Origin of the sequence: Corynebacterium incognita (assembly GCF_014217255.1) — a bacterium.
Lineage (GTDB): Bacteria > Actinomycetota > Actinomycetes > Mycobacteriales > Mycobacteriaceae > Corynebacterium > Corynebacterium incognitum.
In genome coordinates this window covers 517211-574881 of the sequence record NZ_CP059404.1, presented here as the reverse complement: position 1 = coordinate 574881, position 57671 = coordinate 517211, and the positions used below count along the sequence as shown (strand labels likewise).

Annotated in this window: 45 protein-coding genes, 1 tRNA gene, 1 other RNA gene and 3 pseudogenes (2 of these 50 running past the window's edge); 30 read left to right on the top strand and 20 right to left on the bottom strand. The window is 60.0% G+C overall.

Going from position 1 to position 57671, the window contains the following annotated elements; translation table 11 throughout:
- From H0194_RS02680 to H0194_RS02640, 9 genes are all read left to right on the top strand, one after another.
- Positions 1 to 180: the final stretch of a glycosyltransferase family 4 protein gene (locus H0194_RS02680; RefSeq protein WP_185176330.1), read on the top strand. 1002 nt of this gene lie to the left of the window's left edge; only the last 180 of its 1182 coding nucleotides appear in the window; the start codon falls outside the window, past its left edge; the stop codon is at positions 178 to 180.
- Complete coding sequence (locus H0194_RS02675; RefSeq protein WP_185176329.1) at positions 170 to 553, top strand: hypothetical protein; 384 nt, start codon at positions 170 to 172, stop codon at positions 551 to 553. The genes H0194_RS02680 and H0194_RS02675 overlap by 11 nt, the downstream gene beginning before the upstream one ends.
- Positions 516 to 2147: a glycosyltransferase family protein gene (locus H0194_RS02670; protein WP_185176328.1), complete on the top strand. Its 1632-nt coding sequence runs from the start codon at positions 516 to 518 to the stop codon at positions 2145 to 2147. Before H0194_RS02675 ends, H0194_RS02670 begins: the two co-directional genes overlap by 38 nt.
- A 142-nt stretch (positions 2148 to 2289) precedes the next feature.
- On the top strand, positions 2290 to 3216 hold the full coding sequence (locus tag H0194_RS02665; RefSeq protein WP_185176327.1) for a hypothetical protein: 927 nt from the start codon (positions 2290 to 2292) through the stop codon (positions 3214 to 3216).
- On the top strand, positions 3209 to 5368 hold the full coding sequence (locus tag H0194_RS02660) for a glycosyltransferase (protein ID WP_185176326.1): 2160 nt from the start codon (positions 3209 to 3211) through the stop codon (positions 5366 to 5368). Before H0194_RS02665 ends, H0194_RS02660 begins: the two co-directional genes overlap by 8 nt.
- Positions 5369 to 5567: 199 nt before the next feature.
- Positions 5568 to 7427: an asparagine synthetase B family protein gene (locus tag H0194_RS02655; RefSeq protein ID WP_185176325.1), complete on the top strand. Its 1860-nt coding sequence runs from the start codon at positions 5568 to 5570 to the stop codon at positions 7425 to 7427.
- A 53-nt stretch (positions 7428 to 7480) separates the two neighbouring features.
- Positions 7481 to 8425, top strand: a complete 945-nt coding sequence (locus H0194_RS02650; RefSeq protein ID WP_185176324.1) for a hypothetical protein — start codon at positions 7481 to 7483, stop codon at positions 8423 to 8425.
- Between the two features lie 67 nt (positions 8426 to 8492).
- On the top strand, positions 8493 to 9665 hold the full coding sequence (locus tag H0194_RS02645; RefSeq protein WP_185176323.1) for an ATP-grasp domain-containing protein: 1173 nt from the start codon (positions 8493 to 8495) through the stop codon (positions 9663 to 9665).
- A 59-nt stretch (positions 9666 to 9724) separates the two neighbouring features.
- Positions 9725 to 11212, top strand: a complete 1488-nt coding sequence (locus H0194_RS02640; RefSeq protein WP_185176322.1) for an APC family permease — start codon at positions 9725 to 9727, stop codon at positions 11210 to 11212.
- Positions 11213 to 11517: 305 nt separating this feature from the next.
- Here the strand turns inward: H0194_RS02640 and H0194_RS02635 are convergent.
- A pseudogene (locus tag H0194_RS02635) lies at positions 11518 to 12093 on the bottom strand (IS3 family transposase); the annotation flags it as partial.
- 337 nt (positions 12094 to 12430) lie between these two features.
- Between H0194_RS02635 and H0194_RS02630 the strand changes: the two are divergent.
- Positions 12431 to 13450 (top strand): hypothetical protein, encoded by a 1020-nt coding sequence (locus H0194_RS02630; protein WP_185176321.1) that lies wholly within the window; start codon positions 12431 to 12433, stop codon positions 13448 to 13450.
- Positions 13451 to 14845: 1395 nt separating this feature from the next.
- Here the strand turns inward: H0194_RS02630 and H0194_RS02625 are convergent.
- Positions 14846 to 15580 (bottom strand): hypothetical protein, encoded by a 735-nt coding sequence (locus H0194_RS02625; protein ID WP_185176320.1) that lies wholly within the window; start codon positions 15578 to 15580, stop codon positions 14846 to 14848.
- Between the two features lie 38 nt (positions 15581 to 15618).
- Here H0194_RS02625 and H0194_RS02620 point away from each other — a divergent pair.
- The 3 genes and pseudogenes from H0194_RS02620 to H0194_RS02610 form a co-directional block, all read left to right on the top strand.
- Positions 15619 to 15819, top strand: a pseudogene (locus H0194_RS02620) (transposase); the annotation flags it as partial.
- Between the two features lie 59 nt (positions 15820 to 15878).
- Positions 15879 to 16247: pseudogene (locus H0194_RS02615) on the top strand (TspO/MBR family protein); the annotation flags it as partial.
- Positions 16248 to 16444: 197 nt separating this feature from the next.
- Complete coding sequence (locus tag H0194_RS02610; protein WP_185176318.1) at positions 16445 to 16819, top strand: pentapeptide repeat-containing protein; 375 nt, start codon at positions 16445 to 16447, stop codon at positions 16817 to 16819.
- Positions 16820 to 16845: 26 nt separating this feature from the next.
- Here H0194_RS02610 and H0194_RS02605 read toward each other — a convergent pair whose 3' ends face one another.
- From H0194_RS02605 to H0194_RS02590, 4 genes are read right to left on the bottom strand one after another with little or no spacing between them, the layout of a single operon-like run.
- On the bottom strand, positions 16846 to 18003 hold the full coding sequence (locus H0194_RS02605; RefSeq protein WP_185176317.1) for a DUF3322 domain-containing protein: 1158 nt from the start codon (positions 18001 to 18003) through the stop codon (positions 16846 to 16848).
- On the bottom strand, positions 17987 to 21370 hold the full coding sequence (locus tag H0194_RS02600; protein ID WP_185176316.1) for an ATP-binding protein: 3384 nt from the start codon (positions 21368 to 21370) through the stop codon (positions 17987 to 17989). The genes H0194_RS02605 and H0194_RS02600 overlap by 17 nt, the downstream gene beginning before the upstream one ends.
- Positions 21371 to 21373: 3 nt before the next feature.
- Complete coding sequence (locus tag H0194_RS02595; protein ID WP_185176315.1) at positions 21374 to 22018, bottom strand: DUF4194 domain-containing protein; 645 nt, start codon at positions 22016 to 22018, stop codon at positions 21374 to 21376.
- Positions 22015 to 23493 carry a DUF3375 domain-containing protein gene (locus H0194_RS02590; RefSeq protein ID WP_185176314.1) on the bottom strand — a complete coding sequence of 493 codons (1479 nt, stop codon included), beginning with the start codon at positions 23491 to 23493 and terminating at the stop codon, positions 22015 to 22017. Before H0194_RS02590 ends, H0194_RS02595 begins: the two co-directional genes overlap by 4 nt.
- Before the next feature lie 827 nt (positions 23494 to 24320).
- Here H0194_RS02590 and H0194_RS02585 point away from each other — a divergent pair.
- Positions 24321 to 24689 (top strand): helix-turn-helix domain-containing protein, encoded by a 369-nt coding sequence (locus tag H0194_RS02585; protein WP_185176313.1) that lies wholly within the window; start codon positions 24321 to 24323, stop codon positions 24687 to 24689.
- A gap of 3 nt (positions 24690 to 24692) precedes the next feature.
- Here the strand turns inward: H0194_RS02585 and H0194_RS02580 are convergent, their stop codons facing one another.
- The 4 genes from H0194_RS02580 to H0194_RS02565 all read right to left on the bottom strand — a co-directional run bounded on the left by H0194_RS02580 (position 24693) and on the right by H0194_RS02565 (position 27915).
- Positions 24693 to 26060 carry an FAD/NAD(P)-binding protein gene (locus H0194_RS02580; RefSeq protein ID WP_246389112.1) on the bottom strand — a complete coding sequence of 456 codons (1368 nt, stop codon included), beginning with the start codon at positions 26058 to 26060 and terminating at the stop codon, positions 24693 to 24695.
- Between the two features lie 42 nt (positions 26061 to 26102).
- The gene (locus tag H0194_RS02575) at positions 26103 to 26861 is read right to left on the bottom strand and encodes a hypothetical protein (RefSeq protein WP_185176311.1); all 759 of its coding nucleotides are present in this window, start codon (positions 26859 to 26861) and stop codon (positions 26103 to 26105) included.
- A 15-nt stretch (positions 26862 to 26876) separates the two neighbouring features.
- Positions 26877 to 27065 (bottom strand): hypothetical protein, encoded by a 189-nt coding sequence (locus tag H0194_RS02570; protein WP_185176310.1) that lies wholly within the window; start codon positions 27063 to 27065, stop codon positions 26877 to 26879.
- A 118-nt stretch (positions 27066 to 27183) separates the two neighbouring features.
- Positions 27184 to 27915, bottom strand: coding sequence for a sortase (locus tag H0194_RS02565; RefSeq protein WP_185176309.1), 732 nt, complete (start codon positions 27913 to 27915; stop codon positions 27184 to 27186).
- 48 nt (positions 27916 to 27963) lie between these two features.
- Here H0194_RS02565 and H0194_RS02560 point away from each other — a divergent pair, with 48 nt between their 5' ends.
- The 3 genes from H0194_RS02560 (at position 27964) to H0194_RS02550 (ending at position 31214) form a co-directional block, all read left to right on the top strand.
- On the top strand, positions 27964 to 29070 hold the full coding sequence (locus H0194_RS02560; RefSeq protein ID WP_185176308.1) for a trimeric intracellular cation channel family protein: 1107 nt from the start codon (positions 27964 to 27966) through the stop codon (positions 29068 to 29070).
- Positions 29071 to 29096: 26 nt separating this feature from the next.
- The gene (locus H0194_RS02555; protein WP_185176307.1) at positions 29097 to 30218 is read left to right on the top strand and encodes an alkene reductase; all 1122 of its coding nucleotides are present in this window, start codon (positions 29097 to 29099) and stop codon (positions 30216 to 30218) included.
- A 162-nt stretch (positions 30219 to 30380) separates the two neighbouring features.
- Positions 30381 to 31214 carry a serine hydrolase domain-containing protein gene (locus tag H0194_RS02550; RefSeq protein WP_185176306.1) on the top strand — a complete coding sequence of 278 codons (834 nt, stop codon included), beginning with the start codon at positions 30381 to 30383 and terminating at the stop codon, positions 31212 to 31214.
- Between the two features lie 4 nt (positions 31215 to 31218).
- Here H0194_RS02550 and H0194_RS02545 read toward each other — a convergent pair whose 3' ends face one another.
- Together H0194_RS02545 and H0194_RS02540 are read right to left on the bottom strand one after the other, a co-directional pair.
- Positions 31219 to 33420, bottom strand: a complete 2202-nt coding sequence (locus tag H0194_RS02545; protein ID WP_185176305.1) for a glycosyltransferase — start codon at positions 33418 to 33420, stop codon at positions 31219 to 31221.
- The gene (locus H0194_RS02540) at positions 33417 to 34343 is read right to left on the bottom strand and encodes a WcbI family polysaccharide biosynthesis putative acetyltransferase (protein WP_246389020.1); all 927 of its coding nucleotides are present in this window, start codon (positions 34341 to 34343) and stop codon (positions 33417 to 33419) included. The genes H0194_RS02545 and H0194_RS02540 overlap by 4 nt, the downstream gene beginning before the upstream one ends.
- 156 nt (positions 34344 to 34499) lie before the next feature.
- On the opposite strand from H0194_RS02540, the gene H0194_RS10925 reads away from it, so the two are divergent.
- Genes H0194_RS10925 through H0194_RS02515 form a run of 4 tightly spaced genes read left to right on the top strand, consistent with a single transcriptional unit; the run spans position 34500 to position 39152 of the window.
- Positions 34500 to 36527 carry a glycosyltransferase gene (locus H0194_RS10925; protein WP_246389019.1) on the top strand — a complete coding sequence of 676 codons (2028 nt, stop codon included), beginning with the start codon at positions 34500 to 34502 and terminating at the stop codon, positions 36525 to 36527.
- On the top strand, positions 36524 to 37555 hold the full coding sequence (locus tag H0194_RS02525; protein ID WP_185176304.1) for a glycosyltransferase: 1032 nt from the start codon (positions 36524 to 36526) through the stop codon (positions 37553 to 37555). Before H0194_RS10925 ends, H0194_RS02525 begins: the two co-directional genes overlap by 4 nt.
- Positions 37552 to 38406, top strand: coding sequence for a glycosyltransferase family 2 protein (locus H0194_RS02520; protein ID WP_185176303.1), 855 nt, complete (start codon positions 37552 to 37554; stop codon positions 38404 to 38406). The genes H0194_RS02525 and H0194_RS02520 overlap by 4 nt, the downstream gene beginning before the upstream one ends.
- Positions 38403 to 39152, top strand: coding sequence for a glycosyltransferase family 2 protein (locus H0194_RS02515; protein ID WP_185176302.1), 750 nt, complete (start codon positions 38403 to 38405; stop codon positions 39150 to 39152). The genes H0194_RS02520 and H0194_RS02515 overlap by 4 nt, the downstream gene beginning before the upstream one ends.
- A 54-nt stretch (positions 39153 to 39206) precedes the next feature.
- On the opposite strand, the gene H0194_RS02510 is transcribed toward H0194_RS02515, so the two are convergent.
- Both H0194_RS02510 and H0194_RS02505 read right to left on the bottom strand, forming a co-directional pair.
- On the bottom strand, positions 39207 to 40907 hold the full coding sequence (locus tag H0194_RS02510; protein WP_185176301.1) for a S8 family peptidase: 1701 nt from the start codon (positions 40905 to 40907) through the stop codon (positions 39207 to 39209).
- Positions 40908 to 41149: 242 nt separating this feature from the next.
- Positions 41150 to 42052, bottom strand: coding sequence for a CE1 family esterase (locus H0194_RS02505; protein ID WP_185176300.1), 903 nt, complete (start codon positions 42050 to 42052; stop codon positions 41150 to 41152).
- A gap of 251 nt (positions 42053 to 42303) precedes the next feature.
- Here H0194_RS02505 and H0194_RS02500 point away from each other — a divergent pair, with 251 nt between their 5' ends.
- Entirely contained in the window at positions 42304 to 42726 is a 423-nt protein-coding gene (locus tag H0194_RS02500; protein ID WP_185176299.1) for a hypothetical protein, read from the top strand.
- On the opposite strand, the gene H0194_RS02495 is transcribed toward H0194_RS02500, so the two are convergent.
- Positions 42723 to 43034, bottom strand: a complete 312-nt coding sequence (locus H0194_RS02495) for an acyl carrier protein (protein WP_185176298.1) — start codon at positions 43032 to 43034, stop codon at positions 42723 to 42725. The two genes, H0194_RS02500 and H0194_RS02495, sit on opposite strands and share 4 nt — an antisense overlap.
- Before the next feature lie 62 nt (positions 43035 to 43096).
- The gene (gene aceE / locus H0194_RS02490) at positions 43097 to 45841 is read right to left on the bottom strand and encodes a pyruvate dehydrogenase (acetyl-transferring), homodimeric type (protein ID WP_185176297.1); all 2745 of its coding nucleotides are present in this window, start codon (positions 45839 to 45841) and stop codon (positions 43097 to 43099) included.
- A 357-nt stretch (positions 45842 to 46198) separates the two neighbouring features.
- On the opposite strand from aceE, the gene H0194_RS02485 reads away from it, so the two are divergent.
- Positions 46199 to 46624, top strand: coding sequence for a DUF3052 domain-containing protein (locus tag H0194_RS02485; protein WP_281382554.1), 426 nt, complete (start codon positions 46199 to 46201; stop codon positions 46622 to 46624).
- Positions 46625 to 46694: 70 nt separating this feature from the next.
- Positions 46695 to 46770 (top strand) — tRNA-Val (locus H0194_RS02480).
- 119 nt (positions 46771 to 46889) lie between these two features.
- On the opposite strand, the gene H0194_RS02475 is transcribed toward H0194_RS02480, so the two are convergent.
- On the bottom strand, positions 46890 to 47516 hold the full coding sequence (locus H0194_RS02475; protein WP_185176296.1) for a hypothetical protein: 627 nt from the start codon (positions 47514 to 47516) through the stop codon (positions 46890 to 46892).
- Positions 47517 to 47730: 214 nt separating this feature from the next.
- Here H0194_RS02475 and H0194_RS02470 point away from each other — a divergent pair, with 214 nt between their 5' ends.
- The gene (locus tag H0194_RS02470) at positions 47731 to 50448 is read left to right on the top strand and encodes an AAA domain-containing protein (protein WP_185176295.1); all 2718 of its coding nucleotides are present in this window, start codon (positions 47731 to 47733) and stop codon (positions 50446 to 50448) included.
- Between the two features lie 20 nt (positions 50449 to 50468).
- Here the strand turns inward: H0194_RS02470 and H0194_RS02465 are convergent, their stop codons facing one another.
- From H0194_RS02465 to H0194_RS02455, 3 genes are all read right to left on the bottom strand, one after another.
- Positions 50469 to 51491, bottom strand: coding sequence for a zinc-binding dehydrogenase (locus H0194_RS02465; protein ID WP_185176294.1), 1023 nt, complete (start codon positions 51489 to 51491; stop codon positions 50469 to 50471).
- Positions 51492 to 51629: 138 nt separating this feature from the next.
- Positions 51630 to 52604 (bottom strand): SURF1 family cytochrome oxidase biogenesis protein, encoded by a 975-nt coding sequence (locus H0194_RS02460; protein ID WP_246389018.1) that lies wholly within the window; start codon positions 52602 to 52604, stop codon positions 51630 to 51632.
- 33 nt (positions 52605 to 52637) lie between these two features.
- Complete coding sequence (locus tag H0194_RS02455; RefSeq protein WP_185176293.1) at positions 52638 to 53144, bottom strand: low molecular weight protein-tyrosine-phosphatase; 507 nt, start codon at positions 53142 to 53144, stop codon at positions 52638 to 52640.
- Between the two features lie 113 nt (positions 53145 to 53257).
- Here H0194_RS02455 and H0194_RS02450 point away from each other — a divergent pair, with 113 nt between their 5' ends.
- The 5 genes from H0194_RS02450 to H0194_RS02430 form a co-directional block, all read left to right on the top strand.
- The gene (locus H0194_RS02450; protein WP_185176292.1) at positions 53258 to 54388 is read left to right on the top strand and encodes a Nif3-like dinuclear metal center hexameric protein; all 1131 of its coding nucleotides are present in this window, start codon (positions 53258 to 53260) and stop codon (positions 54386 to 54388) included.
- Between the two features lie 20 nt (positions 54389 to 54408).
- Positions 54409 to 55125 carry a zinc ribbon domain-containing protein gene (locus H0194_RS02445; protein WP_185176834.1) on the top strand — a complete coding sequence of 239 codons (717 nt, stop codon included), beginning with the start codon at positions 54409 to 54411 and terminating at the stop codon, positions 55123 to 55125.
- Between the two features lie 28 nt (positions 55126 to 55153).
- Positions 55154 to 56329 carry a bifunctional RNase H/acid phosphatase gene (locus H0194_RS02440; protein WP_246389017.1) on the top strand — a complete coding sequence of 392 codons (1176 nt, stop codon included), beginning with the start codon at positions 55154 to 55156 and terminating at the stop codon, positions 56327 to 56329.
- Positions 56330 to 56343: 14 nt separating this feature from the next.
- Positions 56344 to 56748: RNase P RNA component class A (rnpB, locus tag H0194_RS02435), an RNA gene on the top strand.
- A gap of 71 nt (positions 56749 to 56819) precedes the next feature.
- On the top strand, positions 56820 to 57671 hold the 5' portion of the coding sequence (locus tag H0194_RS02430; protein WP_185176290.1) for an RNB domain-containing ribonuclease. The gene runs 558 nt beyond the window's last position; the window shows 852 of its 1410 coding nt (coding positions 1-852); it begins with the start codon at positions 56820 to 56822; its stop codon lies beyond the right edge, outside the window.

Below are 57671 nucleotides of genomic sequence, written 5' to 3'. Positions count from 1 at the left end.
CCTCCGGAAGACCCGGTTGCAATCGCAGACCTGGTGGAAAGGCTCTACTTCGACCCAGAGCTGTTTCTTTCACTGTCTCGTTCCGCGAGTCGCTCAATTCAAATTAAATGTGGACGAGAAGCAACGATAGGTCGAGAAATCTCGACGATAATGGAGAGGGTGCATGCCAATGGACGATAACTCAATTTGGGAACAGCGTTATCGTGAACTCGAAAGGACGGTTGAGCAGATAATGATCGGGCTTTCGAAATCAGGCGTAGCTCATCATGGGACCGTTGATGGCATTGTTAGGCTACTTCCAGTGCATTTGTATGGGTGCTCTGGAGTCGTTTGTGTCGCTCGGGGAACGAATTTGTTTTATGGTTTTAAGTTTGTAATGCCGGGTGGAGACGAAATCGCTCAGAGTTCCCTAGCGAATTTCATGGCGATGCCACCGGAGTGGTTGAAGCTGGAAGTCACCATAAGGCGAGAGACTGCAGAAGGAGAGATCCTCGACAGAATGGAAGTTAGCAAAAGTGAGCTTGCAGAAGAGGGTAGCAATCATGTCGAGTAAACGTATCTTGGTCGGAGGTTATATCGACCTAAATGCAGTGGACGGCTCTGCCTTTTTCATTGCAGGACTCACTTCGATGTTAGCCAGGTTTCCGAACTTGGAATTTGTGCTGGCGCCTGCAGTAGAAGTTGTGGATTGGACTGTGTTGTCCGAGGTGCTGCCGTATCCAAATGTCGAAATCCTAGATCCCAAGAGTGACTATGTGGTTAGAACGCCGAGTGGCAGCCGTCTTTCTCGGCAGGATTATGCACTCTCTGTCGCGGAAATAATTCGCGAAAGGTCCGTTGATCAGGCGATCGTGCGAGATTCTGACACTGGTAAGTTGTTGGCCGAAAATTTGGGAGACCAAGCAAGTAAACTTTTTGTCTATGTAACCGGGATATCTGCTCTAAATGGAGGGATTTCAAAGCATTTGCAAGAGTGCCTTCAGAGCCTTATAGACAGTCCATCCGGACTCTTGTTCCAGACCCCACATATGGTCGAGGTCCTTTCTCAAAACGGTGTGCAAGTCTGTGACGAGAAATACCATATCCTTCCGCCTCATGTTCCCCCTATCGGCGAACTTGAGAAGTCCACGCATACGCGAAGCACTGGTTGCAACTTAATCTATAGTGGAAAATTCTTTCCAGATTGGAACGTGGACAAGATCCTGGCGGGCTTTAAATCAGTCAGTCAAGACTTGCCACGCAACGCCCTGTCGCTCGACGTGGTAGGCAAGCATTTTCGAGATGACACTTCTAAACCCAATTACGTAGCAAACACAAAATATCTTCTTTCAAATACCGATCAAGTCACCTGGTACGGTGGCATGTCTCGTGCAAAGACAAGGCATCTAATCTCCAAATCTGATATCGGAATAAGCTGGAGAAGAAACCATCTAGATTCCAGCACTGAACTCTCGACAAAGGTTTTGGAATATGGCTCGTTAGGCAAGCCAGTAGTGCTGAACCGTACTGCGTCACACGAAGCGCTCCTCGGAAAAGACTATCCCTTTTTCTGCAACTCCATGGCTGAATACAAGCGAATTTTATCTAGGCTTCCAGACCTGGCGGAAGAAATTTTAGAAGCGGGCGACCGTTGCTTCGAAGTCGCGCAAGAATACACATATGACCGCGTTGCCGAGGGGCTACTTCTCTTCATGAATCGGTTTGAGAACGGCAATGCCGGGGACGGCGCTTTATTCGTGGCTGATGGCAGTCTCTCCGCTCAACTTGCGGTTATTGGTAAGCCCGAGAATAGCCAGCTGCAAATTGACGGTGCAGTCGCAAGGTTGTCGGTTAGGGGGGAACTCGGTCGTACTAGTTACTCTGCTCTAGAGCTCGACCGTGAAGCACTAGGCTGGAAGCAATTAACAAGCCGACTTGAACATTCACTGTTAGAAGTCACCTCGGCCGGCCAGCCTATGGTGCTTGGCCACTCGGAGACGTCTCTTTCTCAGATTAGAACTGAGAATGAACTTCTAAAACGACAATTAGCAGCCGAGAAAGCCAAACTTGACAAGGTACGTGGGGTTTTAAAGCGTCTCGATTCCGCTCCAGGTGGCTCTGTAGCGGTAAAACTCATAAAGCGACTGCAAAAGCAGGTTCTGAAGTGATAGTTCCTATGGTGATTCGTTAGCGGAAGCACGGAAGGAGCACTTCGAAAAGACGTGTTAAATTGAGTAATAGGTTCATGCGGATGATTCGCATGGCTTTTGGGGATTCCTTTCTAGGAAACGTTTGAACAAAGAGGGCGCAATGAAAAATTTGGCAGCAGGAAAAATTCAAGCAGGGATAATCTTAATTGCTGCGTTGATCGTTGTTTATGGAGTTTTTGCTTTTCCGGGATTCACTGGGCGCATGGCTCTGGCACTAGGAACCGTACTATTCAGTTTTGCGTTTAGTATTCAACTGCTTTGGTCTCGTAAAATGGAAGGGCTACGGCGGAAAGAGCAGCGTGAAAACACGAAAGCGTTGAAGCCACTGGCCAAGCTTGCGTCATTGCAGAAGAAAGTAGCTCTTCTTAAAGACACATCCGAAAGTTCGTTTTCGGATTTGAACCAAAAGATTCAAGAGCTCGAGTCTGGCATTAATTATCCCGGCAGTGCAGGGGTGCCCGGGTCTTCAAACGACTATCTATTTCCGTTCACGGTGTCAGCTCATGGCGCCACTTCGAGGAATAGCCATATGCCTGGGCGTAACGCAGCCGGACAAGATGACCATCCCAAAACGCCTTTAATTCTGCGTGGGTTATTGGAAAGCGGAGAAAAGAAAATTGTGGTTTCCGGAGTTTTTGACGAGAAAGTTCGCGGGGCTCTTGCAGATAAAGCAGAAATACGAGGCTTTAGTCTAGCGGAGGCTCCTGGAGCTTTGGGTATTCCTGCACTTTACCTTGTTATTCAGGAATCTGAGCTCGAAAAGGGAGCTTGGGCTGGAATCTTGGATGCGCAAGGAACAAGCCGGTTTAGGAAGCTAGTTTCTGCCATGAGAACAAGTGCGAATGAAGGAACAGTGGTTGTAGTTATCGCAGATGGTGTCCCCAGCCATATGACGGGAAGCTTGCGCAATGCCGCAACACTGCTACTGTCACCCCAGGGTACTCGAGAAATTGTAAGCATTCCAGACACCGGAATAATTGCGTCAATCGCGCAGCTAATTGGAGAAAAGGACGCCTCAAATGAATAAGGCATTGGTTTATGGCGATATTAGCCCTAACGTCATCGATGGCTCGTCAGTCTGGTTGATGTCGATTACTGAAATAATGGCTGGTATTTTCGATGAAGTTCATTTGCAGCTTAAGATGGTTCCCCAAACAGACAAGCTTTTGGATGCGGTAATTCATATCGATAACGTTATTATCCATTATCCACCGAGCCATCTCCCCGAGCTAGAAGTCGAAAGCGTCGTGGGGGTACTGGAAAACATCGTTGAACAAGAACAACCTAGTGTTCTTATAGCGAGAGGACTTTCGTTGTGCAATGAGCTTTCGCGTTCTCCTCGGTTGGCTCCCGTTCTCTGGTCGTATATCACGGATTTGCCGTTCCCTCTGGAATCCACTTCAGAAAACAATCTTGGTCGTTTGAACCGGGTGGCGCTCCGTTCTCGCAAGTTGTTTGTACAAACTGAGGCTGCAAGAAGCTATCTGGAAGCGCTCACTCCCGCTGCGGCTGGGAAGACGCATCTGATGTATCCGATGATTCCTAGCTATGAAAAAAACGGGGGGTCGGAAACTTTAGATGGTCCGTTGAAGATTGTCTATTCCGGCAAGATGGCTAAAGACTGGAAGACTCTCGAAATGTTGGCAATCCCACGTCATCTGCGGGAATTAGGAATTGACGCCGAACTATATGTGATCGGAGACAAGATAAATAAGGATCGAAACAATCCGCAATGGGCAAATGAAATGAAGCGTGCGATTGTAACCGCGCACGAAGACCCTTCCAGTGGTGTTACTTGGCTTGGCAGTATGCCAAGGAAACAGGTCTTAGAACAAATTTCATCGATGGATATAGGCCTCGGCTGGCGAACAGAGAAGCTAGATTACAGTTTGGAGATTTCTACAAAGTTTTTGGAATATTCTTCACTTGGGATCCCGACGCTTCTCAATAGAACCCTGGACATGGAAAGAATGCTGGGGGTGGACTACCCATTCTTTACTCAAGCTTCGGCGACTTCCAAACAGGCTGCACAGCAAATTGCTGCCAGCATTGGCCAGCTGGGTCGCCGTAATGGAAAGCTCCAAGAAGCGGTGAAAGACTATTCAATGTCTGCTGCTCGAGAACGCTTGCACGGCTATTTCTTATCGGCGGGAGCTATCGGAGATAACCAAGGGGCAGTCACTGAGCCGTTGAAGATGGCAATCGTCTCACATGACTTTAAATTTATGGGCGAATTGGTTGACTCACTTTCAACAGATCCAAACTTTATTCTACGCCAAGACGCGTGGGACACCTTAAGAGACCACGACGAAAAGCATAGTCTGGAAGTTTGTGGGTGGGCTGACGTAGTTTTTTGTGAGTTCGCCGGGCCCTTCTTGAACTGGTACGCACAGAACAAGCGACCAGGCCAAAAGCTAATTACGCGAATGCACGGCTTCGAAGTTCGTGGACCAGCACCCTGGCTCCTCAACCTTGACTTTGAACAAGTGGACGAGGTTATATTTGTATCGGAGCATTATCGTCGGCTGGCAGTCGAAAAATTGGGCATCTCGAGGGAACGCACCCGTATTATCTCTAACACGATCGATACCGTTGATTTTGACCGTCCTAAGATGGAAAACGCTCAATTCAACCTCGGTTTGGTCGGTTTTGTTCCGTTTCTTAAGCGGCCAGACCGCGCGATCAAACTATTGTCGAAACTAATTGAAGTAGACCCCCGTTATAACCTAAGAATTCGGGGTCGTGCACCCTGGGAATATCCCTATGTTTGGAAGGACAACGTTCAACGGTCAAGTTATCTTGAGCTATTCCAAACAGTGGCTCAAAATAGTGAGCTGAAAAGTCGCATTGTTTTTGAGGATTTTGGTTCGGATATCAGCTCGTGGTTTAGATCTATCGGCGTTGTGCTTTCCCCAAGCGAGAACGAGAGTTTTCATCTAGCTCCGGCTGAGGGGATGGCGTCGCGAGCGGTGCCTGTTGTATGGGACCGTGATGGCGCTCGAGACATTTTTGGGCATTACGTGGTCGATGGAACAGACGATGCGGTCGATAGGGTTTTGAACCTGCGAGACCATGAGACGTTCTGCCGTGAAGGCCGAATCGCACGTGACTATGCCCTTCAATGGGGCGTTGACGAACTGATGGACAAATGGAGAGGCCTATTTAGAGAATCTCATTAGATGGACAATTGAACGGTCTATTTTGTATTCCGTTCAGGTGAATCCCGACACTACTTTGAAGTGTTGGCGTACACTAACGGTAAACATGCAGTTGACGGCTCCTTCATCAACTAATTTGTGAGCCAAATAATGTGAACATTAGGCGCACACCGTGGGTGCCAAAAGTTCTTGGCAAGTTTATCTTGCGGAAAGTTGAAAAATGACTATCTTTTTGTTGGCTGTGCCTAAACCAGATCTTCGTGGCCGTAACACTGAGTCAGATCTGCGGAGTCTATCTGGCGACGTATTGCGATCAGCCTTTGCTGCGTATGCCCGAATTGTGGGCAATCATTACTGTGCTGAACCTAAGCTTAATCATCCTGGTTCGCTTGGGCGTGCATCCGTGCTCGTTTGGAAGCGGGAAAGGGAGACTAATTCAGTCCAAATAAAGAAGGACTGGTGGGCATTGTCTGCGGGACAGGACGTTGCCATGGAGCTTATCGATAGCGTCTCAAGGATTGCCGGTACTTTGCAGTATGCTGAGCCGGTCTGGGGTAGCTATGTCGCGGCATTCGGCGAGCGACATCGGGACCGCGTGACGCTATGGGGCACCGTGCCTGCCATGGAGACGGCTCACTTTGGAGAGAATCAGGATTACGTCTTTGTTTCGAATCGGCCTATGCTCGCTGCTCTCGCAATCGCAAATGGCGACGTAAGTAAAGTCGCTTTGAGTGAGGACTATCTTGACCAATATCTAATGTTGGGGTTTTCAATCGACAAGGCTAGCCCTTTCTCAGGCGTGAGTACGCTCTTGCCCGATGAAGCTGTTTCGATCCGTGCAGGAGAAATAGTCATCGAACAAGCCCCTCGGGGCTTGAATCCACATCTGCCTAAGTTTCATACCGAAGAAGAGGCGTCCGAGCGACTCGCCGCTGCACTGAAATCGGCAACGCAGCGTTGCTTTCGTCAACTGAATGGAGCGCCGATTCAGCTACGTATGAGTGGCGGTAAAGATAGTCGCTTGCTTCTTGGACTTACTAGGGACGCTGAAAACGCGGTGAAGGCGGTGAATTTCGGCCGTCCTGGTGATCAAGAGGTAACTGTTGCAAATGATCTTTGTAGGTCTGCTGGAGTCCCTCTGTTTGTTACCGCTCCAAAGCCGATGTTGGGAACGAGCACCACGGACAAAGTGAGCCTAACTCTTCGTCTTTCTGACGGCATACCTGCTTCTGAGCCCCATACATCTATTTATGAGGGGGCTAGCCCTTTGAACAGCCATGAAGGCATCATGTTGGGGCAGTGGCCGTTGATGAAAGGAGGGCAGGCAAAGAAGATGAACTATACGGCAGGAGGAATTAAACGCGCATTATATGGCCAAGCTAGCTGGATGGCCAGTGAAGATTTGCTGACGAAGTACCGCTATTTTATCGATCATTGGACTGAGAACACCCCGGTTTCGATGGACCTCGATTATCTTTATATGTTTGCCCGGCAGTTTAGATCGGGACGCTGGCTCCAAGCACATATTAATCTTTTCGAGCGCGACGCAATCATTAGCTACCCGATTGCAGACAGCGAAGTTGCCACTCTGTCGGATAGTCTAACCATGGCTGAGAAGATCTCGCAGCGCGTTCTTTTCTTAGCCCTCGATAGAATCTGGCCAACCGCCAACCGGATTCCACTTTCGAATAATGGAAAATGGCGGTTCGAAGCAGGTGGCGTAAACTCCGAAATTGGCTCGGACACTTATCACCAACGTCATGCCGAAATTTGCGATCTAGTCGAGCATGACGGGCTCACGATTGATCCAAATCTTAAGTACGTCAAGCCAGTCGAATACACACAGAGGATGGCGAAGGAACTTGCGGCGGAGATCACAGTCGATCCGGGCTATCCCTTTATAAGGGAGAAATTGAGCCCTGAATTTAGGGAGGTGGTCTCCAAAGCAGCAGAAGGCGAATTTGTGATTCCAAGGGGGTCTTCTCAGCGGCAGATCGTAAAATACATTTGGAGAACGTACGTGTCTCTGACTTGGTGGAACAAATCATGGATGGGACTGAGGTCAGACTTGGGGGAATAGAGGCGCTTTCGCCAAAAGTTTTGTTTTCGTAGATTGGATAGGAGATTGGATCAATGATTCGCGCGCGGGATTTGAGTTCCTGGAACCAGATTGTCCGCTTTGCTTCGCTAGAAGAGTTTCATGAAGATATGGCGAAGGATCGGGTTGTTTTCCCAATCGGGGAATTTGTTCTGACCATTGCTTATGGAAACAGCAACCTCGATTTCCTAATCCATAATCGGGCAAGTCCGAATACTCTCGTCGTCTTCCATTCTTCGTTGTCACAGCGTGCTAAGACGACTCCGCAGCTGCCAGGAGTTGGGCTTGCCTCTGACACCGGCACAAATCTAGTTTCTATTGCTGATCCAACCATTGAGCTTGGTGACATTGACCTTGCATGGTTTATTGGAAACTCAGAGATTGGTAGCTTGCCGCCTGTTGTTGCGGGGATCTTGAACAAGATCGTTTTACAACTAGCGTCGGTACGTACCGTCTTTTTTGGCGCATCAGGTGGTGCGTACGCTGCATTGCTACATGCATTCGAATTCGTACCTGATGTTGTTCTGGCTGTGAACCCTAGGCTTGATCTAGGTGCACGCCCTTATCCCGCTTTTGGCCAATACCTTGAGGTAGCTTTCCAAGCTAAAACTAACCTTCAGCGAATCCGAGTACGGGATAAATTCGTGAAAGTTTCGATGGAAGACCTTGTAGCTCAATCCGGCCTTCCATTTGCGCTATTCATTTACCAAAATATTCAAGATCGGCAGTATCTCAGATTCCAAACCAAGCCCTTTCTTGAAGGGCTACCCGATAGGGCGAACGTCCAGATCCGTTTCGAAAGAGACGGGGCAGGGCACCGGCCGATACCGCCGGAAAAGCTGAGACACATTGTGCGTCAGCTGTGCGACATATCTAGCGTTGCTCAGGCACCGGTAGCAGATAACTTTGTGTGTCATAAAAAGGCTCTCTGCCAAATTGCATCCGGCCTGAATGCAAGAAATGATTTTAGCAGCGAGTAGGCCTATTCTTGATTGGAAATGCTACGCAGCGCAAAGCAAAAAATTGAAATCAGAATGTAGAGGAACGATGAAAAAAGAATTTGTTCAGGACCTACTTGATCACGTGTGGCAATTGCAGAAAAACACGTGGGGCGAAGGCTATACATCTGGCATCCACAATAACTGGATTCGCGCAGCACGTAATTGTGGACAGAAAATTGAAATCGAAAGAAAGAACGGCCACCCATACATCCATTTCTTTCGGCCGGATGGCAGTTTTAGGGGAACGCTGGACCCCTGGGTGCTTCCGACAACGACGCGTAGTAGCTCTCAAGCTTGTGCGTCCAAAGTAAAAACTCGTTATTTCTTGGAGCGCGCCAATGTGCCGACGCCAGAGACTCAGGACTACAGGGAAGGCGAAGCACAGAAGGCATACGAGGATTTCTTTCAGTCGGCTACGAGCAGGCAAGCTGTGGTGAAAGCCCATAATTTATCTCAAGGAATTGGCGTCTATCTCAACGTCACGCCGTCAAACTTTGTTGAAACCTTTGACTCATGTATTGAACTGCAAAAGGAGCGCAAGCGTTCCCCGAAAGTTTTGGTTCAAGAGATGCTGGACGGTTTCGAGCTCCGATGCACTGTCGTCGAAGGAGAACTTGTAGACGTTATCGCTCGCATTCCAGCGTATGTTATCGGAACAGGTCGACATTCGATTGAAGAGTTGGCGGCGCTTAAGAACGAAAGCCGTCTCGCAGATCGTTTCTTGGCGCGTCGGAAATTGAATCTTGAAGAGTACAACACAAAAGCGAAAATGCTGGCTGAGGGGATTTCACCCACGTTTGCGCCTGAGGAAGGGGAGCTCATTATCCTTTCTTCTATTTCAAACATCGCCTACGGTGGCGAAACAGCGATTGTGACTGATTTGGTGTCAGATTCGATTAGATCCATTGCTGAACGCGCAGTGGCGGCTATTCCTGGGCTCACAACGGGAGGCGTTGATGTAATGGTCAACTCGCTCGACAGCGATTCCCCAAAGGTGATTGAGGTTAACTCTTTCCCTCACGCGTATATTTCCATATACCCCACTTATGGGAATCCTACCAATCCCTTGGATTTGTATCTACAAAGATGGTTCTTGGTTGATGATTTTGAACGAGGCGACCGGAACGAATTTACTCTCGAAGAAAAAGAGTTCCTCGAAAAATACTATGCCTTCATTAAGCAAAAGCTCGGACTTGTTGGAGGCTTGTTCGTCAAGTAGCCAGACCGGTGTTTGGATTACTCCGTCGCAGCCTTTGTCTATCGAGTAGAGTCTTAGACGTGAATTCGAATACAAATCTCGCACGGAACTACAATCCCGCCTGGGTTTTCGCGATGGCGCTCGGTGCCGCCATTGGCTGGGGCGCCTTTATTTTGCCTTTTGATTGGATGATGAGTGGTGGACTCGCGGGCACATTGATTGGCTTTATCATCGGCGGGCTACTGATTGGCGTAATTGCGCTGAGTTACGGCGGGGCGATTCGCTTCTTGCCGGTTACGGGAGGTGGCGTCGCGTTCGCGCTGTCCGCATTAGGGCGCCATCATGCATTTGTGGCTGGCTGGGCTTTAGCGCTGGCTTATGCCTGTATCGTTGCGTTAAACGCTTCAGCTGTAACATTGGTTTTTCGGGTTATCCTGCCGAATTGGGTGATGCGGTTCCCCTTATATGAGGTGGCGGGGTGGAAAATCTATCTTCCCGAGGTTCTGATTGCGAGCGCTTTCATTATTTTGTTTGCGTGGATGAATTCGCAAGGTGCTGAGATTTCGGGTCGCTTTCAGTTTATTGCGGTTTTGCTGCTGATTGGCAGCGTGGCAGTAATCACTGTATCGATGATCGTCTACTATCTTGTCGAGCAGCCAACGCTCGCTCCCGGTTTCCCAGAAGACCGGTCGAAGTTGGCAGCAGTTAGTACCATCATTGCATTTGCGCCGTGGGCATACGTCGGATTTGATTCCATTCCGCAACTCGCCGGCGAGTTTAATTTCTCTGCGAAGAAGGCAATGAATTTGATCCTCTGGGGCGTTGGGGCAGCGACTCTGGTCTACATGGCGATGATGCTGTCGACCTCGATTGCGGTGGGGACTGATCATTCGCAGCTTAGCGAGGCCGCTTGGCCTCCGGCCGTAGCTATTCAGGAAGTTATGGGCCTTCCGGGGCTAGTTCTGATGGTCGTGGCAGTGAGTGTAGGAGTTCTCACCGGGCTCAATGGTTTTTTCACTGCTACTAGTCGTGTTCTTTTGACTCTAGGGCGCTCCGGGCTATTGCCAAAATGGTTTGCAGTTCTCGATCAGGAGAGGAAGACTCCGTCCAAGGCAATTTACTTTGTCGCGCTCGTTTGTCTAATTACTCCTTGGTTCGGGCGAGCAGCATTGGCTTGGATTGTCGATATGTCTAGTCTCGGAGTGACTGTGGCTTATTTCTATACCTGCTATTTTGTCTTCCACGTCGCTCGAACAGGAAAAATAGTAGACGCCGAAATAGATGTCCCGCATTCTCTACTTCAGAGGGGGGTAAGCCTTGTAGGATGCTTGTTATCGGTGTGCTTCGTAGCACTACTCCTCGTGCCGGGATCACCGGGGGCTCTCGGCAAGGAATCCCTCATTGCTCTTGGGATTTGGACACTTATTGGATTGTTGTGCTACTTAGTCCGGTATCCCAAAATTTCAAGGTTGGACGATGCGGAGCTGGCACAACGAATGTTCGGTGGAGCATCCGTAGTAAAGTCTGACCGTCTAAAAATGAGTAGCAATTCGAACTCATCGCTCTAAGCATCCTTCGAGCCCTCCTGAGAATGTAAGCGCTTGTTTTGAGAATCTCGTGTCGGCATAGGTCTAAAGATTTGGTCGGGAATTGGCTACGGTTTGTTCGATGTGGGAAGGAAAGAATGCCGAATGTGTGGTTACTATTTAACCTTCTCCGTTTCCAAAGCTGAGAGTGCAAGTTCGCTCCTCGTCGCCGACTCGAATCTCAAGCTGCACTGACAGAAAATAGTACTCTGCTAGTGCAGCTTTAGCCGATCTATAAGTCGAGCCAACTAATCGAACTAGGATTTGAAGTGCCCCGGGTTTTGTTCCTAGACATTTGCCTTGTGTTTTACTATGTCGTGACTTGGGTGGCTTTCCCAGAATTCGGTTTCCACCTCAGCCGGCGTATAGTAGCCGAGGATCTGGTGCAGTCGTGATTCGTTCCACCAAGTCACCCACTCGAACGTGGCTATTTCCACGTCGACCACCTCGTTCCATGCGCGGGTGTGGATGATTTCGTTCTTGTAGGAGCCGTTGACGTTCTCAGCCAGAGCATTGTCATAGGAGTCACCAACGGTGTCGGCAGACGAAGTGATCCCGTGCTCGGCAAGGCGCTCATTGTAGACAATGCTCAAATACTGGGAACCGTGGTCGGAATGGTGAATCAAGCCCGTTGTTTCCTTCGCACGCGTAATGGCCTGGCTTAGTGCCTGCAACGGCAACGCCTCGGTCCGCCTCGAATTCGACAGCGCCCATCCAACGATCTTCCTCGAGAACACGTCGGTAACAAAAGCGGTGTACACGAACCCTTTCCTTGTGCGCACGTAGGTAATGTTGGCCACCCACAACCGGTTAGGACTAGGGGCTTTGAACTCGCGGCCCACCAAGTCTGGGCGTGTATCCGGGCCTGCGGACTTGACCGCCGCGGAAACCGTGGAGCGCCACAGGGATAGCACTGGCGCATGGTCGGAATGGGTAGTTTACGGCGGCGGCGCACGTGATGAAGATGAACCAGCAACTAGCTTTGACACACTGGGTCTTACGTCTCACGGCATGGAGGGTGAGCATGTAGGTACGCGTTCACTCTTGCAGTCTTTGAGCGGTGAGGAATCACCTGTGTGGAGCTGGTGGGCACCGACCCCTGACGAGCCTCTAGAGATTCCCACTCACGATGGCGGTGGGCAAACCTGCCACCCGTCTGTTCTTTACTTCCCCAACACTTGGGGTGGGTGGAAGTACTGGATGGCGCACACCCCGTATCCTAATTTTAATGAAAATCATGAAGATCCCAACATTGCCGTTTCCGATGATGGGATTAGTTGGCAGGTGCCTAACGGTGTCACGAATCCGCTTGATGATGGCCAGGGGCGACCTAATTATCACAATTCGGATACGCACCTTGCCATGTGGGGCGACACGATGGTGTTAACCTGGCGCACGGTTGATCGCCCTAATGGTGGGCAAAATATTATTTATGCCCGAACCTCGAAGAATGGCGTGTCATGGACTCCAAAGGTTGAGGTGCTGAAAGTCCCGCTGGGCACTAATGAATCTACGTTCGTTTCGCAGTCTCTGGTGAAAATGCCTACAGGCTGGCGTCTCTACGGTATCCGCTCGAATTACGCCCCTAACCGGCTGGGCTACTATGAGACAAGCGTAGAGAGCCTGCCTAAAACATCCGATTGGGGTTCCGCGAAAGACTGCGACCTTGGCACAGTCCCAACCGGACGTGAACCGTGGCACTCGGAAGTACAACGCCTAGCAGCAGATGACTGGCTAGCTATCATTAGTCACGGCAAGCGCGGCAGTACAGGTGTAGATGGAGATGTTTACCTAGCCCGATCTACGGATGGCGTGACCTGGGACGTATCACCCATGCCGCTCACGCCACGTAATAACGGAGTGATTAATTCGCTCTATAAGACAGGGTTTGTGGTTTCTGGCACGGGCACGAATCGCGTGATTGACCTGTGGGTGTCGGGTTATAGGTCTACGTCACGTACATGGGCGGTTTACCGCACTCGTGCTGAGTTCCGTGGCGGGTCAAGTTCACGTGGCTTGGCGTTGATTGCTGAGATGGACGTAAAGATTGCGGAAATGAATGAGATTCGTTCGTCGATCAATGACGTGCTTGCAGAGGTTCAGGCCGCGAAGTTGACGGCGTTTAACGGCGCGCTCACGACGGATGCGACCGGCGCGGCGTTCGCCTCGGGCACGATCTACATGGATGTTAACACCGGCAATGTTTACAGGAAGGACTAAACATTATGCTGAAACAATTTGTCGATAAGACGACACACGCACACACCATTTCAGACAAGGCGGTGGGCTAAATGGCTAGGATTGCTCAACTCGCCAAACCAACTATCGGCGTGATTCAGGAGATTAGTGGAAGTGGAAGCCTCTAGAGTCAAGCTTGGGAGCTTCTTGGCTATTGCTCTCACTAAAGGATCGGCGGCCTCGTAACCGAGTAGGAACACCTGCTTGGCAGATCCGTATCCATCATTTTCACTCTCACAACATTACTGTAAAACGAGAGTTAACTTGGGCGATTAAAACCTGCTAGCCGTATCGCTGTCTGCTGGTCGGAATCAGTAGATAAAGACTTGATTATTTCACGAAGCTTTGCTGAAGGTATTGGTCGATGTCCGAATCCATCATCTTCCATCCTGACAAATAGCCGCTCATCATTTCCAAGACGTTTCAAGAATGGCTGGGTCTGGTTCTGAACGTAGATCCTATCCCGCGAATTTTGATACAGGCACAAGTCAAACGGCAGACCACTATCGGCAAAAGCTCCCGGAGCCGTACCACGGCGTAATCCTTGCGAACCCGGACCCTACTCAGGTTGGTATGGGCTTGATGTGCTTCGTCGACGTATTGCTTCCAGCCCGCAGATGGCCTAGCGCCTAGGTCGAGTCGAGGATTGATAGCGAGGACGATTGAGCCGGGGAAATACTGGCCGTACAAAACGGCTGCGTACCCGCCACCAGACGGGCCGACAAGGACAGTTCGTGAAGAGCCAAGCCTTCTAATCGCAGCCTGGATAAGGGGAGCCAGAACGGGCGGCAGTGGCCCTGTTTCTCTGTTTCCCAGATACCACCCGAGTTCCAGATCCTTTTCAGTCAAGGTGGGATCTGATACCGCAATCAAGTTGCAGCCAGTATCACTTGCTAGGCCAGCCCCTTGCAGCTGTGGAAGCGTCTTGGCCCGAATGCTGAGGGATGCGTGAAATACGACGAGAGTGGTGTCTGCGCCTCGGTCGTGAACGAGGAGATCTATATCGATACCTCGATGATTCACGGTATGAACAACCGGCTGTGTCGGATTCAGGAATTCATCTACAGAATCGTAGTGAACCCGTGTTTTCCATCGTGAATAATCTTTTGGCCGGAGCATAGTAAAAGACTCTAGCAGAGAGCTGAAAGGCCAGTGTGCATTCCCTTTGGCCTCAATAGCCGAAGGGACTTTTCATGGCGTATCTGCCCGCTGGCTCCCTTTTAGCGGCTTGTGGCTATACCTATGGCTATACTAGTGGCTCCAATCGTTGTGATTGGAACTCCATTATTCGTGTTTATCCTGCTTGTTGGTGGAGCCGGCGACGGGAATCGAACCCGCACTCTCAGCTTGGGAAGCTTGAAAAGGTTCGGCTGGCGGCTATAAAGGCGACGTCGCCCGTGAATAAACGCTAAAGGCCCAGTTGGGGATAACCTCGTGGTAGTCGCGGGTGAGGGTGTCGTTGCCGTGGATCCAGCCCTCGGTGACGCGGCCGGCGGCGGCCAGGTTGGAGTCGGGGGCCAGGCGGGCATTGCGCAGCGTCTTGAGCGGTGGGGTGGCCGCGGGCGGGATGATGGCGTCCACGGTGAAGTCGGAGTCGTGCTCGACGGTGGTGTCGGTGGTGACGATCCCGGCGTCGAAAAGCTGGATGAGGATGCGCGCGTTAACAATGGGCAGGCCGTAGATCACGCGGTCGAGGGTGGACATGTAGTCGCCGAAGTCCGCGTAGTCCTCCGTGAATGACAGCTTGTTCACCAGCGCGGGGTAGATGGCGCGGAAGGACTCCGCAATCGCCATGCCGGCGGTGGCGGGGTCGCCGCTTCTCGGGTCGATGGCACCGGTGGCCACGGCGAAATCGCGGCGGAAATCCTCCGCGGCATCGCCGGTGGAATCGGTGCCGTCCACCACCGCGTCCAAGGCTGCCCGCGACAGCCTCGGTGCGAGGTTGAATTCCACGGCGTCGGCAGGCTTGACCGCTAAGAACCGGCCGCTGCGCGAATAAGGATGAATGGCCGCGGGCTCCTGGCCGGACGGGGAATACGCGCTGACGTCCCGGAGGCCCGAGTGCCGCGAGGTGCTGCCGCGGCCTACGGTCAGATCCAGCACGGCGTCCATGAGCGTCAACGAGAGTCCGCGAACCGGGACGCTAGAGCCGGCGCACCGACGTCGTCGGCATCTTCCCGAACCGGGCCGCCGTCGTTCGTCTCGTCGGTGCCGTACTAGCCGAGCAACATGACGACTGGATTCAACAAAAACGCTATATGTCGTTAGCCTGCCTGGAACACACACGGGCTCTCATAGCAGCCAACACCGTCAACGCTCACACACCCGAAACCGTCGAGGAAGCAGCCTAATGAACCGCAAACAAGCCCGCGCCGGCCCCTAACAAAATGCCTCGCACAGTCCCCGATTCAGGAAGGGCAGATACACCACTCCACCGGACTTGACCCTGCTGTACGCGGACATCGCGGTGGTGGCCACGCTGACGATTGCCGACGCCTGGGAGCGCCGCGGCAAGAAGGCCGCGCAGGCAGACATCGCGGCGCTGGCCGGCAACCTGCTGTTGAATGCGGGTTGGAGTGGCGTGTTCTTCCGCTCCGGCAGGCGTGGCCTGGCGACGGCCTGGGCCGGGGTGCTCGCCGCCAGCTCCGCCGACCTCGTGCGCCGCGCTCGCCGCGAGTCACCCACCCGCGGCCTGGCGCTCGCGCCGTACGCGGCGTGGACCGGCTTCGCCACCGTGCTCACGGGCGGCATCGCGCGGCTTAACCGCGAGCGGAAGTAAGCCGCAGATCGCTACTAGCTAAGCCCGCTTCTCTTACTAATCCCTCATTCGCCATCCTGGGTGAGGGAATTCCCGGTTTTCTAATGAGAGTGATAACATTCGAAATAATGGAAACTGTTTTAATTTGATTGGGAGTGATGGTTTTGACGGGCGTTGCCCACGGTGGATCCGCGAAGCCCCTCAATTGAGGTAAAACAATGTATAAGGAAATGCCTGATTCGTGGGTGAACGGGTTAGCCGGTAAAGATGCTTCCGCTCAGGATTTTTCTGGTTATGACTTAACAGAAATCAACTTGCAAGGGAGCATCTGTAGAGGGTGCTCGTTCCGGGACTCTATGATTGCTTGGGCCAATCTTAGCTTCGCGGATTTTACTGACGCAGATTTCACGGACGCGATGATTAGTGAGACTGATCTGCGTAATTCTTGTTTCGAGAATGCCATCATGACAAACGCCTGGTTGATACCAGTCTTGGCGGTGCCCGAACAGTTTACAAAATCGATAGGTTTTCCGTCATGCAACGCTAATTTGTATGACCCTCGAACTGAACCTAAGAAAAGTGAAGACGATTGACCACGAACCAGCGGCGTCTATCGGGCTCAGCCTAATGCCGCGTCAAGCCAGTCGGTGATTATCGCTTCGGCGTGTGTGAACGGGATGCGTTCCTGTTCGATCCGCAGACCGCCCTCGGTGAAGAGGAGATTGGCGGCACGCCGTTCGTCGTCGGTGAGGTGGTTGAGGCCGAGTGGGGATCGTGACTGGGGATCGGATACGGCGAGGTGTGTGAATTCCTTGACAGTGGCCGCGTCCATGAGAAGGGATGAAAGGTCGGCGTTGGGCAGGTGTGAGCGAAGCGAGTTGAGGATGGCGAAGCCGTCGGCGTCGAGATCGCCCCAGTAGCCCACGTGAGCGTTATGTAGCCAGGGGAGTTCGTGGAGGTGCTGGGCGGCGTAGCCGGAGCCGAATACCGCGATGATGGGTGACGTGGTGTCGGTGGGATAGTTGGGGAGCGCGAGGAAGGTCTGCTTGTTCTCAACGATGAGAACGGTTGGACGTTGGCCGGCTGGGACGAGGCGCGCGGCGTCGGCGAAAGGGACCTCGAGGTCCGGGAATTGGTGGCTGCCGTTGAGGAAGCGGACGCGCAGGCGGGGATCTGTGGTGCGGAGTCCGAGACCGTCGACGCCGAGTGGGGCGAGTAGTTCTTTGAGAAGCTTGCGGTGGTTGCCGATCCATTTGCCGTCCACGTTGAGCACCGGCACGGCGCGCTCCCACATACCAGAGTTGGGGTTTTCGTGGAGCCAGTGAAGGCAAGCGATGAGCTGCGTGACGTCGGCGTCGTGGAGGTTAGCCCACTGGCGGTGGAGCTTGTACACCGAGGTGGCGAAGTCGGCGTTGTCGGGGAAGGCGTCGATGATTGTAGCGGCGGTGGTGCGCAGGCGGGAGAATTCTGTTCCGAGGCCGGCGACGGCCGCGATGCGCTGGGCGCCATTCAGCGTGACGCGCACCGGGACGGCGTTGGTACCTAATCCCTGGTGAGTCCAGCGACGGGTTTCGAAGGTGACTTCTACTGCCTGGGGCCAGCGTTTCCAGTCGGTGATGAACCTCTTGGTGGCGGCGGTGTCCTTTCCCGCTGCTTGTGCGGTAGGTGGGTGGAGGGGCCAGTTCAGGTTGAGCTCGTCCGGGGTGGCGAGGGCCGTGGCGTAGTTTTTGCGTAGGAGAGACTGCGCGTGGGCGCGGAGGTCACTGGGCGTCCGCATGCTGGTCCTCCTTGTCGTCGGTGGTGGAGGTGCCCGCGGCGTCGATAAGCGCGAAGCCCGAGCGTGCGGAAGGCTTGCCGTCGATGACCGTCTCCTCGTAGTTGACGACGATGGTGCCGTCCACATACGGCGAGAGGGTACGGATGAGCTTGAACGGGGTGGCCAGGACCATGTGGAAGCCGAAGGAGGTGAATACATCCATGGCGGTGCGGGTGAACTCGGGGTCGGCGCGGTCGAAGGCCTCGTCCAGGATGACGGTGCCGTAGGTGGGTAACTCGGCGTCGATGTCGGCGAGGCGGTAGCGCAGCGCGGCCGCCAGGCAGAAGAACACGAGCTTCTGGGCCTGCCCGCCGGAAAGGGCGGCGGAGTCTTGGTAGGTGTTAACGGTGCCGCCGTCCGAGTTGAGCTCGCGGCCGATGAAGCTCACGTGGCGCCGGGTGTCCAGCACGACGTTGCGCCAGCGGCCGTCCTCAGGCGCGCTTGAGCCCAGGCGGGTGAGGATCTTGTCCAGCGCGTGGTAGCGGGCCACACCGGCCTCGTGGGCGTCCGCGGTGGCTTCTTCAAAGGCGCCGGAGGTGGCGGCGTCGAGGTCGCGCTGGAACTCGATGACTTGGGAGCCGCGGGCATCCTTAACGTCAATGCGGAGCGTGCGCCTGGGGTTGAACGGCGAACGGGACAGGGACTTGTTGATGTACTCCATGCGGGTTTCGATCTCCGACTTGGCGCGGCGTAAGAGCGTGGCCAGGTGGGAGAGGTTGTCCACGGTGGTGCCATTGAGCAGATCGAGGAACTGGGCCCGGAACTCGCCGAGGCGATCGGCGCGCAGGTACTCGAGTTTCCGGATGCCTTCACCGGCGTAGTCCGGCTCCGCCTTAAGGTCCGCGCCTTCTGATGGCCATTTCTGGAGATAGTTGGAGAGGAGGGAGGAGATGGAGCCGGCGGCGCGGGTGGCCGTGGTATCGGCTTCTTTTGCTTTCTTTTGCAGCATTTCCTGGACGGCGTCGCGACGATCGCCGATGTTGCTCAAGGTCAACCGTCGCGTGGTCTTCGTCAGCGCCTGGTGAACGGCGTCTTCTATCTCGGGTTCCAGGCCGCCTAGCGACGAGGGATCGATGTCCGCGCGTTGGGTGCGGAGATCGGTGAGTTTTCCTTCGAGCTGCGCGGCTTCCTTGAAAGCCTCGGAGTGCTCAGTGTGCGCGGCCTCGAGGGCTGCTTTAGCACGTTCGTGAGCGGCCAGAATCTCGGCGGTCTCTGGTGAGGAGTTGAGCTGCTGGAGCTCTTCCTCGAGTTCGGCCTTGCGCCGTTGGGCCGGGGTGGCGTCGATGTCCTGGAAGGACGTGGCGAGGATGACCTGGGCGCGTTCCCTTTCGGTGCGCAGGGCGTCGAGTTTGCGTTCGGTTTCTTCGAGGCGGCGTCGAGTAGCGTCGCACTGGCTCTTGGCGGCGGCACGTTCTTGCTGGAGCAGCTCGATCTTCGCTTGGTTGGTGGAGCCGACGCGGTAGAAACGAGTGCCTTGGCGGCTGGTGCGATCGTCCTTGATGAAGCGCGTGGAGCCGTCTTTGTCTCGTGGGTGGCGCTCCAAACCTTCTTGGGTGACGCCGCGGGTTTCGGGCGATAGCGCCTCCAGTTCTTTCAGGTCTGCGACACACACGTAATTGAACCGGCGGGAGATGAAATTCTGGATCCACCCGGACATCGGGTGCTCCTGGAACTCCAGCTTGTGGATGAGCAGCCGCGGGTCGCGGGACCGTACGGCGCTGGTGGTGGTTTCGGGAACGGCGCGGTACTCCAGCCTGGCCTTGACGTTGTGGGAGTTCACCCAGGCGTTGACCTTCTCCCGCGCGGCGGAGGGGACCAGCAGGGTGCCGGCGAAGTTATGGAGCAGCTTCTGGATGACCGGCTCCCAGTCGTTGTGGTCAGGGGAGACGTCCATGAGCTCGCCGGCGAAGGGGAGCTCGGATTCGGTGAAGTTGGTGTCGTGGCACAGGTGCTGGCGTAGCTCGAGAAGCTCGCGGTTGATATTGGAACGACGGCCGGACAGCGACGCCAGGTCAGCCTCGATGGTGGAGAGGTTCTGCGTTGCCTGTTCGCTCTCCACGGAGAGCTGGCGGCTCTCGTCGTTGAGTTTGGCTTTGTCGGTTTCGAAGTCATCCAGGCGGACTTGAGCCGAGGCCTGAAGCGCGGCGAAGCCTTCAGCCGATTGGCCGAAGTTGAGTTCCCAGCCGGTGGCGGCTTCGGCGATGCGTGCAAACACGTTTTGTCGATGCGTGATCTGTTGTTGTTCTCTTTCGATGCGCAGCTGGAGTATTTCGACGGCGTTGGATGTGCGCTCGTTGACTACGTCGGCGGCGCGGCGTTCCTCGCTTTGGCGGTGTTCGAGCTGCTCCGATAACTCGGCGAGACGTGCTTCGGCCTCGCTGAGGTTGGCGGTGTGCCGGCGAATCTCTTCGTCGAGGGCGTCGGCCCTCACGCGGCGGCAGACAGTGGGCAGCGCAGTGAGCATGGCGTCGGCCTTCTCGCGGGCGGCGAGGGCTTCCTTGCGACGGTCGTTGTGTGCGGGCAGCGGGGCTAGCGCCTCGATCTGGGCATTGACGTCCTCGACCTTGAGGTAGGCCTGACGCAGGTCGTCGAACTGCTCAACGGCCTCGTTAGCCCGGTCGAAGGTGGTGGGTTTATCCAGCATAAAGTCGCGGAAGAGCTGGTCCAGGCTGCCGAGGGACTTCGCTGACTGGGTGCGGTGGAGCAGCATCTGTGCTTCCACGTTGTTGATGCCGAGCCGACGACGGAAGCGGTCCGCGAAGGTGCTGTAGGTTTGCGTGAATGTCGCGGTGGTGCCCGCGAAGCGCGCCTTGATTTTGCGGGTGTCCAGCGACCGAGTGAGCAGCGGCGTGAGCTCGTTGATGTCCACGTCGCCCGGGATGATGCCGAAGAGCTTCTTGATGTCCGCATTCGAGGACTCGCCACCATCGAGGCGGAAAATAGCGACCAGTGTGTGGACTGTGGAATTGCCGTTGTCGTAGGTCAGCGCGACGATGGAATACGTCGCGCCGTCGCGGAGATTCGAGGAGGTGATGTCACCGGTTTGCGGATCCTCCAACGTGCGCCACGCGCCGCGGATATAAGAGACTAAGCTGCGACCGTTGGAGCGTCCCGATTCCTGCTGTGACGCCGCGTTGAAGTTCAGCGAGCCATGGGGAACGAGGACGGCGGAGATGGCGTCGAGAAGCGTCGACTTACCGGAACCCGATCCGCCCGTAATGAGGAAGCCTTCGCGGCTCACGGGGATGGAGTAGTAGCCGTGGAAGGTGCCCCAGTTGATGAGTTGGACGCGGGCAAGCCGGAACTGGCCGGGGTAGCTCTGAGTCATGGTTTAAGCATCCTCACTGGTGGAGTCGGAATCGGAGTTGGCGTCGCGGGCAAGGCGGGCGTATTCGTCACGGATGGCGGGGACGGTCTCGGCGTCGAAAAGCTGGCGTAAGACCGGCGAGACCTCGTACCGCCCTTCGGTTTCGGTGGCGCTCAGCAGGTTGTAGGTGTTGACGATCCTCTTGATGGCGGCGTCGAAACGCTTGTTGAAGCCCGCTTCGTCGCGATTGTCGACGTCGCGAACATAGGAGATGGCGTCGCGGAGCTCCTCGACGTCCACGACCACGCGGTCTCCAGGAAGCGCCATGGCGAGCTCTTGGCGTAGGTTGAGCAGGATCGCGGTGTCCACGTGCTTGAGGGAATCGGTGCGCAGGACCTGCGGGATGGTGAGCTTTTCGTCCACGACCATGCGGGTAAACGCGAAGCCTTCGGTCTCATCGAGGATGAGCTCCAGGAAAACCTCGTGGAGCCGGGAGCGTAAGTTCTGCTCGTCGGACAAGATGGCTTTCCACAGCGTCGGCTCTTTGTCCGCGCGGATGAGCGGGCCCTGGAGGAGCTGGACGAATGCACGGCGGGAGTCATAAGTGAGCGCGCCGCGGTCGCCCTCCCATAACGGTGGCTGCAGGGTGGAATCTACTGGCTCGGTCATGGGAGCTCCTCAAGAGAATCGGTGTCGAAGTACAGGCGGGGGATGAGCGCGCGGCGCTGGCTTCCGTCGGCCTCGCTCCACTCAACGTGTTCAGGCTCTGGCGGGGATTCCGAGGGCGCAATCCCGTACCTGGTGGCGAGGTGAATGAGCCCCACGACGCTGCCGAGGCCTTGGGTTGCGGGATGCTCTGCGAGCACGGCAGCGATGGAGGATGAGCCACGCTTGTCGACGGTCGCGCGCACCGCCGCGCCGAGTTCCTCGAAGTCGATCTCGGACTCGCGCACCAACGAGGTGAGATCGCCCAAGTCGCTTTCGCCCGGCACGTATTCCTCAGGGACGTATTCCACGACCTCGCGCGCCGGGTTGGCTAGTCGTATTCGTGATACCGAGTGAATGGTCATGCCGATGCGTTGGAGTGGGGTCTCCATGCGGTGGAAGGCTTGTAGACCGGTGCCCTGGGCAGCATCGGCCGCCAGGCCGCGTGCTTCGCGCAACAGCTCGATCATTCGGCGGTCCTCGGCGAATTGCTCGGAGGTGACGTAGTTGCGCAGGCTGCGCGCGAGTCCTGCCTTGGTTCGCGCGACTTCGTCGCTGGTGTCCTCCATGTCGCGGAATAGGCGGCGCAGGCGGCTTCTTTCACCGGCGGGGAGGTGCGCGGCGGACTCGCTGTCGAGGATCTCCGCGATCCATTCATCCGCCCATGCGGAGCGTTCACGGTCAGTAAGCAGTGCTCGGAACCCGTCGAAGCTGCGGCCGGCGTCTGAGTCTCCGATGAGGTCCACGCCGCGGAAGATGTCATCTAACACGTCTCCGCGGTAGCCCTCGGGGTCAAGCAGCTGGCGCCGCAGCACGTGGTTGAGACGTTCGAAGTCATGGCGCACGCGCGCGAAATCGCTGGGCACCGCCTGGGCCATGGCCAGGATGTCGGCGACGCGTTCCGCGGTGTCGTGCGCGGAAAGACTCTCGAAGTCGCCCTGGGATACTCGCTCGATCTCACGGTCAATCGCGTCGCGCTCCAATTCCAGGCTGCGGATGCGTGAGGCGATGTCTTCATTGGTATCGCGCGCCAAACGACGCAGCGAAGAGCTAATCGATTCGATGCGCGAGGCCGTGACGGTGTTCGTCGGCTTCTCCCAGCGTTGCACCGCTTCGAGCGCAACTAGCGCGTCCTCGCTGGGCTCCAAGGTTTCGCCCTGCGAGCCGGTGCCGGATTTGCGCACCAACCAGCCCTGCTTGACCCAGTCAGTGCAGTAATCCTGGGGTTTGCGCGGTAGGGAGAACTTGCTGGCCATGACCTCAAAGTCGATCACCATGAGTTCATAGAGCTCAGCGGCGGAACGGGGCTTGGCACCCTGCGGGAAATGTTCGGCGATGATCGCCAAGATAACCGGGGCCAAATCCGCTGACAGGAGGCGGACAGCCGCAGAGTCATTCATGACCCTGCTCAGCGACAACGCGCGTGCTTCAACCGACATGACCCTATTGTTTCAGACGGCCGGGACATGAGCATCGAGTTCTCGAATGTATTAGCAACGGTTTCGACGACTCGTGATTGTAAACCTGGGAGACCGGAATGATGTCTGACGGATTTAAGGTATCAATTTCGAGCGCCATCGGGGGCCACTCGCTAGTATCAATCATGTAATCGGGGTTTTAAAAGGGGGGGAAATCATTTTTCCAGATATTCCGCACGTGTATTTGGCCTTGCCGGATCGCATTGCATTTGGTCTTGAGCGTTGGGAGTTTGAGGAATACGCGCTGCCAGATTTTCAGGCATTGATGCTCCAGGACCGTGAAGCCTTTATGTTTTTCAAAGCTTTACTGGAGCGTTGGGGCAAGTACGGTACTCGTATCGCGGAACCGGAACTCGTTGAGCCCAGTGGGCGGCATGTCCTGAGAATGGTGTCCGACCCACCTTGGCTAGGAGAAGTAAAGGGCTATGAGACAGCATCAGCGAAGCGTGCATCCAAGTTGGGGATGCGAAGACAATATCGGTTGTACTTTGTAGACATCTCCCATCGCGTTGGGAAGCCAGAGCATCAAATGCTGATCGTTTTGTGCAGGGAAAAGAGACTTTTCGGTACGAGTGCGAGTGACGCTAGGAAGACGCGAGACAGTCAAGACCGGGATATCGTTCAGGCGATGCATATAGCAAAACGGTGGTGTCGAGAAAACGAGGTAGAGTACCGGCCTTGGCCTCGAAACAATACAGAGGGTGCATTTTAATGCACGCTAGGCTAGGGTAAGTGTTAACAGGATTTGAGTACGCCACCGTTTTGGGGCGCTAAGGAAGGCGATGACAATGGCGAAACTAACGATTCCACCTGAAGAGCAATTGGAGATTGATCTTATCGGCGCGGATATGGCGTTTATCGAGCAGCTCGTGATGGTAAGGAAACGCAAGGGTTTGACTCAACGTGATATTGCACAGCGCATGGGCGTAGATCGATCTGTGGTGTCTCGCTTCGAGTCCATCTCGCAGTTGAACTCGAAGAACCACACGCTTCGGACGGCTCGTCGATACGCGGAGGCCGTGGGCGCTTACTCCGCGCACATCGTTATCGACGCCGACGAGAGCGATTACTCGCAGTTGGCAGAATCTGTCGAAGAGAACTTGCGGGAGCTCGCTGGAGAGAAATCAGGCACCGGAGCGGGCGCGGCAGCGGGCTAGTATCTACGCCGTCGCGCGCGAGTAGACGTCGTGGGCCCAGTTGGGGATGACCTCGTGGTACTCGCGGGTGATGGTGTCGTTGCCGTGGATCCAGCCCTCGGTGACGCGGCCGGCGGCGGCCAGGTTGGAGTTCGGGCTCAGCCGCGCGTTGCGCAGCGTCTTGATGGGCGGCTTGGCCGCGGGCGGGATGATGGCGTCCACGGTGAAGTCGGAATCGTGCTCGAGGGTGGTGTCGGTGGTGACGATGCCGGCGTCGAAAAGCTGAAGCAAGATGCGCGCATTGACCACCGGCAGGCCGTAGACCACACGGTCGAGGACGTCGGTGTAGTCGTGGAAATCGTCGAACTCCTCGGTAAACGACAGCTTGTTCACCAGCGCGGGATGCACGGCGCGGAAGGACTCCGCGAGCACCATCCCGGCGGTGGCGGGATCGCCGCTGGTGGGGTCGATGCTGCCGGTGGCCACGGCGAAGTCGCGCCGGAAGTCCTCGGCGGCGTCGCCGGTGGAATCGTTGCCCTCCACCACGGCGTCGAGGGCGCTGCGGGACAGCTTCGGAGCGAGATGCTGCGCGCCGGCGATGATGGCCTCCATGATGTCGCCTGCCGACGTCGCGAGCGACACCGCCCCAGACTGCGTCGCGCGCAGGTGGCTGAGGTCGAACTCGACGGCGTCGTCAGGTTTGACCGTGAGGAACCGGCCGCTGCGCGAGTAGGGGTGGATGACCGCGGGTTCTTGGCCGGACGGGGTGTACGTGCCGACGTCCTTTAAGCCCTCATGCCGCGAGGTGCCGCCGCGGCCGATGGTCAGATCCAGGACGGCGTCTGTGAAGGTGAGTGACAATCCACGCACGGTGACCGACGAACCGGCCGTGATGTGCGCAAGGGAACCGGCGGGGTAGACCGTCAGGGCGTCGTCAAGCTCGCCTTGCCAGGTCTCCGCGTGGCCGCGCACGAGCAACACTTCGTCGAAGCGTTGGCGCAGCTCGTCGGGGTCGTCAACGTGCTCGTGGACGATGCTGACTGACGCGTTGTCCGGCACGCGGAGGTTGTCCCAGGACTCCTCGAGGAAGCGGCCGGCGAGCGCGCGGGGGAGGTAGTCGGTGTAGTTGCCCGCCCAGTCGCCGAACTCGCCGAGCGTTTTGGTGTACAGGTAGTCGGCCTGGACGTTGAGGCGCCAGTAGTCGGGCTGGTCGGTGCCGTAGTGCTCGAGGCTCGGGGCGTTGAACACGGTGATGGCGACGTGAAGGTCGCTGTGGTTGGCGGCTAGCTCGAGGAGTTCCTCGACCGCCCACAGGCCGCGCGGGCCGCCGCCGACAATCGCGACGGTGGTGGGCTTGGGGGAGCGGTTCTGATCTTGCTGATGGGGCTGCATTGACACTTCATCCAGAGTAGCGAAGGCTTGGAAACCTAGCGTTTAATTCCGCGTCAGTCTATCGATATTGTCGGAGGGACAAACCCAATTCTCCGGTCTTGGCATGCCGTACTCCTTAATGAGGACATTGAGCGCGGTTTCTGGACTATCCCGTACAACGGCAGCTGTTTGGATTGATCTCCAGTGAATGCGTTTATGTTTGAGGTACGGCTTCCAGCGTGAATTGTCGCAATCTAAATTGAACTCAACCCTGAGTATCTCCAGTACGTCCTCTAGGCAGGGGCGGAAGCGATGACCGCCGGTGGGAAAATGAAATTTGGAAAGAAGCGGAACGTTTTTAAAATACGCTTTAACCTTCTTTTGATTATTAAGGTCGAGTTTTCTCGAAAAACCGAGCAAATGAGTGAACTCATCGCTGTGCGCGTGTACGTGGATATGCGAACTAGGGTGCGTCGTTTTGTGTCTGTCATATTCCACACGGAATAGCGGGGCGCCGGTTTTCCTAGCGTATGGAAGTACCTCAAAGCTGGAAGAATCTACAGCTAGGTAGGACTCTGATGAATCCCATGTCAAATAAAATGTCGGTCGAATTCCCAAAACAGGGTAGCCGCATGACATTAGCACTGCGATCCCTACCTCATCATTGCCTTGGTCTAAACGGATCCTAAGAGTTTTTCGTCCGGTCAACGACGAAATATGGAAGTTAACTTTGTCATTTGTGAAGTATGAGAGACTTTCGGTCAAATCGACAGTGAATTTCTCTACCTCTCCTTTTAGCTTTTCGTCGACTTTCGTATCCACGTGGATTCCTTGGTGTCATTCGCTCGCCAGTAGCCAGCGGAGTTCCGAAATTCGCTCCCAAACCGCCGCCTCTTTGGCGGATAGCTGATAAGTGAAGGCGCGAAACTCGAAATCCTCTATGGGCTCGTCAAGGTTAGCGTAAAGCCGTTCGAGCTCCTCCTCAGCTTTGTGAGGCTCGATAAATTCAATGAGTGGTGAAGTCATGTCACGATCCTTTCTGACGGCTTGAGGTTATTGTGCCATCTGGGTGAGACTCTTACACACCCGATATTTACGAACGCTTGTTCGGTTTCGGTCTCCGGCTTTCAAGTCATGGCACGGCCTAGTCCTTGAGGTGCCCCTCCACCACGACGTTGTAGCCCAGGTCTTGGGAGCCGGAGACGGAGCAGGCAATCAACACGATGCGGCCCGGGTTGTGCTCGTTGACCAGGTTCTTGTCAAAGCCGGCCTTGTACTTATCCACCAGGTACGCGTTGTCCACCACCCACTGGCGCTCGCCCTTCGCACCCTTCATGGTGATGACCGAGCCGTTGAGCGCGTCGGTCTCGAAGCGCTGCATCGGGGTCTCATTCGTGCTGGGCACCGGGGTGGGGTTGTTCATGTCCACCGCGGCGGTTACGAATTCCGAGATGGGGTTAAACACCAGCTGCTGCTGGCCCCACGCATGACCCAACACGTACGTAGTGCCCTGCTCCGCCGTGGCGGGGGACTCGCCCCAGCCCTCCACCCAGCGCACCATCGTGGCCTGCGGGCCGGCGGGGTTGAGCGGCAAGACATACGGCATGGAATCGTACGTCGCGCCCGAAATCGGCGCGGGGCCGGTCATGGAAAACGTGCCGGTGCCCGCCGTTGCCGGCGCGGGGGTGCTCGACGACGACGTGGGTGTGCGGCTCGTCGTCGGCTTCGCGGAGGTCGTGGGCGCCTTGCTTGTCGACGACGTCGCACTCGCCGAGGTCGTGGTGGGTGCGGGTGTCGGGGCGTCGGAAGGCTTGCTGCGGGAGCACCCCGCCACGACGAGGGTGCAGGCAAGGACGGCGGCCAGGCAACGCTTCATAAATATAGACTAACCCCTCGCGCCTGGGGCGTGCTTAAACTGGTAGGCATGAACGTCGAACTGGACCCGCTCATTGAGAACCTCTACCGCTGGTCCGACGTCTCCGGTGTGCTGCTCATGGGCATGATCGGCGGCACGATTGCGCGCAAGCGCGGCTACGACATCGTGGGCTTCTTCTTCGTGGCCATGTTCTCCTCCCTCGGCGGCGGCATGATTCGCGACGTGCTTATTAACCGTGGGACCGTCGCCGCGATGAGCCAACCCGAATACCTCATCCTCGCGTTTACGGGCGCGATCATCGCGCGGTTCGTCTACTTCAAGGGGCGCACGTGGGACATCGTGCAGTCGCACGGCGACGCGGTGGTGTCCGGCCTGTGGGCCGCCACCGGCACGGTGAAGGCGATTGCCTACGGCCTGCCGCTGCTGCCGTGCATCATGATGGGTGTGTTCACCGCGACGGGCGGATCGATGATCCGCGACATCGTCACCGGGCGCACCCCGCAGGTCTTCGGGGGTAACCAGCCCACCGTCATCCCCGCGGTGGCCGCGGCGGCCATCGTGCTGGCCAGCAACCACGTCGGCTACATGGCCATTGGCATGATGATAGGCCCCATCGTTAGCGTCGCGCTGTCTCTGCTGGGATACTGGAAGGGCTGGCGGATCCACGCCCGCGACGAGGAATGGGCGCCGATTAATGACACGGCCGTGCAGATCGGACACCTGGCCAAGAAGGCAGAAGACAAAGGTCGCGCGGTGGGACGGCGCATCGAGCCCACCAAGATTCGCTCCTGGCGGCACCGGCAGATGGAAAAGGCTTTGCAACGCCGCGTCGAGAAGCAAATCCGCACCGGCACCACGCGCGCCGCCGCCGAGGCCGGGGCACAGGATTTCTTGGATGAGTTCACCTCGCAGTTCGAGGCCGTCACCGACGCCGCGGTGGAAGAACCCGGGCTGATCGCCGGCCTCGGCATGGACTTCGCGGGCGACTCCTACGACGCCGAACCCACCGCGCCGCAGGATATGAGCGAGGAAGAACACGCGGAACGCGACTACACCCACCGCCAAATGCTGGACATCATCCTGGCCGACGATAAGCTCACCGACGAGCTCGTAGACCGCCTGGCTAAGCGCTACGCCGAGCGCGACGGAATGTGACGCGGCGGGGCTGCGTTGTGAAGAGCATGACTGAAACTTCGACAGACCTGTTCTCACCCCTCGACCTCGGCCGCTACCGGCTGGCGAACCGCGTGACCATGGCGGCGCTGACCCGCCAGCGCGCCGGCACCAGTGGCGTCCCCACCGACCTGCACGCGGAGTACTACTTCCAGCGCGCGTCCGCGGGACTCGTGGTCACCGAAGGCACCTTCCCGTCCGTGACCACCCGCGCGTTCCCGGGACAGGCGGGCATCGAGACCGACGAGCAGGCCGCGGGCTGGCGGCGCGTGGCGGAGCGCGTGCACGAGGGCGGCGGCGTGCTGTTCATGCAGATCATGCACGGCGGACGCGTGTCCCACCCGAACCTGCTGGAGGGCCAGCAACCAGAGGCGCCCAGCGCCCTGGAGTGGGGCGGGCAGGTACACACCTTCGACGGTAAACAGGACGCGCCGGTGCCGCGGGCGCTGGAAGCAGAGGAGATGCCGCGCATCGTGGAGCAATTCCGCGCGGCGGCGCGCCGGGCCGTGGACGCTGGGCTGGACGGCGTGGAAATCCACGGCGCCAACGGCTACTTGCTCCACGAGTTCCTGAGCCCCGTGTCCAATACCCGCGACGACGACTACGGCGGCAGCCCGCGCAACCGCTATCGGCTGGTGGAGGAGGTCGTTCGCGCCGTCGCCGCGGATATCGGCGCTGACCGCACCGCGCTGCGCCTGTCCCCGGAGCACAATATCCAGGGCGTGATTGAGGAGGACCGCGCGGACACGCTGGCCACCTTCGGCGGGCTTCTCGACGCCCTGTCCGACCTCAACCTTGCCTATGTGTCGCTGTTGCACAAGGACGCGGCCAGCGACGATGCGGACTCGCTGCCCGCGGAGCTCGCGCGCCGGGCACGGGCGAACGGCGCGACCCGGGTGATTGCCAACACCGGCTTCGGCCACGTCACTGACTTGGACGAGGCGAACGCGCTCATGGCGCTGCCGCACGTGGACGCGGTGGCGGTGGGGCGCCAGCTCATCGCGAACCCGGACCTGGTCCTGCGCTGGCGCGAGGGCCTCGAACTCAACACGCCTGACGCCGCCACTTTCTACGCGCCGGGCGCGGAGGGCTACACCGACTACCCGTTCGCCGGCGCTCCGGACGCCTGATGTAGATAAACCCGAGCGACAAACCTCTGCTTGGTCGATTTTTAGCCGGATTTTAGGGCCAAGCAGAGGCTTGTCGCTCGGGGTTTGGCGTAGCAGGCGAAGCGGAGGCTGTGAGGGACAGCGAGAGGTCGCGGCGGTGCGCTCATGGCTAAGGTGGGGAACATGACTGCTTATCTAGATGCCCTGTCGGAATGGCCCGTGGATAACGTTGCTGCCGCGCTGCTGCGCGACGGCGAGGTGGTGGAGACGCTGGGGGAGGTATCGCGGGTGTTCTCGGTGGCGTCGGTGACCAAGCCGGTGGTGGCATACGGCGTGATGCTGGCCGTGGAGGAAGGCGCGCTGGAACTGGACCAGCCCGCGGGGCCGGAGGGCTCGACGGTGCGGCACCTGCTGGCGCATGCCTCGGGCGTGGGGTTTGATTCCCGCGAGCTGCAGAAGCCGGTGGGGCAGCGTCGCATCTATTCGTCGGCAGGCTACGAGTGGCTGGCGGAGCTCGTCGGCGAGGCCACCGGGATGGAGTTTGCGGACTACCTGGCCGAGGGCGTGTTTGCGCCGCTGGGGATGACGGACTCCGCGCTAGTGGGGTCCGCGGGGCACGGGCTGGACACCACCGTGGAGGACGTGGTCGCGTTCGCGGCGGAGGTGATGAACCCGCAGCTGCTGCACCCGTCGACGGTGGCGGACATGCTTAACCCGCAATTCGCGGAGCTGGATGGCATCGTGCCCGGCTACGGCATGCACAAGCCTTGCCCGTGGGGGCTCGGTTTTGAGCTCAAGGGGGACAAGGGCGTCGCAGGCGGCAAGCCGCATTGGACCGGCGCCGAGATGCCCGCGGCCACCGCAGGGCACTTTGGGATGTCCGGAACTTATCTTTGGATCGCGCCGGAAGAAAAGCTCGCGATGGTGGCCCTGACTGACCGCGACTTCGGTGACTGGGCCAAGCCGTTATGGGCCGAGACCAACGACAGGGTGTGGCAGCAACTAGGCGATCATTAGCGTCCTACCAGCCCGCGAAGAGGCGCTCGAGGCGCACCGGGGCGTCGTAAAACGTACCTGGAACCGACAAGTTCACGGCGGCCGGGGTGGTGACGCCGCGGGCCTCCAGTGCGCGGCGGCGGGCAAAGACGATCGTGCCGTGCGCAGCGCTGCCGGAGGCGTCGGCCACGGAGAACTCCGCCCGGCCGCCGAGGGACTCCACGCGGTAGAGCTCGTCTAGGGAAGACGGTACCGCGGGGGCGTCAAGGCTGACGGTCACTCGAGAGGTGGACCACTCCGTCACCACAGTAGCCGGTGCGGGGATGTCGTTGTTCGAGCGCACGCGCGGATCGGCGGCGAAGAGTGCAGGCACCGCTGCGTCAGCAGGCAGGGAGACGTGCACATCGCCGAGCGCGAGCCACCCCAGAATCACAGCCTCCTGGACCCCCGGGGCAGACCACGCGGGGATGTGAACCGTGACGTCTGCGGTGGGGAAGACCGCCGTTGGCCGCGCCAGGGGATGGGTGATGCGGCGGGCAAGGGCTACCGACTCGCCGTTCTTCTCCGCGGCCGCTTCCGCGGCATCGCGCGCAGCGACACGCTCGCCCCACTCCGGATCGCGGTGCCGGGCGACGGCCTCAGGCGCATGGCGAAAGATAGCCCCGGCGTTCCATGCCCGGTAGCCGAATTCCCAGTCCTCGCCGCCGTAGCCCACCATGCTGGCGTCAAAGCCGCCGACGTCCAGGAAGAAGTCCCGCGAACACGTCAGCGCCGCTGAAATGATAAACCGCCACGACGTGTCATCCGCCGCGGCAAGGTCGGCGGTCGCGTCCCACGCCCGCTGGAGCCATGCGGGTTCAGCGTCGCCCTGTAAGCGCGTGCCCACGACGACAGCGCGTGGGTCACGGCGGGCGATAGCGACGACGGCGCGCAGGTAACCCGGGTCGGGGACGGTGTCGCCATCGAGGAACGCGAGGATCTCCCCGGTGGCAACGGAGGCGCCAAGGTTGCGGGCGGCCGCGGCGCGAAACCCCTTATCCTCTTGGCGTACCACCGTGACAATGACGGGGACAACGGGCGCGGTGGGTGAACCGTCGTCCGCAACGATGATCTCAACCGGGCCTGGGTAGTCCTGTTCGTGCAGCCCGGCCAGCACCGCATCCAAGTCATCTTGCGCCTCGTAGTAGGGGATGACCACGCTCACCGAGGGCCACTCGGTGAGAGCTTGTGACGGTTCCGGGGCGGGAGGAAGGGAGTTTCCCGTCAGGTCAAAGCGCGGTCCCGACCACACCTCCACGTAGCCGCGCGCGACGTGGCGCCACGTCCAATTGCGTGGCGGCGTGCGCGGGACGGAGAAGTCCTCTGGAACGTCCCGAAACGCCGCAGACCAGTGCCCTTCAGGGACGATGTCGATGAACTCCGGCCAGAGTTCGCGCAGCTCGCGGGTGTATGCGCTGTCCGCCGCGAGTACCCGCCGGCCGCGGCTCAGCCACTCCATTAACGAACCGGAGGCGGAAAAATGCCGGTGGGCCACCACTGGAATATCCGCCTGGTCCATCTCGTGGTGCAGCTCGTCTAGCTCAAGGTAGCCCGTGGCGTGATAGTCCACGCCTAGTTCTGCCGCCAAAGACGCAAGGTCCTGATCTAGGTGCTCGTGCCCGGCGGCGTAGCCGCCGATGGCCCGCAGGTGCAGGTCCGTCCCCGCCAAAGCTCGCAGGACGTCGTCGTGGCCCTTGCCGGGATAGATGAACCCGAGCATGCCCACTCGCGTGCCAGTCCGGTCAGCGTGGGCTGTGGTGTCGCGGGATGGCGCGGAGTCGGGAAGGGGGAGGTGGAGCACGGAGACATCGAGAGGCGCGAAGAACGCCGCCTCGTGGTGGGAGTTGACGAAGCTAGCGGTGGAGGCGTCGGCAAGACGTCGATAGGCGGGGGCACGGTGGGCGAAGCGCTCCGCGCCCTCTTCCGGCTGGGGGACGTCGTGGAAGGAGATGCTCCAGGTGCGCCCCTTTGCGAGCTCGAGGACGGCCGCGGCCGCCGCGTCGGGGGAGTCACCGAAGAGGTGATCCGTAAACGTAAAGTGCAGCGGCCCCGGTGCGATGGCGCTGGGAAGATCCTCGTAATGCGTCGCGCGTACCACCGGACCGCCGGTCACTCGGTGCAGGCGGAGCGCGTAGTCCACGACCCCGTGCGCATCGGGGCCAACAATGACATGGATGGGCAGGGTCATGGGAGGAGTCCTAACTGTTCTAAACGGCGGGCGTGGCGCTCCAAGCCGGCCAGCACGACCTCCGGGTGGGCGCGGTAAAACTCCAGCTGAGCAGCATCGATGGTGGCCTGGTCAATGGCGGCGCCGGATTCGGTCCATTGCGGGCGGCCCACCGCGCATCCGAGGCCCGCCGCGGCCTCTGGGTGGATGGGCGCGCGCAGGTGCCCGAGCATCTCCCGGTCCCGGGGCGGGCGGGGCTGCGCGGTGAGGCCGAGCGTGCTCAAGACTCGGCGGGCGAGCTCCGTCAGCGTCGCATTGTCAGGGTGATTGAGCGTGTGCCACACCGGGATAGTGCGCAGGACGTCGGACATGGGCACGGCGTCGAAGCGCTCCTCCCGCAGCCTTAACTGCGCGGCGGCGTCCTCGACGATGTCGGACCACACATGTGGCGAGGTACGGCCGCGGTCCCGAAGGCCCGCAGCTCGAGCCAGTATGCGCAGGTCGTGGTACGGCACGACCGGTGGGTTGCGCCCGGGGTCCTCCGGGGAACGGATGATGGCGAGGTAGGGGTTGAGGGCGTCGAAACGCAGCACCGGGTAAAACACCACGCGAGCGGCCGCCGACAAAAGGGAACGCAATTGCGTACTCCCGATGGGCAATCCACGATAATCCGCGCGCACCGGCTGGGTGATGAGGACGTCTGTGTGCTGCACAGCTGCGTGCACAAAGGGAAGATCCGACGCGGTCCATTCGTGCACGGGCGGGATGCGGAACGAGCGCACGGCCCCGCTGGATTCCAGCAAGATGCGGAGTGATTCCGCCTGGCAGTTTCCCACCACCGCCACGCGGGGCAGTGGCCCCGGAGCAGTGTCTACGGGGCGGAGTTGATAAAACTCGCCGTAGTGTAACTGGCGGCCAGTGGCTGTTTCCGCAGTGATCAACACAACCGCCTTTCCGGAGCTGAGAGGAACAAGTGAGCGTGCGCCTTTCGGCAACCCACTCTATAATAATTTTTATTAATCGGAGTCTTAATTCGGAAGGGGTCGGTAGCCAGGGTGGCAGTCTTATCTATTCCCGCAGGGCACCCCTACTCACGTGCGGTGCAGTCAACGACTACAGGAATTCTGGACGAGCCCACCCCCTGGTGGCCGCACCCCGGCCTCAAGCCGGAGTGGTGGGAGGATAATCACGCCGACGTGGTGCATCTCCATTTCGGATTCGAACACCTTTCCGCCTCTGAGATGCGGGCATTCTTGGACAACCTCCGCGCCCGACGCGTGCCGTTGGTGGTGACCGTGCATGACATTGACAACCCCCACCTCGATGACCAACGACCCTACCACGAGCTGCTGTCCTTGGCGCTTGCCGACGCCGCGCGGATCCTCACGCTCACCACTGCCGCGCGGGAGCGGCTCGTATCCGAGTTCGGGCTGCAGCGGCGGGACATTGAAGTGGCGCCGCACCCCAGCATCACGACGCCGCGCGAGGAACCGTTCATCCACGAGGCGGCGGTGTTTTTGAAATCCCTGCGCGCGAACGTGATGGCCGAGCCTGGATTTTATGCCGCCATTGCGGAGCACGTGTCGCTCACGGTCTTCGTGCACGCCGATTCCCGTGAACACCACCTGGTGGGCGCGCTGCGCGAGTCCCCGGGCGTCGAGGTGGTGGTCCACGAACCCATGGACGACGACACCCTGCACCGTACCGTGGCGTCGTGCCGCGCCGTCGTGCTTCCGTATCACCGCGGTACCCACTCCGGGTGGCTGGAGATGTGCCGCGACCTCGGGGTTCCCGTCGCTGTGCCCGATGTCGGTTGCTTCGCTGGGCAAGCGGATCGCCCCGATGCCGCCGCGGCCTACCCGGTGGGCGACGGGCATGCCGCCGGCGCGGCGCTGGCGGAACTCGCGCGCCGCGGCCGCCTGCCGTACGCGGGGGATCGGGCTGCCCAGGACGCGGCCGTCGCCGAGTTCCACCGAGTGATGTACTCCGAGCTGAGCGCGCAAAAGTACCGGGTGGCCCTGGTCGCCCCTTCCCGGTTCCCCATTCGCGAGCCCTACGCCGGCGGGCTCGAGGCCATGTGCGCCACGGCCGTGCGTGCCTTGCGGCGCGCCGGGCACCGCGTCGATCTATACGCCACCGCAGGGTCCGAGGGGCACGTGAGCGCATGGGAGTTTCCCGGCGTTGATTGGACCGGGCATGAGGACGAAGAAACCGACCATACCTACCCGCCCGGGGAGCGGGAGAAGGAAAACGCGGCCTTCGACAGATTGCGCGGGCATCTGGAGGAGCAAGCCGCCGCAGGTGAGATTGACGTGGTGTTCAACAACAGCCTGCACCCGGGCCTTTTTGAAGGCAAGGAACCGTTGCCGATGGTGACGACGTTGCACACGCCAGCATTCTGGGAGGTTCAGGACGCGGTGACCGCCGCTGCGGCCCGGCTCGACACCCGTTTCGGTGGCCACCCGGCGGGAGTCTTCGCGGCGGTCAGCGCCGCCACCGCGGCGTCGTGGGAACTTCCGGAACCGGCGCACATCGTGCCCAACGGTTACGACGAGTACGTCTGGAAGCCGGGGAACAGCATCATCGGGGAATCGGAGCACGGTCAGGTTGGTAGCCACGCCATCTGGTTTGGCCGCATCGTTGCTGAAAAGGGCCTGCACGTGGCCATCGACGCCTGCCGTGCAGCTGGCCTGGAATTACACATTGCGGGGCGGGTGGGTGACCCCGCCTACATGGACGCGGAGATCACACCCCGGCTGGGCGACGATCTCACCTTCCTGGGGGAACTCAGCCATGAGGAGCTTGCTGACGCCGTCTCCCGCGCCGCGGTATGCGCCGTGACGCCGCAGTGGGATGAGCCTTTTGGGCTGGTGATCATTGAGGCTATGGGGTGCGGCACGCCGGTCGCTGCGTTGCGTCGCGGCGGGGTGGGGGAGATATTGGCCGACTTCCCGGAGCGCCTGGCGGATACGCCCGAGGGGCTGGTTCAGGCGTTGCTGCGGGCCCGCGAGGCGGACCGCGAGGACACCGCAGCCTGGGCGCTGCGCCACTACAGCTTACGAGCTTTCGCGCACCGCTACGCGCAGCTGTTTGCTGTGGCTCGCGGGCACAAGGAGGAACAGAAATGATCGAGCAACTCGAGACATCCAGTGGACGGGGACGCGGCCCGGTGGGTATGTACGCGCACCACCACGGTTCGGGGCACCTCAACCGGTGCCGAGCCATCGCCCGGTACCTTGATGACACGGTGATTTTCTCCAGTGCCGCGGGCGCTGACATCACCCTGCCGCTCGACGTCGCGCCGGTGGCCGACAACGGCTCCGACGAGCAGTATGTCGACGAGACGGCCGGTGGCACCCTCCATTGGGCTCCTCTCCAAGTGAAGGGGCTGCGGGACAGGCTTGCCCGCATCGCTGAGTGGGTGGCCGCTGAACACCCGCGGGTCTTTTACGTGGACGCCTCGGTGGAAGTAGCTGCCTTTGTCCGCCTGTTGGGCGTGCCGGTGGTGAGCATCGCGATGCCCGGCGAACGCGACGATGCGGCGCACCAGCTCGCGTACGCACAGGCTGCTGCGCTGGTCGCGGCCTGGCCTGAGGCGGTCCCGATCCCAGCCCACCTTCGCCCCCATGAGCAGCGCCTGAACTGCGTGGGCGGAATCTCCTCGTTTGAGCCGCATTGCTCTGCCACACCGCAGCGTGGCAACCACGCGCCGGGGACCCACGGCCCGATCGTGGTGCTGTACGGGCGCGGCGGCTCGGAACTGCTTGAACGCTGCGCGGAAACCCTGCGCCAGGCAGTTCCCGCGGAGGACGTGGTGGTCCTGGGCGGGGAGAACGCCGTCGCCGATCCGCTGCGTTATATGGCTGGGGCCCGCGCGGTTGTCTGCGCTGCCGGGCAGAATTCCGTCGCTGACGTTGCCCTCGCCGGCATCCCGGCGATAGTTGTGCCCCAGTCCCGGCCCTTCGGTGAGCAGGAAGCCACCGCCCGGGTCCTTGAGGATTGTGGCTTGGCGACGGTGCTCCGTTCGGCGCCCACCCCAGCGCAATGGGACGAGATTCTGGCGGGGGTTAATCCCGCCCCCTCTTGGGAACAATGGTGCGTGCCGGGGGCTGCCCGACGCGCTGCAGAGGTCATAGAAAAGGCGGCGTTGTCATGAACACTCCATCTCCGGCGTACGGCGCGCCCGTTGTTGTCACCTTGGCCAACTCAGCGCGGGTTGACCGCGTCGCGCAGCAGCACGCTTTCCTCGAGCAGTTACATCCGGGGATCGTTCACGGAATGGTGGCGTTGGACAGTGAGACGCCGATCCCCGAGGGAGTCAGCTGTATTGCTCGCATGGATACTCTCAATCTGGCCCGTGCCCGAAACCTGGCCGGGCAGTGGGCGGCGCAACGCGCCGCGGAGCAAGCCGGAGGCGCCGAACCCGGCCTCATCGTGTTCCTCGATGCCGATTGCCTGCCGGGGCCTGGACTGGTGGAACACTACGTCGCCGCGGCGCAGCAGCATACCGACGCCGTGCTGTGCGGCCCGGTCACCTATCTGCCCGAGGGCATTGTGCTGAGCAGCCCTCACGAAGCGGCGGCCCACACGAACCCGCATCCGGTACGGCCGGCTCCGCAGCCGGGCGAGTACCCGGCCGCCAGCGATGCGGAATACGACGTGTTCTGGTCATTGTCCTTCGCGCTTCGCCCCGCGACGTGGCGGCGCTGCCAGGAGCTCTTCGACGGGTTCGATAAGTCTTTTGAAGGCTATGGCGGCGAAGATACTGACTTTGCGTGGAACCTGCGTGCCGCGGGCGTGAGCATGCGGTGGTGCGGCGGCGCCGATGCCTTCCATCAGTGGCACCCGGTGTCCTCCCCACCGTGGGAGCACCTGGAAGACATCGTTGCTAACGCGAATCGCTTCCATGCCAAATGGGGCGAGTGGCCCATGGGCGGGTGGCTTGATGAATTTGAAGCGGCCGACGCTATTTCCCGAAACGACACAGAGGCAGTTGTCCTGCGATGAAAAGCATTACCCATGCATTGGTGGTGATCCCCGCCCACGACGAAGAAGACCATATCGCATCGTGTCTCGCGGCGGTTTTCGCCGCGGCCCGGCACGTCAACATCCATGTGGAGGTGGTAGTGGCGCTGGACCAGTGTAATGATCGGACGGAGCAAATCGTCGACGACGTTCCGCACGATATCCACGCCTTGTCCTTCTCGTTTGCTGAGGTGGGGCGCTCGCGCCACGCCGGAATCATCGCGGGACTCGTTATTTTGCGCGACGTCGATAAGTCGAATATCTGGATCCTCAACACCGACGCCGATAGCGTCGTGCCGCCAACGTGGATCGCCACTCACCTGCGTTACGCGCAGGACTACGATGCCGTGGCGGGCACCGTGGACCCTGACTGGGGTGATACCCCGCAGGAGATCATCGACGAATACAACAGGCACTACGACAACTCCCCGGGGCACTCGCACATCCACGGCGCCAACATGAGCTTCGGCGCTGGCGCGTACCTTGACGTTGGTGGGTTCCCGCGGACCGACGAGTCGGAGGACGTGGCTCTGCTTGACCTGATGCTGGTGGATGGGATGCGGATAGCGCGCATTGCCGAGGACCCAGTAGTGACTTCCACTCGCGATTCTGACCGGACCCCTGGCGGATTCTCCGGGTACATCGCGGCCCTCGGCGATGAGATTGATCAAGCTTCTCGCGACAAGGATCGCAAAAACCCGGACCCCCGTGGCGTCGTTGACGCTTGAGGCTCCGGGTGAGTGTGGAATCGCCCCCGGCGCTAAGCAGCGGGGATGGAGCGCTTAGTTATCGCGCAGCCAGGGGAGCAGCTCTTCCCAGAAGGAACCGGGGCGCGGCGCCTCGGGCTTAACTGGCTCTGTCGGTTCAACCTCGTCGGTAGTCTCCGGGGCCTCCGTCGGCTCGTCCTCGGCTGGCTTAGTTGGCTCGGAAGGCTGTGCTTCCTCGGTTGGCTCGGTGGTCTCCTCGGTGGTCGGCTCCTCGGAGTCAGCAGACTCGCAGTCGCCGCCCATGGCCTCGCACACGGCAGCCTTCGCATCGACGATGCCGGCGCCAAGCTCCTCAGCGGTCTTCCATGCGGAGTAAGGCTCCGGGCTGTAGTCCTTCGCGGTGTCCTTGAGGATGGACTCGATCTCCTCGTTAGACAGCTGCGGGTTCTCGCCCTTCATCAGCGCGATGACACCAGCGACCACCGGGGTGGCCATGGAGGTGCCCTCCATGAAGGAGTAGCTCGGGGCGCCCGGGGTGCGAGCGCCGTCGTTGACGGTGGATAGGATGCCTGCCTCAGCGGTCATGCCGTTCATGTTGCCGCCTGGGGCGCCCAGGTCAACGTGCTCACCGAAGTTGGAGTAGGCGGAGCGGTGGCCCTCCGGACCGGTGGCACCCACGACGATGACGTCGTTGCAGTTAGCTGGCTGCACGCCGTCGGTCCAGGTGTTCTCGTTACCAGCAGCCACAGCGATGGTGGAGCCCTGCTGGTTAGCGTAGTCAATGGCGGACTGGTACGCCGGGGCGCACTGGGGAGCCTCGCCGCCCAGGGACAGGTTGATCACGTCAGCCTTGTTCTGGTTGGTGGGCATGCCGGGGATGTCCGCGCCGGCGGCCCAGGCGATGCCGTCGGCGATGTCGGAGGTGTAGCCGCCACAACGGCCCAGGGCACGGACCGGCAGGATGCCGGCTTCCGGAGCGACACCGGCAACGCCTTCGTTGTTGTTAGTGATCGCGGCGGCGATACCGGCCACGTGGGTGCCGTGCCAGGAGGAGTCAGACCCCGGGGAGCGCGGGTGGCACTCCTGCGCGGGGTTCCAGTCGCCGGCGTCCTGCGGGTCGCGGTCGCGGCCGTCGCCGTCCTGAGACATGCGGGTGTCCTGGATCATGTCCACACCTGGCAGGACCTTGGCGTCCAGGTCCGGGTGGCGGGTGCTGCCGGAGTCGACGACGGCAATGACCGTGTCGGCGGCGTCAGCACCGGTGTCCCAGGCCTCTTCCACGTTGGCGCCATTGTCGTCGAACAGGTGCCACTGGTACTGGTAGTGCTCGTCGTTGGCGGCGGCAGCGGAGTACTGGATGCGGTCCACTTGTGCGGTGTGGATCTCAGCCTTGGACTCCAGGTGGCCGCGCAGGGACGGCACGTCCTCAGCGGGGACCGGCGGGTCCAGCTCGACGACGTAGGAGCCGTCGAACATCTCGCGGACGAAGGAAGCGTCAGAGGAGTGCTCCTTGACGATCTCGTCCAAGACACCCATCTTGCGGTCCTTGTCCAGGCCGGTCATGTTGTTGAAGGTGACGATGAAGCGGCTCGCGGGCAGCTCGTCCTGCGGGACGGCGGCCAAGGAACCGTTCTGCAGCTCCTCGATGGTGGTGGACTCGAACTTGCTTGCGTCCTGCGCAACGGCCGGTGCCGCTGCCATCCCCAGCGCCACAGTGGTGGCGGCGACCGCCGCGCTCACCGAGCGGAACGCGGGGATGGAAAATTTCTTCTGCATAGGAAACCTTAGCATTTTCTTAGTTGCTGGTACGTGGGATGCGGGGATTCGGTGGGAAAGTGTCTACAACCTTGCGGTATACGAAATGGTTGTTGTATCTCACCTGAATTCCGGGTAGGAACCTTAGCAAATATTAAGAAGTCTTAGGTTATGTTTGCTGCGAAAAATGCCCCCAGCTACACCCATCGTGGGGTGTAGTCGGAGGCGAAGGTGATGAGGGCGGGGGTGGCCGCGGCGGGCGGCTAGTGGTGGCGCAGGAAGTCCCACGCCTCGTTGGAGGCGCCCGGGTGGCGGAACCAGGTGTGCGCGCCGTCGGTAACGCGGATCAGCTTGGTGGCCGTGCGGCAGCGGGTCTGCTCAAATTTCACGTGAGTGCCATAGTTTGCGCGGTACGGGGCCGGGGTGAAGCACCCGTTGCGCTGGCCGATGGTGCGGAAGGTGCCCGGCGCGGACCAGTAGCGGGACTTATGGCGGGAGCCGCCGTGGTAGTGCATGGTCTTGTCGTGCTCGCCGTGCATGATGAGCGTCGGCGTCGCCCCGCGGCGGCAACGGGTGACGGTCGGGGAGTAGTAGGCGCCGGAAACGGATGCCACGGCGTCGAAAAGCCCGGGCGCGTGGCAGGCGGCAGCGACCACGAAGCCACCGCCGTTGGACAGGCCGAGGCCGTAAATGCGGCGGCGGTCAATCTTGTGGTGCGAGGCGACGTCATTGATGACCGCGCGGACGTAGTCGAAGTCCTGGCGTAGGGAGGTCTTGGCGTACGGCGCGCCTGCCCAGGCATTCTTGCGGCCTTGCGGGTAGACCATGATGGCCTGGCCGCGGGTGTTGTGCGCGAGGTTGGCGTAGCTCTGGAAGCGTTCCGGGGTGTGGCGCCAGCCGCCGAAGCCAACGACTACCGGGTAGCGCTTGTTCGGGTTGTAACGCGGTGGTAGCTCCACCAGGTAGCGGCGGCTGCCCTGGCCCAGTAGGAAGACGGAGCGCTCCTTGGTCTTCGATGCCCCGCGGCTCTTTGCAGATGAGCCGGAGGAGCCGGACAGGCTGCTCATGCCCGGCGTGGAGGACTGTGCCTCCGCGGGGGCGGGGGAGGCAGACACGGCGAGGCCGAGGCTGAGGATAAGGGTGAGAAGAGTGGACATTGCACGCATAAGCAAAGAGTTTAACCCCGGAGTGGACATGAAGTGAATTTGGAAACGCGCAGGTCACTCAACCTAAAGTTGAACTTGAATAAACGGGGGATAAAGGAGTGATTGAGGGTTGCGGGTGGTGCTGGAGTGGGGGAATACTGCGGGTATTGACGCAAGTTAAGAATTGAGTTCGTTGGGGAAGACGAGACTCGTCTTACGCGTAGCGGGGTGAAAGCCGCGGCGTGTCTACCTGTCGAGAGGTAAGAATCGACATGACTACTTGTGTTGCCCATGAAGCCGTGCGTGGTTCTTACGTCACGGCCCCTGATCACGGCGCCGCGGGCGTCGGCGGAAGCGAGCACGCAGAACCCGCCGTCACCACCGGCGTACTCACCGTGCGCGGTTGCCCCAAGCGCCTGCGCCCGGCCATCGAACGTGCCATGGCCACGTGCGTGCGCACCGAATCCCGGTTCGTCGTGCTTGGCGACGACCCGTTATTCGCCCAGTGGCACACCCGCTGGTGGAAAGACCGCTGCGCCGCCGGTAGCACGGCCAAGGGCGTCTACGTGGCCTGCCGCCAGGTGCTCACTGGCACGCCCGCGGAGCTAGACAACTTGCGGGTAGTGGTGGAGACCCTGGCCGACGAATTCCAGTTCACCGCCTCCGTGGACGCGGCTGGGCCCACGGCCTTTTAACGCTCGGCCTGGATGAAATCCACGACGTCGCCAAGCGTCTCAAAGGCCAACACCGTGCCCTCCTCGAAGCGCACGCCAAACTTCTCCTCCGCGCGGATAGTCAACTCCACCAGCGCCAACGACGCCACGCCGAGGTCTTTGAGGCTGCTCTCGCGGCTCAGCGAGTCCGCCTCCACGCCCGCGACGTCCTGAACCAGGCGCGTCAGTTGGCCAAAAGTGTCGGCGCCCGCGGCGTCAGAAGAATCGGTGGTGGCCGCCTCGGCGGATTCCAAGTGTGCTGCGAGTGCTGCGGAGAGATCGTTGCCCATACAGACAAATATAGCGCCCGCGGTGAGGTTGTTCTCACCGCGGGCGCTATCTTCTCAGGGGGCTAAGCCTGTGTCGGGTCGTCCAGAGCGAAGCGCTGTGCGGCCTGCTCCACAACCGAACGCTCCACCTTGCCGTCGCGAGCCAGACCCTCCAGGGTGGCCACGACGATGGACGCTGCGTCGTTGTTGAAGAAGCGGCGCGCTGCCGCTCGGGTGTCGGAGAAACCGAAGCCGTCGGTGCCCAAGACCACGTAGGTGCCCGGCACGTACGGACGCACCTGCTCCTGCAGCTCGGTGGTGAAGTCCGAAACGCCCACGAACGGGCCTTCGAAGCCCTCCAGCTGGGAGGTCAGGAACGCCTTCTCCGGCTCCTGGCCCTGCTGCAGGCCAGCCTTGGCCTTAGCTGCGCCGTCGCGTGACAGCTCGTTCCACGAGGTCACGGAGAACAACGATGCCTTGACATCGAACTCCTCGGCCAGGATCTCCTGTGCCCTGAGAGCCTCGTGCACGCCCACGCCAGAAGCCAGGATGTTGGCCGGGATGGAACCGGACTCCGCGGTGTTGAAGTGGTAAATGCCGCGGTGCAGGCCGTCGACGTCCAGGTTCTCCGGCTCCGCAGGCTGGGACACCGGCTCGTTGTAGACGGTGAGGTAGTACATGACGTTCTCGCCGCCCTCGGTGATGGTGTCGCCGTACATGCGCTCGATGCCACGGTGGATCAGGTGCGCGACCTCGAAGCCGAACGCCGGGTCATAAGAGATGACCGCCGGGTTGGTGCCAGCCAGGACCGGGGAGTGGCCGTCCATGTGCTGCAGACCCTCACCGGTCAGCGTGGTGCGACCCGCGGTGGCGCCGATGATGAAGCCGCGGCTCATTTGGTCGGCGGCGGCCCAGAAAGCGTCGCCCGTGCGCTGGAAACCGAACATCGAGTAGAAGATGTACAGCGGGATCATCGCTTCGCCGTGGGTGGCATACGACGTAGCGGCCGCGGTGAACGACGCGCTAGCACCGGCCTCAGAGATGCCCTCGTGCAGGATCTGGCCGTCCTTGGCCTCGCGGTAGGACAGCATCAGATCGTGATCCACCGGAACGTAGTTCTGGCCCTTCGGGTTGTAGATCTTCATGGTCGGGAACCACGAGTCCATGCCGAAGGTACGCGCCTCATCCGGGATGATAGGTACAACGCGCTTGCCCAGCTCCTTGTCGCGCATGAGCTCCTTGAAGGTACGCACCAGAGCCATGGTGGTGGCCACCTGCTGCTTGCCCGAGCCCTTGCGGACGCTGCGCAGCTTATCCAGCGGCGGCACCTGCAGTGGGGTGAACTGGTGGCGGCGCTCCGGCAGGAAGCCACCCAGCTCCTGGCGACGCTCCATCAGGTACTTGATCTCCGGCGCGTCCTTACCCGGGTGGTAGTACGGCGGCAGGTACGGATCCTTCTCCAGCTCCTCATCGGAGATTGGGATGTCCTGCTTGTCGCGGAACAGCTTCAGATCATCCAGGGTCAGCTTCTTCATCTGGTGGGTCGCGTTACGGCCCTCGAAGTTGTGGCCCAGGCCGTAGCCCTTAATGGTGTGCGCCAGGATGACCGTCGGCTTGCCCGAACCCTTGTTCTCCAGTACGCGGGCATAAGCGGCGTAGATCTTGCGGTAATCATGGCCGCCGCGGCGCAGCGCCCAGATCTCGTCATCAGTCATGTCCTCGACCAGCTTCAGGGTACGCTCGTCGCGGCCGAAGAAGTGCTCGCGCACATACGCGCCGTTGTTGGCCTTGAAGGTCTGGAAGTCACCATCGGCGGTGTTGTTCATGATGTTGACCAACGCGCCGTCCTTGTCCTTCTCCAGGAGCTTGTCCCAGCCGCGGCCCCAGATGATCTTGATGACGTCCCAGCCGGCGCCGCGGAAGAACGACTCCAGCTCCTGGATGATCTGGGTGTTGCCGCGTACGGGGCCGTCGAGACGCTGCAGGTTGCAGTTAATCACGAAGGTCAGGTTGTCCAGCTCATACAGCGTGGCCATGTGGATGAGACCGCGGGACTCCGGCTCGTCCATCTCGCCGTCGCCCAGGAACGCCCAGACATGCTGCTGCGAGGTGTCCTTGATGCCGCGGTTTTCCAGGTACTTGTTAAAGCGTGCCTGGTAGATGGCGTTGATTGGGCCCAAGCCCATGGACACGGTCGGGAATTCCCAGAACCACTCCATGCCGCGCGGGTGCGGGTAGGACGGCATGCCCTTGCCCTCGCCGCGGGAGACTTCCTGGCGGAAGCCGTCCATGTCCTCCTCACTCAGGCGGCCCTCCATGAAGGCGCGCGCGTACACGCCCGGGGAGGCGTGGCCCTGGAAGAAGATCTGGTCGCCACCGCCTGGGGCGTCCTTGCCCTTGAAGAAGTGGTTGAAGCCCACCTCGTACAGCGGAGCCGCACCAGCGTAGGTGGAGATGTGGCCACCGACTTCGATGCCCGGGCGCTGCGCGCGGTGCACCATGATGGCGGCGTTCCAACGGATCCAGCGGCGGTAGCGCTTCTCCAGTTCCTCGTCACCCGGGAACTCCGGCTCCATCGTGGTGGGAATGGTGTTCACGAAGTCCGTGGAGGTCAAGGACGGCAGGGGCACGCGCTTGGCAGACGCGCGCTCCAGCAGGCGCATGACGAGGTAGCGGCTGCGCTCCACCGACGAATGTTCAAGCAGGCCGTCCAGCGACTGCATCCACTCGTTGGTCTCCTCCGGATCGCTGTCGTGCAGGTACGACGCTACGCCGTCGCGGATCAAGGGGAAGTTGGAATCGCCGGTCAGGCTGTCTTGCTCAGACATGTACTTCTACCTCCGTAAGGGAATGAGGTTGATGGATAGTGCTTTTTGCCTAAAGTTTACGGGTTTTATTTCCGCGCGGCGCGGTGGGGTGGGGCGTTGGCCCCCAATCGGGCAGCCGGCGAATTCTGCGAATCCGTAGGCCCCACGAATTTGCTGGGTTGCGTAAGTCCTCGCAAAGGTTGCCAATTTCACTATGCCTTTCGACGTCCTATCGTCGGCCTGCCGACGCCCCCGTGCACCCCGCACCCGTCCCGCTCACGTGAGGTGAAACTTAATGAGGATCCAGAGAAAAATCCGGGACTAGCCTGTATCCTGCATAGACAGAAAACCCATTACAGATTCAGGAGGAAACACACAGTGGTAGACGCTGCGGGCACCAAAACAGAGCCCGACTATGCGAAGAAGCTCGGTATCGACGAAGGGATGGTCGTCCTTGAGCTTGGCTGGGATGAAGACTGCGACGAAGACATCTCGGTGGCCGTTGAGAACGTCATCGGCGAGGACTTCCTTGACGAAGAGACCGACGAACTGTGTGACGCTGTAATCCTGTGGTGGCGTGACGGCGACGGCGACCTGGTCGACGGCCTGGTGGACGCGGTACGCCCGCTGGTCGACGGCGGCCGCATCTGGCTGCTCACCCCAGGCGCCGGCAAGCCGGGAACCATTGAGCCGGGCGAAATCTCTGAGTCCGCGCAGCTGGCCGGCCTGGTGCAAACCACCGCCGACCGCCTGGGCAACTGGCAGGGCTCCTGCCTCGTGGGCCGCGGCTACACCAAGAAATAGGTGCCCGCTGACGTCGCGTTTTGTGAATTGCCGCGCCGTAGATTACAGTTGTGAAAGCACTCGTGCGAAAGCGGCTTTAGCTCAGCTGGAAGAGCAACTGGTTTACACCCAGTAGGTCGGGGGTTCGATCCCCTCAGGCCGCACCAAAAAATCACCCCCTTGCCTGGAGAAGTCCAGCCATGGGGGTGTTTGCGTTTCAGCTTTATGTCCAAGCGGCAGCGCAGTTGCATCAAAGAATGTCGCCTGGGGATGAGGCTGGAAGCAATTAGTTGGTTACTTCGCGTACCGAACCGGTGCCGGCCTTTTCGTAGCGACGTCCACCTGTCAGTCCATAGGTGATTTTCTCAACCTTGAATTTGGTGGAATTCGAGATCAGCGAAACATTGATGCCATCTTGAATTTGCTTCGGGAACCCCCAACCGCTCTTCTTGACCTTGTATTTTTTCTTGTAGTCTTCCTCAGTGAGCGGCAAGCTTTGGACGAAGTACTTTCCTTGTCCCAGCGTTCCACACTTTGCTGGCCACTTTTCTTGCCTCTTCGTGGTGGTTTCGATAACGATTTCGGAAGCCTGTGGGGCGCGCACTTCTACGACAAGTCCCCAGATTTGTTCCCCGTTCTTTGTAACCGTGGCCCATTGTGCCGTGACTGCCGCGGCTGCTTGCTGCAGCTTTTCTTCACGCTCTGAAGCGAATCGCTGTGATTCGATATCACTGATCTGCTTGGAGTGCTGCAGTTTCATTTCGTTGTACTTCTTTGAGTCTGCAGCCTGCTGTTTTTGTAGTTCGGTGATCTTTTCTTGTTCAATGCGCAGTTGCTTTTGGTCTTTGCGTTGTTCAATAAACACGTATCCGCTGAAAAGTAGCGCAATTAGGGAGACGATGCCTTCAAACATCAGTAGCCTTTCGGGAGAGTGGGTTAATACGATCCACAAGTTATGAAACCATACAAATGACACGCCTTCTCGGTGAATGGATGAATTTGGAAGGATTATTTGAGGCTGCAGCGTCGGGCGTTGTCTATATAAAATGTGATCGTGTAGGCGGTTGCGAGGCAAAGAGGTGGAGCAAATGGCAGTGAGGGACGAGTCCAGGCAAGTAGACGAATTGGTGAACTATTTCCGAGACGCCGCGTTCTTGACAGGTTTTGGCAAGCCGTCCTGGCGAAGGGAAAACCTCGGTCCACCGGAAGATCTGTACGACTTCACCTGGCAGACAGGGTACTCGTTGGCCTGGTATTTCAATCAGCAGTTTCGGGAGGATGCATTACCCGGAACTCTGTTGGGGGCCTTTCTCGGATGGGGGAGTCTGGAGGCTCTACCTAGACCCGATGCGCCGTTGACCGACGCGGAAATCACAGAGGCTCTTGAAAACTACACTCCACATAACAAATACAAACTTAATGAAAGACAGCGTGAAGCCGTCAAAAATGCCTTAAAGAAGCCCCTTTCCGTTATCAAGGGACCACCGGGTACTGGCAAGACTGAAGTAATCGTTCACATTATCGCGCTGGCACTGTTGCAAGGGGAGAAAGTTGCTTTTGTTTCAGCCAACAACGAGGCCGTAAACAATGTTGTTGAGAAGTTTCAGCAAGCCTTCGCCAATACTCCCGAGTATGACGCCGATGTGATGCGGGCCTCAGCGATGCGGATGGCGGCTTTGGGAAACTCCGCAAACCGGAAAACTGCGACCCCGGTGGATAGCGAAAAGCCGTTTGGCTTCGAAAAGGGCAAAGGAGGATGGGAAGCCAACATTTCGTTCGTTGACTTCACCAAGAATTACCCGTTTGTTACTAGTACCGTGCATTCTCTGCGTAAGTGTTTCAGAGATGGTTTGGAGCATAAATTTGATCTCATCGTGATGGATGAGGCCTCGCAGTCTTCGGTATTGGTGGGCACCTTGGCACTGAGCGCTGCACGGCGGGCCGTAATCGTGGGGGACCAAGAACAGCTCGCTCCAATACTGTCGGGCGACATTGCGGATTCGCTTCTTTTGCGAAGCCCTGACTTTGTACGCGGTTCACACGTCGACTTGTCTCGAATCGATTACAGCTTCCTCGACAGCTGCGTCGAGAGGCTCGGCGGTCGAAATGAGACTTTGTTGGTCGACCACTACCGCTGTCACCCAAAGATCATTGAGTTCAATAACCGATTTATTTACAACCAGCAGCTCAAGGTTCATCGGCTCCCGCACCATAAGGACGCGTTTCCGGTGATGTATCGCTGGTACCACGGTGACTACCGGGAAGGGGTCTGGTTATCGCAGAATCGCGGAACGTCCGCAAACTCCAAACAGCTTGCAGTATTCCGTGAGGAAGAAATTCCCTATTTGAAGCGGAGGCTGCAAGAAGAACCTGAGCTTTCCGTATGCATTTTGGCACCGTTTCATGGCCAGATCAATTATGTGAAACAAGCGCTCTATACTGCTCTCAAACCCGTGGTTTCTGATGGCGACATTGAGGCCTCTACTTTGGACAGCGATGACGAGCTGTCGTCTGAAGTAAATATGCTGACCATTCACCGATCCCAGGGCCGTGGCTTTGACATTGTGTATCTATTGCCGGTGGAGGACGGAAACTGGGAATGGCCGTGGTCACAGGGGCGTCGACTGATCAACGTGGCAGTGTCCCGCGCAAAGCGCGAGTTGCGAATCATCACCTCTACAACGCTGATGAGCCAAGAACTTTATCGTGAGATTTCGGGTCACGATCATCCGCAATCAATCCTGGCGGGCGATGACCCGCAACAGATGTTTGTCCGCCTCCTCGCGAACTACGTGGCAGGCCAAGCATCGTTAGCGGGCAACGACCCACACTTTGGTTTTCGGCAAAGTGGCGTCCGTTCCATTTTCGATGACATCGTGAAAACTCGTGAGAATAAGAAAGTGGTCGAGAAATCTGCGACGGGTCGACAACCACTATTGGAAGAAAGCATTCCGCAACTAATTGTGCGAGAAGAGCTAGCTGCGATGGCCGCATCACGCGGATTGCGGCTCGTGTGCCAGCTCGAGTTGGAAGATATTTGTACACAGGAGCAGCGAGAGCAGCTGAACGGAGGCGAACATCTGGACTTCGCGTTGATGAATGCCTCAGGGAAAATCTTTATGGCAGTTGAGGTGGATGGCGGATTCCATCGCTTTAACCGCAAAGAGGTCGTTCGAAAAGATGAAGTTGGAAAACACTTCGCTCAGGTCTCCGGGCTGCCCATGGAAGGACGGAAATCGTTCGTCATGGATGATGAACAGCTGCACCGAGACCGTCGCAAAGATGAATTTGTTGAGAGAAACTTTGGCTGGAAGATCGCGCACTTGGGGCGCGACAGTTACCTAGAAGAACGGCGTGAAGGGTTCGAGAATTACTCGGGCCGCGACTTCACTACTCATATCACTTCACCCGCAGACGTGACCGGCTGCGTAATGCTGCGGATTCCGACTGATGGCAGTACGTTTGCTGAGACTAACGAACTCCGCGAAGCGTGTTCTGAGCTAGGTCAGCTTCGTCCCACCATTGAGGACTACTTAGACGCCTGCATTCACACTTGTAAGACCCAGCCGGCTTCCGCGGTAGAAGCGGATCTGATGTCTTCCTCTGCCACCCTGAGGTCACTGCAGACACTGGCAAAAGACTACACGGCCCGTTCACTCCAGGATGAACTTGCAAAGCGATACATCGTCAGGAGTGAATCCCCGTGGGACTTTACAAAGCCACCAACGGAGAGAGGTAACCGGAAAGGGGTCTATCTGATGATTAGTAACGAAGACGAGCAGTGGTTGGTGTTTTCCAAGCGGGGACGCGATTATGTGAAGTTCATGATTAAGCATGCCCGCTAGCCGGCTGTTTGCGTTGCAGCCTACGACGTCAGCATGACTTTCACGGCCTCGCGCTGGTCCATGGCCTCGTAGGCGCGCGGAGCGTCGGCAAGCGGGAGCGTGAGGTCGAAGACGTCGCCCGGGGTGATGGCGCCGGAGTAGATGAGATCCACCAGCTCCGGCAGGAAGCGGCGGACAGGGGCGGGGCCGCCGTGCAGGTGGACGAGCGCGCCGAAGAGCTTGATGCCCTCGATGCTTACGCCGTGGGAGACGCCGACGAAGCCGACGTGGCCGCCCCGGCGGGTGGACTTCAGTGCCTGCTGCATCGCCTCGTCGGAGCCGACAGCCTCCACCGTGCTGTGCGCACCGTAGCCGCCGGTGAGTGCCTTGACCTTCTCCGCGAAGGCCTCGCCGCGCTCTTCTAGGATGTCCGTGGCGCCGAACTTTCGGGCCAGCTCCTGGCGGGAAGCATGGCGGGAGGAGACGATGATGTGCTCGGCGCCGAGCTGCTTCGCGGCGAGGACGGCGGACAGGCCCACTGCGCCGTCGCCGACCACGGCCACGGTCTTGCCTGGGCCGGCCTCCGCGGCGACGGCGCCGAACCAGCCAGTGCCCAGCACGTCGGAGGCGGCCAGGACGTGGCGGAGCTGATCGTCATTGGGGGCGGCGGGGAGGGTGACTAAGGTGCCGTCGGCAAGCGGGATGCGGGCAAGCTCCGCCTGCGTGCCCACCGAGCCCATGAAGACGCGGTTGGTGCAGCCGGACTCGTAGCCGGCCTGGCAGACCTCGCATTGCCCACAGGAGGCGACGAAGGAGCCGACGACCCAGTCGCCGACCTTGACCTGGCGGACGTCATCGCCGATTTCCTTGACCACGCCGACGTACTCGTGGCCCATCTGGGCACCAGCGTTGACATCCTCGAGGCCGCGGTACGGCCACAGGTCGGAGCCGCAGACGCAGGCGGCTTTGACCTCGATGACGGCGTCGGTGGGTTCGATGAGGGCGGCGTCGGCGACCTCGTCAACGCGGATCTCGCGAGGGCCGTGGATGACAACTGCGCGCATGGTGGTGCTCCTTAGCGGTTGGTGATGTGGCCACCAATTCTACGCGTGTGGTGTGGTCGGCGCGACGGCGAAAAACTGTAAACCCCGAGAGACAAACCTCTGTTTAGCCCTAAAAAGTGGTGGGAGGGGACGTGCGGGCTAGAAGCGCTCGCCGCGGCGGCGCCGCACGTTGGCGTTGTTGCCCGCGCTGCCGTAGCTCGCGCGCTTGGGCTTGAGTTTCTGTGCGGCGTCCGGCTGCGGCGCCGGCGCGGGCTCAGTGGCGGGCTCTGTGGAGGAATCCGCAGACGCCGCGGGAACGGGCGCGGACTCAGGAGCCGCGCCGGCCGTCATCTCCGCTTCCTCCTCGCGCACGCGCTTGCGCTCGCGAATTTCGGAGTAGACGAAGTAGATGAGCGCAGCCGGCGCCAGCGCGCCGAAGGCCAGCCACTGCAGGCCGTAGGACAGGTGGTTGCCCGAATCCAGCTTCGGCACCGGCATCGGGTTAAGCACGCCGGGGGAACCCTCGGACAGCTGGACGTAGTCCTCGCCCGGGCGGGTGCTGGTGAGCTCGCCGATTTGCTCCGGGTTGACCGAATAGACCTGCTGGTAGCCCTCGCGCTCAATCGGTGCGGAGTCGTGGACCCGCTCGGACTCGCGGACCATGCCCGTGACCTCCTGCTCGCCGGCCGGAGCCGTGGGGATGTCTGGGACCGCGTTGGCCTCGCCCGCTGGCAGCCACCCGCGGTTAACCAGCAGCTGCTGGCCGCCGTCAGTTTCGAAGACCACCAGTGACTGGTACGACGGGCCTGAGCCCGCCGGGCGCAGACGCAGGAGCACCTCGGAGTCGGGGAGGTAGTGGCCCTGCAGGCTCACCCGTGTCCACTCCTCGCCGGGGCGGATGGCACCGCCATCGCCCAGGACGTCCGCTACAGGCTGGGGGTCGGATTCGTAGGCGCGCTCAATCTGCTTGTTGCGCTCGCTGATGTCGTGGTTCTTGCCCAGCTGCCACGGCGCCAGGATAGAAAACGACAGGTAGGAGAATCCGATGATAAACAGCGTCAGCATCACCCAGCTCGGCTTGAGGAAGGTTGTCACCCAGGATTGCTTCGGCTTCTTCGGCGTACTCGTACTCACGGTTACTCAGTCTAGCCCCGGCGGGGCAAAGTTCTAAGTGGCGTGCTCGCGGATCCACGCCAGGATGCCCGGAACCGCCGCCTCGATCTGTTCGCGGGTGACGGTGAAACCCTCCGGCCCGCCGTAGTAGGGGTCTTCCACGGATGCCTCAGGTTCGGCGGCCGGGTCGAAGCTACGCAGCAGGCGCACTTTGTCCTCCGGAACGCCGCGGGCGATGAGCTCCGAGCGGTGGCCGGTATCCAGCGCCACGAGCAGGTCAGCGTCCATGTGTTCCGGGCCGAGCTGGGCGGCCAGGTGGCTGGAGCCGTCGTGGCCCGCGCGGCGCAGCTCGGCTACCGCGCGCTTATCCGCGCCCTGGCCCACGTGCCAGCCGCCGATTCCGCAGGAGCTCACCCGCGCCGCGAGGTCGAGCATCTCCTTCTCGATGGCGTCGTGGACGATCACCTCAGCCATAGGGGAGCGGCAGATGTTTCCCGTGCACACGAAGACCACGTGGAGGCGGGAATCTTCTTGTTCGTCCGGGGAAGTGTGCGCGGGCATCGTCGTGGCGTCTCCTGATATTGGCTGGGGCCCGCGAGCACGGGCCATATAATTGGTGAACGCAGTTAGGATAGTCCAGTAATGCCCCCGAGCGCCAAGGAGTAGTGCTGACCATGAATGTTGCCGATATCGTGAGGGTCTTGGACGAGGCCTACCCGCCGCACTTGGCGGAGAAGTGGGACCAGGTGGGACTCATCTGCGGCGACCCGGACGCGGAAGTGAACACCGTGGCTTTCGCGCTGGACTGCACTCACGCCGTGGCCGAGCGCGCCGTGGAGATGGGTGCGGACATGCTCGTCGTGCACCATCCGTTGCTGTTGCGGGGCGTGCACTCGGTGGCCGCAAACACGCCAAAAGGCAAGGTCATCCACACCCTCATCCGCGGTGGCGTGGCTCTGTTCGCCGCGCACACCAACGCTGATTCCGCGCGCCCTGGCGTCAATGACAAGCTCGCCGAGCTCGTCGGCATCACCCCCGGCCGCCCCATCGCGCCGAAGGAGGGCCCGGGCCTGGACAAGTGGGGCGTCCACGTTCCCGTTGCCGCCGCGGAGCAGGTCAAGGAGGCTCTGTTCGCCGCCGGGGCGGGGGAGATCGGCAACTACTCGCGCTGCGCCTTCGACATCCCCGGCCAGGGCCAGTTCCGCCCCGAGGACGGTGCCGCTCCCGCCGAGGGCGAGGTGGGGGTGCTGCACCGCGGCGAGGAGATCCGCGTGGAGTTCGTGGCTCCGCGGCGCCGGCGCGCCGGGCTTATCGACGCCCTGTTATCCGCGCACCCCTACGAGACCCCGGCGTACGACGTCGTGGAGATGCCGCACCTGGAGAACGTGGACGAGGCCGAGGGGCTGGGCCGGGTGGGTGAGCTGCCGGAGGCGATGACGCTGCGCGAGTTCACCCAACAAGTTGCTAACAACCTGCCCGCCACTGAATGGGGCGTGCGCGCCGCGGGCGACCCGGAGCGCCTGGTGAAGAAGGTCGCGGTGTCGTCTGGCTCCGGCGACTCCTTCCTGGATGCGGCCGCCGCGCTCGGCGTGGACGTCTTCGTCACCTCCGACCTGCGTCATCACCCGGTGGACGAACACCTGCGCGCCGGCGGCCCCGCGGTGGTGGACACCGCGCACTGGGCGAGCGAGTTCCCGTGGTGTGAGCAGGCGCAAGGGATCGTCGAAAAGCACGCGGGCGTAAGGTGTGAGGTTATCGATATTCGCACCGACCCATGGACCATCAGCGCGCACCCCGCGCAGTAAGGAAAGCTGCGATGACAGTGATGAAACTAGACAAAGACACCCAGCTCAAGCTCCTGGAGCTAGCCAACCTCTCCCGCGGGGAGAACACCCCGGACAGCGCGTCCACCAACGTGGAGGCCGAGGAGCTGCAGGCCGCCAAGGATGAGCACAAGCGCGCTCTGGACGCCGCGGCCGCCGCGCAGATGGCGGTCGACGACATGGAGGCGGAGATCCTGCGTATCCAGGAGGACGAGCGGAAGCTGCGGCGTCGGGAAGCCGACAACAAAAAGCAGCTCGGCGCCGAGACCGATCCCACCCGCCGTAAGGACATTGAGCACGACCTCTACTCGGCCAAATCCCGCATCGCCGACCTGATGAGCGAGCTGCAGGAGGCGCACAACGAGATCCACGCGCTGCGCCAGAACCTGGACGTCCACGGCGCCCGCGTGGACGAGGCTAAGCGCAAGGTGGAGCTGGCTCAGCGCGCCGCCGACGCCACCCCGGTGGTGGACGAGGTCCCGCGCGAGGAGAAGATCGCGCAGCTGCGGGCGCAGTTGCCTGCCGACGCCGTGGCGCAGTTTGACGCCCAGCGCCAGGAAAACCTCGTGGGTGTCGCGGAATTCAACGGCCGCTCCTGCAACGGCTGCTTCATTGTGCTGCCGCCGGCCAACCGCTCCGCCATCCGCAACGCCCCGGCCGATGAGATGCCGGAATGCCCGGAGTGCGGCAGCTTCCTGGTCCGCACGAACGCCGCTTAAACTCACAAAGAAAGTACAGGTGACGCGCGTGGCGCAGGTGTCAAAGGTCAATATTTACGCCGACGGCGGTTCTCGCGGTAACCCCGGTGTGGCCGGTTCCGGCACGGTGGTCTACTCCGGCGACGGGCAGACGATCCTCAAGGAAATCGTCTACGTTGTGGGCACGAAGCACACCAACAACGTGGCCGAGTACCACGGACTGTTGCGCGGGCTGGAGGCCGCCCGCGAGCTGGGGGCCGCAGAGGTGGAGTTCTACATGGACTCCAAGCTCGTGGTGGAGCAGGTCAACGGCCGGTGGAAAATCAAGCACCCGGACATGCAGAAACTGGCTCTTGAGGCCCGCCGCATTATCAACGATTTCGACTCCTTCAGCCTCGAATGGGTCCCGCGCGCGAAAAACAAAGTGGCCGACGCGCTGAGCAACGACGCCATGGACGCCGCCGCGAGCGGGCATCCGGAGGGCATCGTCGGCGGCGCTGAGCCAGAACCCGCGCCGGAGACCCCAGAGGCTCCGGTGACGGCGGGGGACTTCTCCTTCGACCGCGGCGAGGTGACCAGCTTCGTGCTCCTACGCCACGGCCAGACCGAGATGACCCGCGCCAAGCAGTACGCCGGGCACGCGGACCCGGCGCTGGATGAGACGGGGCGTCGCCAAGCAGCGGCCGCGGCCCAGGAGCTCGCGCACCGCGTGGAGCGGGGCGTGCTGCGCGTCGACGCCATCGTTAGCTCCCCGCTGCGCCGCTGTAAGGAGACCGCGGCCGTCGTGGCCAAGGTCCTGCCCGGTGAGCTGGAGGTGCGCGAGGTGCCCGAGCTCATCGAAGTTGACTTCGGCGCCTGGGACGGCAAGACCTTTGCCGAGGCGCACGCCCGCGACCCTGAGCTGCACGAGCGCTGGCTCACCGACAACGCCGCCACCCCGCCCGGCGGGGAATCCCTGCAGACCCTGCACCGCCGCGTCCGCGCCGCGCGCCAGCAGCTACAGCGCGACTTCGCTGGGAAGACCGTCCTGGTGGTCACCCACGTCAACCCCATCAAATCCTTCCTGCGTCAGGGGCTCGACGCCGGGCCCACGGTATTCCACCGCATGTTCTTGTCCCCGGCGTCGCTGAGCACCGTGGACTTCTTTGACGGCGGGAACACCGGCCAGCCCGGCGGCACCGTGACGTCCTTCAACGATTGCGGTCATCTGGCCGGGTTGAGCTAGAATAATTCGCTGAACGAGCCAGCCGGGTGATCGCGGCAAACAAACCACCGCCTGACATGGCGGCAGGTGAGCGCCGAGGAAAGTCCGGACTCCACAGAGCACGGTGGTTGCTAACGGCAACCCGGGGCAACCCGCGGGCACAGTGCAACAGAAAGTAAACCGCCACGCCATGGTGCGGGGTAAGGGTGAAAGGGTGCGGTAAGAGCGCACCAGCGGATCAGGTGACTGGCCCGGCTAGGTAAACCCCACTGGGAGCAAGGCATCACGGCCTGGTGTTTCACCAGACCCGATCGGATGGTTGAGGGCTGCTCGCCCGAGTCCGAAGGTAGCTGCTTGAGGCGGCCAGCAATGGTCGACCCAGATGGATGATCACCGCCTTGAATAAGGCACAGAATCCGGCTTATAGGCTGGCTCGCTCACATAAACTTATCCGCTGGTGGCCCCGCCCATGGCCGCGGCAATGGCGCCACCTTTGGCACAATGGGCGGTTATGAAACTCTTTGCGGCCCCACTGAACTTCCGCGACATCGCCACCGAGTACCAGGTGCCTACGGATTTTGACCCGGCCCTGCGCGAGGAAGCAGCGCGGGCGGAGGATCGATACGCCGATGCGCGTCGCGACGCCCGCGATATCCCCCTGGTCACCATCGACCCGGTGGGCTCAAAGGACCTTGACCAGGCGGTCTACATCGAGGCCACGGGCGGCGCGGAAGGCCCCGCCGGGTACACGGTGGTCTACGCCATCGCCGACGTCGCGGCGTTCGTCGCGCCGGGCTCCGCGCTGGAGGAGGAATCCCTGCGCCGCGGCCAGACCATCTACCTGCCCGACGAGCCCGCGCGCCTGCACCCGCCGGAGATCTCCGAGGGCAAGGGCTCGCTGCTCCCGGACGTGGACAGGCCATGTGTGTTGTGGACCTTCCACCTCGACGGTGTCGGCGAGGTGGAAGACTTCCACGTCGAGCGCGCGCTGGTGCGCTCCCGGGCGCGCCTGGATTACGACGGCGTGCAGGCCGACCTCGAGCGCGGTGCCGTCCATCCGTCTATCGCGCTGCTGCCCGAGGTGGGCAAGCTACGCCAGGAATCCGCCCTGCGCCGCCAGGCCGTCAACGTGCGCCTGCCGTCGCAGCGCGTGGTGGAATCCGACCAAGGCGGTTACGAGCTCATCATCGAGCCCCGCCACGAGGTCATGGACTACAACTCGGAGATCTCACTGCTCACCGGCATGTGTGCGGGCCAGCTCATGCAGTCCCGCGGCGCAGGCCTGTTGCGTACCCTGCGCCCGGCCAGCGAGGAGACCGAGTCCCAGTTCCGCGCGGAGGCGCAGGCGCTGGGCTTTGAGATC

Coding starts and splice junctions, on each gene's coding strand:
- H0194_RS02520 (WP_185176303.1), top strand. CDS start 37,552: ATGAACACTCCATCTCCGGCGTACGGCGCGCCCGTTGTTGTCACCTTG.
- H0194_RS02625 (WP_185176320.1), bottom strand. CDS start 15,580: ATGGACGCCGTGCTGGATCTGACCGTAGGCCGCGGCAGCACCTCGCGG.
- H0194_RS02665 (WP_185176327.1), top strand. CDS start 2,290: ATGAAAAATTTGGCAGCAGGAAAAATTCAAGCAGGGATAATCTTAATT.
- H0194_RS02505 (WP_185176300.1), bottom strand. CDS start 42,052: ATGCGTGCAATGTCCACTCTTCTCACCCTTATCCTCAGCCTCGGCCTC.
- H0194_RS02590 (WP_185176314.1), bottom strand. CDS start 23,493: ATGTCGGTTGAAGCACGCGCGTTGTCGCTGAGCAGGGTCATGAATGAC.
- H0194_RS02600 (WP_185176316.1), bottom strand. CDS start 21,370: ATGACTCAGAGCTACCCCGGCCAGTTCCGGCTTGCCCGCGTCCAACTC.
- H0194_RS02580 (WP_246389112.1), bottom strand. CDS start 26,060: ATGCAGCCCCATCAGCAAGATCAGAACCGCTCCCCCAAGCCCACCACC.
- H0194_RS02465 (WP_185176294.1), bottom strand. CDS start 51,491: ATGCGCGCAGTTGTCATCCACGGCCCTCGCGAGATCCGCGTTGACGAG.
- aceE (WP_185176297.1), bottom strand. CDS start 45,841: ATGTCTGAGCAAGACAGCCTGACCGGCGATTCCAACTTCCCCTTGATC.
- H0194_RS02565 (WP_185176309.1), bottom strand. CDS start 27,915: ATGAAGCGTTGCCTGGCCGCCGTCCTTGCCTGCACCCTCGTCGTGGCG.
- H0194_RS02545 (WP_185176305.1), bottom strand. CDS start 33,420: ATGACCCTGCCCATCCATGTCATTGTTGGCCCCGATGCGCACGGGGTC.
- H0194_RS02510 (WP_185176301.1), bottom strand. CDS start 40,907: ATGCAGAAGAAATTTTCCATCCCCGCGTTCCGCTCGGTGAGCGCGGCG.
- H0194_RS02475 (WP_185176296.1), bottom strand. CDS start 47,516: ATGTTTGAAGGCATCGTCTCCCTAATTGCGCTACTTTTCAGCGGATAC.
- H0194_RS02660 (WP_185176326.1), top strand. CDS start 3,209: ATGAATAAGGCATTGGTTTATGGCGATATTAGCCCTAACGTCATCGAT.
- H0194_RS02515 (WP_185176302.1), top strand. CDS start 38,403: ATGAAAAGCATTACCCATGCATTGGTGGTGATCCCCGCCCACGACGAA.
- H0194_RS02630 (WP_185176321.1), top strand. CDS start 12,431: ATGGCGCACACCCCGTATCCTAATTTTAATGAAAATCATGAAGATCCC.
- H0194_RS02455 (WP_185176293.1), bottom strand. CDS start 53,144: ATGCCCGCGCACACTTCCCCGGACGAACAAGAAGATTCCCGCCTCCAC.
- H0194_RS02650 (WP_185176324.1), top strand. CDS start 7,481: ATGATTCGCGCGCGGGATTTGAGTTCCTGGAACCAGATTGTCCGCTTT.
- H0194_RS02450 (WP_185176292.1), top strand. CDS start 53,258: ATGAATGTTGCCGATATCGTGAGGGTCTTGGACGAGGCCTACCCGCCG.
- H0194_RS02595 (WP_185176315.1), bottom strand. CDS start 22,018: ATGACCGAGCCAGTAGATTCCACCCTGCAGCCACCGTTATGGGAGGGC.
- H0194_RS02525 (WP_185176304.1), top strand. CDS start 36,524: ATGATCGAGCAACTCGAGACATCCAGTGGACGGGGACGCGGCCCGGTG.
- H0194_RS02610 (WP_185176318.1), top strand. CDS start 16,445: ATGTATAAGGAAATGCCTGATTCGTGGGTGAACGGGTTAGCCGGTAAA.
- H0194_RS02555 (WP_185176307.1), top strand. CDS start 29,097: ATGACTGAAACTTCGACAGACCTGTTCTCACCCCTCGACCTCGGCCGC.
- H0194_RS02550 (WP_185176306.1), top strand. CDS start 30,381: ATGACTGCTTATCTAGATGCCCTGTCGGAATGGCCCGTGGATAACGTT.
- H0194_RS02645 (WP_185176323.1), top strand. CDS start 8,493: ATGAAAAAAGAATTTGTTCAGGACCTACTTGATCACGTGTGGCAATTG.
- H0194_RS02560 (WP_185176308.1), top strand. CDS start 27,964: ATGAACGTCGAACTGGACCCGCTCATTGAGAACCTCTACCGCTGGTCC.
- H0194_RS02605 (WP_185176317.1), bottom strand. CDS start 18,003: ATGCGGACGCCCAGTGACCTCCGCGCCCACGCGCAGTCTCTCCTACGC.
- H0194_RS02495 (WP_185176298.1), bottom strand. CDS start 43,034: ATGGGCAACGATCTCTCCGCAGCACTCGCAGCACACTTGGAATCCGCC.
- H0194_RS02500 (WP_185176299.1), top strand. CDS start 42,304: ATGACTACTTGTGTTGCCCATGAAGCCGTGCGTGGTTCTTACGTCACG.
- H0194_RS02655 (WP_185176325.1), top strand. CDS start 5,568: ATGACTATCTTTTTGTTGGCTGTGCCTAAACCAGATCTTCGTGGCCGT.
- H0194_RS02445 (WP_185176834.1), top strand. CDS start 54,409: ATGAAACTAGACAAAGACACCCAGCTCAAGCTCCTGGAGCTAGCCAAC.
- H0194_RS02585 (WP_185176313.1), top strand. CDS start 24,321: ATGGCGAAACTAACGATTCCACCTGAAGAGCAATTGGAGATTGATCTT.
- H0194_RS02570 (WP_185176310.1), bottom strand. CDS start 27,065: ATGACTTCACCACTCATTGAATTTATCGAGCCTCACAAAGCTGAGGAG.
- H0194_RS02675 (WP_185176329.1), top strand. CDS start 170: ATGGACGATAACTCAATTTGGGAACAGCGTTATCGTGAACTCGAAAGG.